This is a genomic window from Streptococcus sp. AM43-2AT (assembly GCF_003603405.1).
GTDB classification, from domain to species: Bacteria; Bacillota; Bacilli; order Lactobacillales; family Streptococcaceae; genus Streptococcus; species Streptococcus ilei.
Window position 1 is genome coordinate 805,525 of record NZ_QTND01000001.1, and the last position, 54,693, is coordinate 860,217.

General features: G+C 41.3%; 69 protein-coding genes (1 of these 69 only partly in view). 5 read left to right on the top strand and 64 right to left on the bottom strand.

Annotated elements, in window-relative coordinates; all coding sequences use genetic code 11:
- Nucleotides 1-30: 30 nt before the first annotated feature.
- From nth to DW930_RS04155, 41 genes are all read right to left on the bottom strand, one after another.
- Nucleotides 31-660, bottom strand: coding sequence for an endonuclease III (gene nth / locus DW930_RS03950; RefSeq protein ID WP_117745025.1), 630 nt, complete (start codon nucleotides 658-660; stop codon nucleotides 31-33).
- A gap of 104 nt (nucleotides 661-764) precedes the next feature.
- Nucleotides 765-1,073, bottom strand: coding sequence for a hypothetical protein (locus DW930_RS03955; RefSeq protein WP_023022610.1), 309 nt, complete (start codon nucleotides 1,071-1,073; stop codon nucleotides 765-767).
- Nucleotides 1,074-1,094: 21 nt separating this feature from the next.
- Nucleotides 1,095-1,787 carry a 5'-methylthioadenosine/adenosylhomocysteine nucleosidase gene (locus DW930_RS03960; protein WP_123159380.1) on the bottom strand — a complete coding sequence of 231 codons (693 nt, stop codon included), beginning with the start codon at nucleotides 1,785-1,787 and terminating at the stop codon, nucleotides 1,095-1,097.
- 27 nt (nucleotides 1,788-1,814) lie between these two features.
- Nucleotides 1,815-2,153 (bottom strand): cell wall synthase accessory phosphoprotein MacP, encoded by a 339-nt coding sequence (macP, locus tag DW930_RS03965; RefSeq protein WP_023022604.1) that lies wholly within the window; start codon nucleotides 2,151-2,153, stop codon nucleotides 1,815-1,817.
- Nucleotides 2,154-2,171: 18 nt separating this feature from the next.
- A complete protein-coding gene (locus DW930_RS03970; RefSeq protein WP_023022601.1) occupies nucleotides 2,172-2,720 on the bottom strand; it encodes an NUDIX hydrolase in 549 nt (182 codons plus the stop codon).
- A 9-nt stretch (nucleotides 2,721-2,729) separates the two neighbouring features.
- The gene (glmU, locus tag DW930_RS03975) at nucleotides 2,730-4,109 is read right to left on the bottom strand and encodes a bifunctional UDP-N-acetylglucosamine diphosphorylase/glucosamine-1-phosphate N-acetyltransferase GlmU (RefSeq protein WP_123159381.1); all 1,380 of its coding nucleotides are present in this window, start codon (nucleotides 4,107-4,109) and stop codon (nucleotides 2,730-2,732) included.
- Nucleotides 4,110-4,440: 331 nt separating this feature from the next.
- Nucleotides 4,441-4,881 (bottom strand): ASCH domain-containing protein, encoded by a 441-nt coding sequence (locus tag DW930_RS03985; RefSeq protein ID WP_123159382.1) that lies wholly within the window; start codon nucleotides 4,879-4,881, stop codon nucleotides 4,441-4,443.
- On the bottom strand, nucleotides 4,823-5,725 hold the full coding sequence (locus DW930_RS03990; RefSeq protein ID WP_123159383.1) for a putative PEP-binding protein: 903 nt from the start codon (nucleotides 5,723-5,725) through the stop codon (nucleotides 4,823-4,825). The genes DW930_RS03985 and DW930_RS03990 overlap by 59 nt, the downstream gene beginning before the upstream one ends.
- Nucleotides 5,726-5,766: 41 nt before the next feature.
- The gene (locus tag DW930_RS03995; RefSeq protein ID WP_123159384.1) at nucleotides 5,767-6,495 is read right to left on the bottom strand and encodes a GNAT family N-acetyltransferase; all 729 of its coding nucleotides are present in this window, start codon (nucleotides 6,493-6,495) and stop codon (nucleotides 5,767-5,769) included.
- Entirely contained in the window at nucleotides 6,482-6,982 is a 501-nt protein-coding gene (locus DW930_RS04000) for an NUDIX hydrolase (RefSeq protein ID WP_123159385.1), read from the bottom strand. Before DW930_RS04000 ends, DW930_RS03995 begins: the two co-directional genes overlap by 14 nt.
- A gap of 145 nt (nucleotides 6,983-7,127) precedes the next feature.
- Entirely contained in the window at nucleotides 7,128-7,733 is a 606-nt protein-coding gene (locus DW930_RS04010) for a DUF6707 family protein (RefSeq protein WP_023022589.1), read from the bottom strand.
- Nucleotides 7,734-7,805: 72 nt separating this feature from the next.
- A complete protein-coding gene (locus DW930_RS04015; protein ID WP_123159386.1) occupies nucleotides 7,806-8,357 on the bottom strand; it encodes a hypothetical protein in 552 nt (183 codons plus the stop codon).
- 22 nt (nucleotides 8,358-8,379) lie between these two features.
- Nucleotides 8,380-8,967, bottom strand: coding sequence for an SMI1/KNR4 family protein (locus tag DW930_RS04020; protein WP_123159387.1), 588 nt, complete (start codon nucleotides 8,965-8,967; stop codon nucleotides 8,380-8,382).
- Nucleotides 8,968-9,031: 64 nt separating this feature from the next.
- Nucleotides 9,032-9,391 (bottom strand): hypothetical protein, encoded by a 360-nt coding sequence (locus tag DW930_RS04025; protein WP_123159388.1) that lies wholly within the window; start codon nucleotides 9,389-9,391, stop codon nucleotides 9,032-9,034.
- A gap of 208 nt (nucleotides 9,392-9,599) precedes the next feature.
- Nucleotides 9,600-9,962, bottom strand: a complete 363-nt coding sequence (locus DW930_RS04030) for a hypothetical protein (RefSeq protein WP_224781601.1) — start codon at nucleotides 9,960-9,962, stop codon at nucleotides 9,600-9,602.
- A gap of 132 nt (nucleotides 9,963-10,094) precedes the next feature.
- On the bottom strand, nucleotides 10,095-10,640 hold the full coding sequence (locus tag DW930_RS04035; RefSeq protein WP_023022580.1) for a DUF4304 domain-containing protein: 546 nt from the start codon (nucleotides 10,638-10,640) through the stop codon (nucleotides 10,095-10,097).
- 50 nt (nucleotides 10,641-10,690) lie between these two features.
- The gene (locus DW930_RS04040) at nucleotides 10,691-11,011 is read right to left on the bottom strand and encodes a hypothetical protein (RefSeq protein WP_023022578.1); all 321 of its coding nucleotides are present in this window, start codon (nucleotides 11,009-11,011) and stop codon (nucleotides 10,691-10,693) included.
- 100 nt (nucleotides 11,012-11,111) lie between these two features.
- Nucleotides 11,112-11,804, bottom strand: a complete 693-nt coding sequence (locus tag DW930_RS04045) for an Imm43 family immunity protein (RefSeq protein WP_120702239.1) — start codon at nucleotides 11,802-11,804, stop codon at nucleotides 11,112-11,114.
- Nucleotides 11,805-12,051: 247 nt separating this feature from the next.
- A complete protein-coding gene (locus DW930_RS04050) occupies nucleotides 12,052-12,981 on the bottom strand; it encodes a hypothetical protein (protein ID WP_123159389.1) in 930 nt (309 codons plus the stop codon).
- Nucleotides 12,982-13,069: 88 nt separating this feature from the next.
- A complete protein-coding gene (locus DW930_RS04055; protein WP_123159390.1) occupies nucleotides 13,070-13,468 on the bottom strand; it encodes an NTF2 fold immunity protein in 399 nt (132 codons plus the stop codon).
- Between the two features lie 85 nt (nucleotides 13,469-13,553).
- Entirely contained in the window at nucleotides 13,554-14,294 is a 741-nt protein-coding gene (locus DW930_RS04060) for a hypothetical protein (protein WP_120702245.1), read from the bottom strand.
- 161 nt (nucleotides 14,295-14,455) lie between these two features.
- Entirely contained in the window at nucleotides 14,456-15,151 is a 696-nt protein-coding gene (locus tag DW930_RS04065) for an SMI1/KNR4 family protein (protein ID WP_123159391.1), read from the bottom strand.
- 25 nt (nucleotides 15,152-15,176) lie between these two features.
- Nucleotides 15,177-15,740, bottom strand: a complete 564-nt coding sequence (locus DW930_RS04070; RefSeq protein WP_123159392.1) for a hypothetical protein — start codon at nucleotides 15,738-15,740, stop codon at nucleotides 15,177-15,179.
- Nucleotides 15,741-15,794: 54 nt separating this feature from the next.
- The gene (locus tag DW930_RS04075) at nucleotides 15,795-16,079 is read right to left on the bottom strand and encodes a hypothetical protein (protein ID WP_120702372.1); all 285 of its coding nucleotides are present in this window, start codon (nucleotides 16,077-16,079) and stop codon (nucleotides 15,795-15,797) included.
- Nucleotides 16,080-16,176: 97 nt separating this feature from the next.
- Entirely contained in the window at nucleotides 16,177-16,617 is a 441-nt protein-coding gene (locus tag DW930_RS04080; protein ID WP_123159393.1) for a hypothetical protein, read from the bottom strand.
- A 115-nt stretch (nucleotides 16,618-16,732) separates the two neighbouring features.
- Nucleotides 16,733-17,206 carry a hypothetical protein gene (locus tag DW930_RS04085; protein WP_123159394.1) on the bottom strand — a complete coding sequence of 158 codons (474 nt, stop codon included), beginning with the start codon at nucleotides 17,204-17,206 and terminating at the stop codon, nucleotides 16,733-16,735.
- Between the two features lie 48 nt (nucleotides 17,207-17,254).
- Nucleotides 17,255-17,773: an Imm26 family immunity protein gene (locus tag DW930_RS04090; RefSeq protein ID WP_123159395.1), complete on the bottom strand. Its 519-nt coding sequence runs from the start codon at nucleotides 17,771-17,773 to the stop codon at nucleotides 17,255-17,257.
- Nucleotides 17,774-17,871: 98 nt separating this feature from the next.
- Complete coding sequence (locus DW930_RS04095; RefSeq protein ID WP_123159396.1) at nucleotides 17,872-18,609, bottom strand: hypothetical protein; 738 nt, start codon at nucleotides 18,607-18,609, stop codon at nucleotides 17,872-17,874.
- A gap of 164 nt (nucleotides 18,610-18,773) precedes the next feature.
- Nucleotides 18,774-19,163, bottom strand: coding sequence for an Imm50 family immunity protein (locus DW930_RS04100; RefSeq protein WP_123159397.1), 390 nt, complete (start codon nucleotides 19,161-19,163; stop codon nucleotides 18,774-18,776).
- Nucleotides 19,164-19,348: 185 nt separating this feature from the next.
- Nucleotides 19,349-19,864, bottom strand: a complete 516-nt coding sequence (locus DW930_RS04105; protein WP_243635757.1) for a hypothetical protein — start codon at nucleotides 19,862-19,864, stop codon at nucleotides 19,349-19,351.
- A 1-nt stretch (nucleotide 19,865) separates the two neighbouring features.
- Nucleotides 19,866-20,393 carry an Imm26 family immunity protein gene (locus DW930_RS04110; protein WP_123159398.1) on the bottom strand — a complete coding sequence of 176 codons (528 nt, stop codon included), beginning with the start codon at nucleotides 20,391-20,393 and terminating at the stop codon, nucleotides 19,866-19,868.
- Between the two features lie 19 nt (nucleotides 20,394-20,412).
- Complete coding sequence (locus tag DW930_RS10575) at nucleotides 20,413-20,607, bottom strand: hypothetical protein (RefSeq protein ID WP_243635758.1); 195 nt, start codon at nucleotides 20,605-20,607, stop codon at nucleotides 20,413-20,415.
- On the bottom strand, nucleotides 20,604-20,972 hold the full coding sequence (locus DW930_RS04115; RefSeq protein ID WP_243635759.1) for a hypothetical protein: 369 nt from the start codon (nucleotides 20,970-20,972) through the stop codon (nucleotides 20,604-20,606). The genes DW930_RS10575 and DW930_RS04115 overlap by 4 nt, the downstream gene beginning before the upstream one ends.
- A gap of 50 nt (nucleotides 20,973-21,022) precedes the next feature.
- The gene (locus DW930_RS04120; RefSeq protein WP_123159399.1) at nucleotides 21,023-21,838 is read right to left on the bottom strand and encodes a pentapeptide repeat-containing protein; all 816 of its coding nucleotides are present in this window, start codon (nucleotides 21,836-21,838) and stop codon (nucleotides 21,023-21,025) included.
- Nucleotides 21,839-21,917: 79 nt separating this feature from the next.
- Complete coding sequence (locus DW930_RS04125) at nucleotides 21,918-22,256, bottom strand: hypothetical protein (protein ID WP_123159465.1); 339 nt, start codon at nucleotides 22,254-22,256, stop codon at nucleotides 21,918-21,920.
- A gap of 315 nt (nucleotides 22,257-22,571) precedes the next feature.
- Nucleotides 22,572-22,898: a hypothetical protein gene (locus tag DW930_RS04130; protein WP_123159400.1), complete on the bottom strand. Its 327-nt coding sequence runs from the start codon at nucleotides 22,896-22,898 to the stop codon at nucleotides 22,572-22,574.
- 163 nt (nucleotides 22,899-23,061) lie between these two features.
- Nucleotides 23,062-23,760, bottom strand: a complete 699-nt coding sequence (locus tag DW930_RS04135; RefSeq protein ID WP_123159401.1) for a 3-oxoacyl-ACP reductase — start codon at nucleotides 23,758-23,760, stop codon at nucleotides 23,062-23,064.
- Nucleotides 23,753-23,989 (bottom strand): DUF2829 domain-containing protein, encoded by a 237-nt coding sequence (locus DW930_RS04140; protein ID WP_000141913.1) that lies wholly within the window; start codon nucleotides 23,987-23,989, stop codon nucleotides 23,753-23,755. The genes DW930_RS04135 and DW930_RS04140 overlap by 8 nt, the downstream gene beginning before the upstream one ends.
- A 99-nt stretch (nucleotides 23,990-24,088) precedes the next feature.
- Complete coding sequence (locus DW930_RS04145) at nucleotides 24,089-24,919, bottom strand: hypothetical protein (RefSeq protein ID WP_123159402.1); 831 nt, start codon at nucleotides 24,917-24,919, stop codon at nucleotides 24,089-24,091.
- A complete protein-coding gene (locus DW930_RS04150; RefSeq protein WP_123159403.1) occupies nucleotides 24,916-25,716 on the bottom strand; it encodes a hypothetical protein in 801 nt (266 codons plus the stop codon). Before DW930_RS04150 ends, DW930_RS04145 begins: the two co-directional genes overlap by 4 nt.
- A complete protein-coding gene (locus DW930_RS04155; protein WP_123159404.1) occupies nucleotides 25,713-26,039 on the bottom strand; it encodes a PadR family transcriptional regulator in 327 nt (108 codons plus the stop codon). Before DW930_RS04155 ends, DW930_RS04150 begins: the two co-directional genes overlap by 4 nt.
- Before the next feature lie 234 nt (nucleotides 26,040-26,273).
- Between DW930_RS04155 and DW930_RS04160 the strand changes: the two genes are divergently transcribed.
- Nucleotides 26,274-28,238, top strand: a complete 1,965-nt coding sequence (locus tag DW930_RS04160; protein WP_023022536.1) for a peptide ABC transporter substrate-binding protein — start codon at nucleotides 26,274-26,276, stop codon at nucleotides 28,236-28,238.
- Nucleotides 28,239-28,396: 158 nt separating this feature from the next.
- On the opposite strand, the gene DW930_RS04165 is transcribed toward DW930_RS04160, so the two are convergent.
- The 3 genes from DW930_RS04165 to DW930_RS04175 form a co-directional block, all read right to left on the bottom strand.
- Complete coding sequence (locus DW930_RS04165) at nucleotides 28,397-30,406, bottom strand: FtsX-like permease family protein (RefSeq protein WP_123159405.1); 2,010 nt, start codon at nucleotides 30,404-30,406, stop codon at nucleotides 28,397-28,399.
- The gene (locus DW930_RS04170) at nucleotides 30,399-31,166 is read right to left on the bottom strand and encodes an ABC transporter ATP-binding protein (protein ID WP_048715480.1); all 768 of its coding nucleotides are present in this window, start codon (nucleotides 31,164-31,166) and stop codon (nucleotides 30,399-30,401) included. The genes DW930_RS04165 and DW930_RS04170 overlap by 8 nt, the downstream gene beginning before the upstream one ends.
- A 175-nt stretch (nucleotides 31,167-31,341) precedes the next feature.
- A complete protein-coding gene (locus DW930_RS04175; RefSeq protein ID WP_123159466.1) occupies nucleotides 31,342-31,599 on the bottom strand; it encodes a SemiSWEET family transporter in 258 nt (85 codons plus the stop codon).
- A 278-nt stretch (nucleotides 31,600-31,877) separates the two neighbouring features.
- Here DW930_RS04175 and DW930_RS04180 point away from each other — a divergent pair, with 278 nt between their 5' ends.
- Nucleotides 31,878-32,141 carry a SemiSWEET family transporter gene (locus tag DW930_RS04180; RefSeq protein ID WP_003012241.1) on the top strand — a complete coding sequence of 88 codons (264 nt, stop codon included), beginning with the start codon at nucleotides 31,878-31,880 and terminating at the stop codon, nucleotides 32,139-32,141.
- A gap of 365 nt (nucleotides 32,142-32,506) precedes the next feature.
- On the opposite strand, the gene DW930_RS04185 is transcribed toward DW930_RS04180, so the two are convergent.
- The 5 genes from DW930_RS04185 to DW930_RS04200 form a co-directional block, all read right to left on the bottom strand.
- A complete protein-coding gene (locus DW930_RS04185; protein WP_123159406.1) occupies nucleotides 32,507-34,492 on the bottom strand; it encodes an ABC transporter permease in 1,986 nt (661 codons plus the stop codon).
- Entirely contained in the window at nucleotides 34,493-35,251 is a 759-nt protein-coding gene (locus tag DW930_RS04190) for an ABC transporter ATP-binding protein (protein WP_123159407.1), read from the bottom strand.
- 15 nt (nucleotides 35,252-35,266) lie between these two features.
- On the bottom strand, nucleotides 35,267-35,395 hold the full coding sequence (locus tag DW930_RS10640) for a hypothetical protein (RefSeq protein WP_023022528.1): 129 nt from the start codon (nucleotides 35,393-35,395) through the stop codon (nucleotides 35,267-35,269).
- A 158-nt stretch (nucleotides 35,396-35,553) separates the two neighbouring features.
- Nucleotides 35,554-36,528: a sensor histidine kinase gene (locus tag DW930_RS04195; protein ID WP_123159408.1), complete on the bottom strand. Its 975-nt coding sequence runs from the start codon at nucleotides 36,526-36,528 to the stop codon at nucleotides 35,554-35,556.
- The gene (locus tag DW930_RS04200; RefSeq protein WP_023026486.1) at nucleotides 36,521-37,198 is read right to left on the bottom strand and encodes a response regulator transcription factor; all 678 of its coding nucleotides are present in this window, start codon (nucleotides 37,196-37,198) and stop codon (nucleotides 36,521-36,523) included. Before DW930_RS04200 ends, DW930_RS04195 begins: the two co-directional genes overlap by 8 nt.
- Nucleotides 37,199-37,382: 184 nt before the next feature.
- Between DW930_RS04200 and DW930_RS04205 the strand changes: the two genes are divergently transcribed.
- The gene (locus DW930_RS04205; RefSeq protein WP_123159409.1) at nucleotides 37,383-38,567 is read left to right on the top strand and encodes a DUF2974 domain-containing protein; all 1,185 of its coding nucleotides are present in this window, start codon (nucleotides 37,383-37,385) and stop codon (nucleotides 38,565-38,567) included.
- A 413-nt stretch (nucleotides 38,568-38,980) separates the two neighbouring features.
- Here the strand turns inward: DW930_RS04205 and DW930_RS04210 are convergent, their stop codons facing one another.
- A complete protein-coding gene (locus tag DW930_RS04210) occupies nucleotides 38,981-40,249 on the bottom strand; it encodes a DUF6287 domain-containing protein (protein WP_123159410.1) in 1,269 nt (422 codons plus the stop codon).
- A gap of 175 nt (nucleotides 40,250-40,424) precedes the next feature.
- Here DW930_RS04210 and DW930_RS04215 point away from each other — a divergent pair, with 175 nt between their 5' ends.
- A complete protein-coding gene (locus DW930_RS04215; RefSeq protein WP_023022517.1) occupies nucleotides 40,425-40,946 on the top strand; it encodes a DUF2975 domain-containing protein in 522 nt (173 codons plus the stop codon).
- A gap of 10 nt (nucleotides 40,947-40,956) precedes the next feature.
- Complete coding sequence (locus DW930_RS04220) at nucleotides 40,957-41,163, top strand: helix-turn-helix transcriptional regulator (RefSeq protein WP_123159411.1); 207 nt, start codon at nucleotides 40,957-40,959, stop codon at nucleotides 41,161-41,163.
- 279 nt (nucleotides 41,164-41,442) lie between these two features.
- On the opposite strand, the gene metG is transcribed toward DW930_RS04220, so the two are convergent.
- From metG to DW930_RS04295, 14 genes are all read right to left on the bottom strand, one after another.
- Complete coding sequence (gene metG, locus DW930_RS04225) at nucleotides 41,443-43,434, bottom strand: methionine--tRNA ligase (RefSeq protein WP_123159412.1); 1,992 nt, start codon at nucleotides 43,432-43,434, stop codon at nucleotides 41,443-41,445.
- 214 nt (nucleotides 43,435-43,648) lie between these two features.
- Nucleotides 43,649-44,341 (bottom strand): phosphoglycerate mutase, encoded by a 693-nt coding sequence (locus DW930_RS04230; RefSeq protein WP_123159413.1) that lies wholly within the window; start codon nucleotides 44,339-44,341, stop codon nucleotides 43,649-43,651.
- Nucleotides 44,342-44,599: 258 nt separating this feature from the next.
- The gene (locus tag DW930_RS04235) at nucleotides 44,600-45,061 is read right to left on the bottom strand and encodes a Fur family transcriptional regulator (RefSeq protein WP_123159414.1); all 462 of its coding nucleotides are present in this window, start codon (nucleotides 45,059-45,061) and stop codon (nucleotides 44,600-44,602) included.
- Between the two features lie 552 nt (nucleotides 45,062-45,613).
- Nucleotides 45,614-45,889, bottom strand: coding sequence for an HU family DNA-binding protein (locus DW930_RS04245; RefSeq protein WP_006596762.1), 276 nt, complete (start codon nucleotides 45,887-45,889; stop codon nucleotides 45,614-45,616).
- Between the two features lie 134 nt (nucleotides 45,890-46,023).
- Nucleotides 46,024-46,857, bottom strand: coding sequence for a DegV family protein (locus DW930_RS04250; protein WP_123159415.1), 834 nt, complete (start codon nucleotides 46,855-46,857; stop codon nucleotides 46,024-46,026).
- An 83-nt stretch (nucleotides 46,858-46,940) separates the two neighbouring features.
- Nucleotides 46,941-47,672, bottom strand: a complete 732-nt coding sequence (locus tag DW930_RS04255) for a metallophosphoesterase (RefSeq protein WP_123159416.1) — start codon at nucleotides 47,670-47,672, stop codon at nucleotides 46,941-46,943.
- A gap of 16 nt (nucleotides 47,673-47,688) precedes the next feature.
- Nucleotides 47,689-49,353, bottom strand: coding sequence for a DNA repair protein RecN (gene recN / locus DW930_RS04260; RefSeq protein WP_123159417.1), 1,665 nt, complete (start codon nucleotides 49,351-49,353; stop codon nucleotides 47,689-47,691).
- 7 nt (nucleotides 49,354-49,360) lie between these two features.
- Nucleotides 49,361-49,792, bottom strand: coding sequence for an arginine repressor (locus DW930_RS04265; protein ID WP_023022501.1), 432 nt, complete (start codon nucleotides 49,790-49,792; stop codon nucleotides 49,361-49,363).
- The gene (locus tag DW930_RS04270; protein WP_023022499.1) at nucleotides 49,785-50,600 is read right to left on the bottom strand and encodes a TlyA family RNA methyltransferase; all 816 of its coding nucleotides are present in this window, start codon (nucleotides 50,598-50,600) and stop codon (nucleotides 49,785-49,787) included. The genes DW930_RS04265 and DW930_RS04270 overlap by 8 nt, the downstream gene beginning before the upstream one ends.
- Complete coding sequence (locus DW930_RS04275) at nucleotides 50,581-51,468, bottom strand: polyprenyl synthetase family protein (RefSeq protein ID WP_123159418.1); 888 nt, start codon at nucleotides 51,466-51,468, stop codon at nucleotides 50,581-50,583. Before DW930_RS04275 ends, DW930_RS04270 begins: the two co-directional genes overlap by 20 nt.
- Nucleotides 51,465-51,677 carry an exodeoxyribonuclease VII small subunit gene (locus DW930_RS04280; RefSeq protein WP_006596769.1) on the bottom strand — a complete coding sequence of 71 codons (213 nt, stop codon included), beginning with the start codon at nucleotides 51,675-51,677 and terminating at the stop codon, nucleotides 51,465-51,467. Before DW930_RS04280 ends, DW930_RS04275 begins: the two co-directional genes overlap by 4 nt.
- Nucleotides 51,655-52,995 (bottom strand): exodeoxyribonuclease VII large subunit, encoded by a 1,341-nt coding sequence (xseA, locus tag DW930_RS04285; RefSeq protein ID WP_123159419.1) that lies wholly within the window; start codon nucleotides 52,993-52,995, stop codon nucleotides 51,655-51,657. Before xseA ends, DW930_RS04280 begins: the two co-directional genes overlap by 23 nt.
- A gap of 124 nt (nucleotides 52,996-53,119) precedes the next feature.
- On the bottom strand, nucleotides 53,120-53,962 hold the full coding sequence (locus DW930_RS04290; RefSeq protein WP_123159420.1) for an NAD(P)H-hydrate dehydratase: 843 nt from the start codon (nucleotides 53,960-53,962) through the stop codon (nucleotides 53,120-53,122).
- Nucleotides 53,963-54,095: 133 nt separating this feature from the next.
- Nucleotides 54,096-54,693, bottom strand: partial view of a bifunctional methylenetetrahydrofolate dehydrogenase/methenyltetrahydrofolate cyclohydrolase gene (locus DW930_RS04295; protein WP_023022489.1) — the 3' portion only. The gene runs 257 nt beyond the window's last position; only the last 598 of its 855 coding nucleotides appear in the window; its start codon lies off the right edge, out of view; it ends in the stop codon at nucleotides 54,096-54,098.

Sequence of the window (54,693 nt, forward strand, 5' to 3'; positions counted from 1 at the left end):
AATAAAAGCGAAGTCATTAGACCTCGCTTTTTAAATGTCTTTAAAGTTATAGAGTTGCGGATAGTGATCACATTCGGGATTTTTAGGATGGCAGATAGCCCGTCCAAAATAGATCATCGCCTGATGAGCTGGGAGCCAGCGTTCAGGAGGAAGAACGTCCATCACCCGTTTTTCCACTTCTAATGGGGTTGCTGATTTCTTGACGATGTCATGGTGCTTGCAAATCCGCTCTACATGGGTATCAACAGCAAAGGCAGGAATTCCGAAACCTACACTCATGACCACATTGGCTGTTTTGCGTCCCACTCCAGCTAAACTCTCCAATTCCTCCCGTGTCTGGGGGACTTGGCCATCAAAATTGTCCAACAATTGTTGGGCACATTTTTTGAGAAATTTTGCCTTATTGCGATAGAGGCCTAATTTGGAAATGTGCTTGGCAATGTCGGCTTCACTGGCGACCGCCATGGTTTGAGGAGTTGGGAAAGCTTCAAACAAGGCAGGAGTTGCCTTATTAACCGCCGCATCCGTCGTTTGAGCAGAGAGCATCACCGCTACTAATAATTCAAAATGGTTGCGAAAATCCAAACTTGGTTGAGCATCCGGAAAGAGGGCAATAATTTCTTCAATCACATGACGTGCCCGTTTTTTTGATAAGACCATAACTTCTCCTTTGCATTACTAGACTTTATTATAGCATGAAGTCAGTCTATTTCTAAAAAAATCAGCTTCAGAAAAGGACTGGTCCGTAGACGAGTCCTTTTCTATTAGTCTATAAAATGAGTATGTTTGGTAACCCATTGAGTAACCTTGATATTTAACCAGAACACATAGATTCCAAATGTAATGATGGTAAAGAACCACCATTTGATCCAATTACCAAACAATTGCATAGCTGTTCCATCAAAGTATTGACGATGACCATCAATCACGGTATGCTTGATCTTCCAGTTATACATAATACACATGCCCCAAGGAGCACATATACCGAAAGTAAATACTGTAATTAATGTTGATAATAAAACATGGCCAATATATGAAAGTAGGCCTCCATCAAAATATGATTCCCGATACATGTTCAATCTCTCTATCTTTTTCTATACTAATCTCTTCAAGAAAGTCATCAAGGTTTGAGCAGAACGCTTGCCAGCCTCTACGATAAATTCATCAAAAGAGATATTAGCTGCGTGATCTGCCGTGTCACTCATAGCCCGAATAACCATGAAAGGACGGCCAGCTGCATGAGCCGCTTGGGCAATAGCCGCCCCTTCCATCTCAACGGCCAATACTTCTGGGAAATGTTCCCTAATCGCTGCGACTTTTTCTTCACTCGCGATAAAGCTATCCCCAGTCGCAATCAGCCCAACATGGGTTGGTGTTTGTTCCTCAGCTAGAACTTTTTTCATCTCTGATACAAAATAGCGGCTGGATTCAAAGTAGAGTGGTTGCCCTGCCATCTGGCCATAGTCATACCCAAAAGCTGTCACATCGACATCGTGGTAGACCAATTTGTCCGCAAGGACGATGTCCCCAACAGCCATCCCTGGTGCTACAGCACCTGCAGAACCCGTATTGATAATAGCTTCCACCTTAAAATCATTGGCCAATACAGCCACACTCATGGCTGACATCACCTTGCCGATGCCACTTTCAACCAAGACGACCTCATGGCGACCAATCGATCCTGTATAGTAGACCTTTCCTAGGCGAAGATGTTTCTCTCCATTCTTCAAAGCTTCCACTAAGATTTTTAACTCTTGTGGCATGGCCGCAATGATTCCAATTTTCATATTCGTTACTCCTTTGGTAGACGCTCCTTATAGGCGCCAAATTGCAAGAATTAACAAGATGAGGAGCAGGATGACCCAAAATAAGATCTTATTCAATTTTGATTGAATCACCTCATCTTTTTGGTTCTCAATCCGACGGCTCTTGGTCACAGTAGGTTGGACTCTGATCGGAATAGTCTCCTGAGGATACGATGCTCCACGTCCACTATCTACTTCCCTTGAAGTCACTGGCCGTTCATAACCAAATCCCCTGTTTCCTGTCGGGAGAATTTTTGTTTCTTCCTCATCAAAGAGCGGGGGACCAGAGATAGCTTCTCCCCGGTTTGCCCGCTCAATCATTTCATCTGTTAATAAAGGTTTGCCCATCGGTGTCTCCTCTATTCTTTATTTGTTTTGTAGGTGTTTCCAATATTGAACTGCCATGATGGTTTTAGCATCACAGATATCACCCGTTTGGATCAAATCCTCAGCTTCTGCTAAAGTCACCTCAAGGAGTTCCAAGGTCTCGTCTTCATCTTGAGGGCGAGGATTTTCCACTTTTTTCAAGTTGGTCGCAACATAGAGTTTGATCCGCTCGTTACAAAATCCAATGGCAGAATAAAAATCATACAACAACTCTAGATCCGCTGTGTAACCAATTTCTTCTTCCAATTCACGCAGAGCAGCTGCTTGAGGATCCGCATTTTCACCCTTTTCCAACTTCCCTGCTGGAATCTCTACAGAAGTCCTTTCGATCGCCTTGCGGTACTGCTTGACCAAGATAGTTTTACCATCTTCTGTGATCGGCAAAACCGCTACTGCTCCATTATGGAAGATTAAATCACGCTGCGCTTGACCTTTTCCGTCAGGTAGTTCCACTTGATCTGTGACTACTTGGAAAATCGGTCCTTGATAAATCTCCTTGCGCTCAATGGTTTTTTCTTCAAATTGCATGAAAATCTCCTATTTATTTTTAGGATGGTGAGGAAGGCGAGTCGCGTACTCATCCTTATTGACTTGACGGCCACGACCAATCGCAATCGCGTCTGCTGGAACATCCTTGGTAATGGTAGATCCAGCACCGACTAGAGAATTATCTCCTAGCTCAACTGGCGCAATGATGGTCGAATTCGAACCGACAAAGACATTGTTGCCAATTACTGTCTTGTATTTATTTTTCCCATCATAGTTGACGGTAATAGTTCCCGCACCAAAGTTGACGTTGCTGCCGACTTCACAGTTACCAATGTAGGTCAGATGACCAGCTTTGGTATTTTCGCCAATAGACGAACCTTTGACTTCGACAAAGTTTCCAATATGGACATCTTTTGCCAAGCTAGATCCAGGACGAATATGGGCGTAAGGTCCTACAGTCACACCATCCGCTACCGTGCTCTCTTCAATCATAGAGTTGGTAATAACAGCACCTGCACCGATTTCACTGTCCACGATATAGGTTCCATTGGTTAAGACTGTCTCAGCCCCAATTTTTGTGTGCCCTTTTAGAGTGACATTGGCTTCGATTTGTACTTCTGGTGCGATCTCAACATCGATATCGATATAGGCCGCATCAGGATTGACAAAGCTCACTCCATTGACCATATGAGCTTGGTTAATGCGACGACGCATGATGCCTTCTGCTGTCGCAAGGGCTACGCGGTCGTTAACTCCGAGGCTTTCATCAAAGTCTTTGAGCGTGTAGGCCCCGACTTTTTCACCTGCTTCACGGAAAATCCCAATCACGTCTGTGATATAGTATTCACCTTGGGCATTATTGGTGTTGACATTCTTCAAAGCTTCAAAGAGGCGGGCATTGTCAAAGACATAAGTCCCTGTATTGATTTCTTTGATTTGCTTTTCAAAATCTGTCGCATCTTTTTGCTCGACGATGCGAAGCACTTCTGCATTGTCATTACGGACAATCCGGCCATAACCAAATGGATTCACTGCTTCGGCTGTTAAAATCGTTGCCACATTTTTGTGGTTGATATGAAAATCGATCAAGTGTTTGAGGCTTTCACCCGTAATCAAAGGTGTATCCCCTGCGATGACAAGGGTGTGGCCTTCAAGAGCTTCCAAGACTGGCTCTGCCATCATAACTGCATGACCAGTTCCCAATTGTTCGGTTTGTTTGACAAACTCTGTTTGTCCAGCTAAGACTTGCTCCACCAATTCAGCCTTGTGGCCCACAACCGTTACAGTCTTTTCGGGTGAGATGGCTCCAACACTTCGGAAAACATGCTCCAACATAGAGATCCCAGCAACCTTGTGTAGAACCTTCGGCAAATCTGATTTCATACGGGTACCTTTTCCCGCTGCTAAAATAATGGCATAATTTGGCATATACATTCTCTTTTCTGTACAATATCGCTTACATTATACCATTTTTTAGCCCTTTTGGAAAATTAGATCCGAACCAAAGGGAGTGGGAAAGAACTTCGACTAATTAAACAAAAGTTGAAAAGGTTCCCCAAACCTTTTCAATTTTCCCACCCCCGCACAGCTCCAACAGTCTGGGAGACTGTTGGAGGTTGCAGATAAAGAAAACATGGTTTTCCATCTTCATAGGTCATCTTTGGAGCTAAGTAGCGAACAAAGATGCCAATCAACTACTGCGTCATACAGTTATTCCTATTAAACATCGAAGGCTGGACAGTTTTTGCCCAGCCTCGTTCTACAATGGATAAACCTTGCGAAATTCTTCTAAAACCACCTTACTGTCAGGTGTAAAAGCCAGACCGGCTTCTCCTAACCAGTCTTTGAAAAAGTCCTCATGAACCTGACGCCAATAGGCCAGAGATTTGTCTCCTTCACCTTCCTTGAAGGCATGGTCAGCAGACACTTGATGGAAGGGCTGAACAGAAACCTTGGTAATTTCGACAATGCAGACAGCCTGATTTCGGCTGTCTAAAATAACATCAAAGGTCCCTTCTTGGGGAAGGGGTTCGTCCTCTAGTGCGTAGAGGTCGTAGGATGAGGCTGTTGCTGTCTTTTCGCCTCTTAGTACCAAATCTGCCAAGAGATCTGCTTCCACTCCAAAAGCCCAAGCATCGATTTCATCTCCGATAGAAGGGTTGATTTGCTTGTATGCATTCCACATTTCTTGCGGTGTCATGAGTTCTCCTTTGTAATTTTTTACTTTCTTCTTTTATATGTTTAAGATGGTCTGGATGGTCAATTTCTAAATCAAAAATCTCTGGAATAGAGCTGTAATGGAGAATACATTCGATACCCATCTGATTCATTTTTTGTATGAAAGAAGTATTCAGATAGCCTGCTACAGCAAAATCAATCTTGTTCTTCCTTGCTTTATCCTGCATCTGTCTCAACATATCTAACATAATTGGACTTTCCATATCATGCCATTGACTGTTTCTCACAGTCGCAAAAATAAAAGAAGTTAAATCATTCATTCCAACTACAATCTTTGAAATGCCTGTTTCCAGTATCCTGTCCAAGTCGAAATAAGCTGATGGTAATTCAATCATCGTGCCGACTTTCCCGGTAAAACCATACTGACGCAATACTGTAATAGCTTGTTTTAATTGTTCGGCATCATTGACAAAAGGAAAAATAACAGACAGATTGAGATTGGTTTGAAAAACTTCTGTAACAACATTTGTCTCAGCCTGAAATTCATCTGGACACGCCAACAAACGCCTGATACCTCTGTATCCAAATAAGGGGTGGCGTTCGTCAAAATACTCTTTAGTCCCGTCTAGACTATTTGCTTCTGCATTTGTTAACTCTGAAAAGCGATACCAGACTTCTTCATCTGAGTACAAATGACAAATAGTGTCTAGATAATCTTTCACAAATTGCTGACAATTTGGTAATAGTATGTTTTGGTTTAGTTCTCTCAACAAGTATTCCCCACGAATCAAGCCGACGTGGTGCAATAAATGGGGATAAACTTTTTCAACAATTTTTTCGCCACTAAGAGCTAGTTGATTTTGCATGTTCATTCACCTCGTCTTAAAAGCTACACTATCAGCTATCATTATACGACACTTTCCTCTAGTTCAAAAGCTTCATAAGGTTCAACTAACTCATATCCTAAAAATTCTGCTACTTTTTTGGAAGCCTCGTTATGAGCATCCCAAAGTGGAAACATATCTCTATTTAAACTCTCTAGAATCATTGCAGCACCAAGCTTTTTAGCAAATCCATTTCCTTGTTCGTTTGGTCTAGTTGCAACTTCCACTTCAACTGCTCCTTGGTAAACTAACCCTGAGGAAATCCCAGCAATCACTTCATTATTTTTAAGAATCACAAAGCCAAATCCACCTTTTAAAGTAAAATCCTGGTAGGACTCAAAATCTCCCTGTAAATCTTGTGACCATTCTTCCTCAGAAAGGCAGTTATAAATACGATTATCAATAGGCACAATATTGTAACCTTTCTCTAACTGACTAACTAGATCATTTAGAAATTCAACTTGAAAATTTGCCTTATCTTTAAAAGAATAACGAGTAAAAGAAATTAGCTCCACTTTCTGATGCAGAAAATCTTGCCAATTGGTATTTTCTGAAATAATAATCTTATAATCTAAACCATATTTCCTAACAAAATCTTCCCAAAATCTGGAATCCAACTCCCCTGCTAGGAATAGAAAATTCCCAACATCATAAAAACTTGTTGTCCTATCACTGTTTCGGTAGACAGTTCCGATTTGAGATTTAAGACCATAGAGAACCATATTTTTCTTCCATGTTTTAAATAGTTCCATTATCCCCCATCTTTACCTTCCAATTCTTATAGCTTGTCCGTTCTAATTCTGGAAATCCTCGCAACTCTGCCTTGGCCTTCAATACTAAAGGCGAAGCATTGTCTGCAGTAATCTCTTCTAAATTCAACCAAATGGCATTTGCTGAATCATTGCTTCCATCAAGAACCTTCTGAGGAAGGGTTTGTTGAGAGCGTTCGAAATCGAGTACGATATCATAAAAGGCCATGAGATGGTGTACTGCGAAGTCTTGCCCTTCTTCTTGAACCAACACATCATAGATTCTAGGGTTTGAATAATCGCTAAGAGCATATCCTGTCTCTTCCAAAACTTCTCTATTGAGAGTTTCTGTCAGTCCCTCACCGATTTCCTGACTACCACCCGGTAAATCAAAACGATACTGATAAGGTCCTCTCGTTTTCTCAATGCAGAGTAATTTTCCATTTTCAAAGCAAACGCCATAGACGCCAAAGTGATTTTTGATTTCCATTTTCTACTCTTTCTAATACTCAATGAAAATCAAAGAGCAAACTAGGAAGCTAGCCGCAGGCTGTACTTGAGTACGGCAAGGCGAAGCTGACGTGGTTTGAATTTGATTTTCGAAGAGTATAAAAATCCAAGATTGCTAGCTCACCTTATCCCTTAAAAGGAAAGAGGCTATAAATTTCATGCTCCTTGATATACTTCTTTAGTATCTCCATATTCTCTTCGATTTTTGTCTGAATATCTATCTCTTCACAAGTTGACTCAGTAATAAAGAGGTGAATCTTCAACAAATCTGCCAAGTATAGCAGACGACGTTCCATTTCTGATTCAGGGCTTGGAGCCTTTTCGATTTTTGCAAGCTTTTGCTCCAGGCTATCGCCATTCAAAAATCTCTGATGAACTCTCCTTCTAATTTTTTGAGTTGATTCCTCCCCTTGTTCTAACGGAGACAAAAGGAGTTTTTTATAGACGAATACCTGATTTTCTACCTCTCTTTCCAGATAAGCCAATAAAACCAGAGAGCTATCAATAAAGGTCCAGGTGTTAAAATTCCCTTCAAATGGAACCTGTATGATCCTATCTAATAATTCCTTAGCCGTTTCCTCTTGACCATCCAGATAAAGTAAATAGGCCAGATGATTCAGTGATTCGAGATAGACAGCTTGGGTCTTCTTATTCTTTTTGGGTACAAGACTGATATAGGATGCTAAATCAACATCATTTTCAACCTCTTCAATTAGTTCTTTAACATTCATTTCTTTTCTCCTATCCAGTTCATTTTTTGTTATAGAGAAGGGCTTTAATTGCAAATCTATCTCAGCTCACTCTTACCTTAATAGAAATTCTTTCGCTGTCGCTTGGACGTCTGGGGAAAGGTAGTGCTCTATTAAGTCACCTGTCCCAGCAATAAATTCCTCCAGAGGGACATCTTCTCTTTGGCCCCAAAAATTTGAAAAAGCGAAATAGAACTCCAAAAACTCCGTCAAACTATCGCTGAGTTTGTAGAAAATAGGATCTCCAGGCCTGCCCGCGTAAACTGGAGAACTTTCATCTTGCATATCACAGAAAAGAATATCGTCTGTATCTGTAGTAGCGAATATCTGGTATTGCCCTTCACTAAACTGAAGAACATCTTGTAAGGCCCAACATTCGACTGTCCTGGTAGGAGAATCTAATGGCAACAAAATGATATTAAAATTTTGATTGGCAAAAGATAAATTCTCTTTGAACACTATATGTTGATAGTAATCAAGTAATTCTCCTGTCAAATTGAAAGACTGGGTACTTAATTTTGTATCTGAAAAACTCACCGATTGGGGGATAAACGTTGTTTCCTCATAGAGTCTAATGATCTTTTTTAATACAGTAACTACTGCCATTTTTTCTCCTTGGTCATTCCTCTTACGTCTCCTTTAAGAATTCAAGCCATATCTTCACCTCTGGATTTATGTCATGCGCTATCTCAGCATGCTTCCTATAATCCATATCCAAGTAGCCTTGTTCATTCCGGAAAATAATGCCTTGTTCATAACATGCTTTAAGGGTTGCAAGCATAGATTTCAATGACCGGTATTCGACCTGGGTCTCTTCTTCAAATACATAAAAACCAAGAATTTGTCCCTGAGCTTCTGAAGCTAGGTTCATGGCATAAAAATCTCCCCCTCCGCTGGAAAAAATTGGGAACCAGCATTGATTCCAAGTAGAAGTCTTCCTCAACTCCTGATAGGTCTGGATACTTTCTTCCAGAGACATCAAATAGAAACCAGGAAAAAATGCCAGCTCACCGAGTGCGATTCCCTCACAATCTTTTGACCCGTTTCTCCAAGTATAAAGAGCACGCAAGTCCTGAGTTGGCTGCAATGGGATTTCCTCAAACAATTCTTGGATTTTTAGAGAAGATATGCCCGGATTTAGATGGTCTACACAAGGATGATCTAGCTGTTGGAGACTTTTTTCAATCTCATTTAATAATTGGGGGATCATTTCCATTTGTTCTCCTTACCTTGTAAATCATTAGAGACGAGTTCCTTCGTCCCTAGAAAAGAGCTTGCGATTATTCAATCCCATCCTCTTTATTGTACTCTATCATGCATTTGACCGCATATTCTACCCATTCCCAAAAATCGTTAAACTCTTTTCGTTGTTCCCAGCCTTCTGCAGCAAAATCATGAATGAGTTGGACCTTATTGCCCTTTCCTATTTCAAAACAAGCTGTATCATCACAATCTCCTCTTTTAGCAAATGGAATCAACTTTCGGGTTGGGTACCTTTCCTGCAATCCCTCATACAAAGACAGGGCCCATTCTGAATCTAACAGATACCAAATATCAAAATCAACTAAATTGAGTTCGATCAATTTTTTAAACGATTCAGGATACTGAAATATCCTTTCATCCAGTAAATAGTTTTTCATCTCTTATTTCTCCTTTTAGAATCATCAAACCATTCTTTCTTGCCTATCCGCTATTTTGCGTAAGTACTCTTCCCATGTGAGGATTATAAACCTTAAATAGATCATCCTCACTCAGCTAAGTCTTGGGTTGAGGCTGTCAACTACTCTTAAAATACGCGACCTCGAAGTCCATAAATTTCATTCTTAAAATTCAAAGGAAAATAGATGACTAGTCTGAGATGGACAAATAAGAGACTAATATATCCTTAACCAATTCTAGAAAGGCAACTTTATTTCTTGGCTCTTTTGAAGCAAAACCAAATTCATATTCAAAAAAATGCTCAACCACTTTATCTCCAGCCCGTATAACATCCTCAATGGTCTCAAGCACTTGCTTCTGCTTCTCTTCTTCTAGGCTCAAGAAATCCTCTTTCACAAATGCATCAAATACTTTAAGGACATCTTCCTTTTTACTCATATCAAAAGGATATAGAAACTCAGCCTCTTCACTGGTTACAACATTACTTTCTATGGACATCATTAGGTTCCACAATACTAAATAGTGTCTATGAAAATTATCTCTACTTTTCAACTTTTCCCCCAATTTTTGCGACACATCCTTTACTGAACAGGTTTAGACTAGCATTCTTGACTATTACTTACTTTATTGAGAAACTCTCCCCTTTGACCATCATCCCTTCCTAATCTCAAATTACTGGTAATATTATTTTAAAACTTCTCCCGAACGAATATAGGTTTTAAAGAAGTTTTTAGGTACAGAGGCAATCTTAGGTGTAATGGATAAGCCATAGTTTGCAAAATCTAAAGCTACCTTCTCAGAATCGATGGTATCATAATACTCAACATACAATCTGCATAAGTTCACTTTGGTGATAGAGAATTCTTTTAGCAACCCATCCTTCTCAAGATCCTTCTCGGGATTTATGCTTGAAAATACGGTAGGATACGATGAATACTGAGTAGTAAAATCGATGGCCTCTTGGACAGCATTTTCCAATTCAGCTTGATCCATGCCATTTCTATTATCGATAGAACCTAATCGAGTCCTTAGAGCACAATCCACTTCTTCTAACAGTCCCGAGTCCAGAAAGAGGGGATGAATGCCAATATTAACGAAATAGGCAGTACCATCTGATTTTCGTTGAAAATAGATCACCGTGTAAAAATCATGATTGATTTTATAATAGTTATTGGTTCGCTTTAGTCGCGAAAAGCCATTTTTTACGAAGAGTTCTTTGGCCTCTTTCATTTCATTACCTGCTCTTTCATAGGATGTTAAGAGTTGTTCGTTACAGTTTACTAGGAGTCTAAATGGATATAGATCATTCCTACAACTTTTCCATTCTCAATATTGTATTGTTTCACTGTATCTATGTAGCCAATCAATCCTTCATCACTAATCTCTTCTAGCGTTGCTGGTACTATGTTATCTTTTAATTTAAAATCCCTAGCTTTATTCATGTTACCTACATCCTCAATGGAGGTCCAAAAAAGCATATATTCATCGCAATAAAAATAGATCTGATCATCACAAAACTCCGGTATTTTACAGAACTCAACTCCGTCACTTTGCCTTTCTATCGCTCCACTATCTTGATAAACAAAGTATGTTTTCTTCATATCTTATCTCTCCTTTTAGAAGCATTTTCTTCTGATATTTTCTGCCTGAAATCTCGAATGATGTAGACTAGAGTCTTATTTTTTAAAGGAATACTTAATGTTAGGGTAATTTAGGCTTTGCTCTTTTTAATAAACTAGTAAAATCCTTAAAACTATTCTTACAATATTCTTCTTGAGCTGTTTCAATCGGTAAAAAACGAATGCCTCGACCACAGTGATTCGTTTCGATGGCTTCTTTTACTTCCTCCGTAACGACAAAGCCAGCCGCTGCAAGTAATTCAACCCTTCCAGGCTTAAAAATATCATAGTCAACATCCTCTTTTAAGACCAGTTTTCTTGAAACTGTATACATCGTTTTAGAAGGTAATGATTCTGTTTTCTCATAATCAATAAAATCAGGAGCAGGATTATCTTTGGTATAGGTATTAAATTTTAATAGATAAAAGTCAGGAGATTCCATGACATCGCCATTCACTGTAAATTTAAGCTTTTTCCAAACATGACCTTGAATCTTGAATTGTTTAAAAATGGTTGCTAACTTTTTAGAAAGGATAAAACCATGGGAATACCAATAATAATCATAATCAAAATTTATTTTATTTATGTATTGTTTTTTATTCACAAAATTATAATAGATCACATCAGGACAATTTGGATCGTAAATATAATCTATTGGTTTAGTCCATTCTTCTTCGTAAGGTTTTTTTTGTATTTCAAAATCAACTCGCCCATATTCAACATCAAAATTAAAAGTCTTATTGGATTTATCATCCATTATAAAATAATAATTCATCGTTTTCTCCTAGCTTAATCTACCTTTACAATTAATAATTCTAGATTTTGGTTTTACCATTGCCCCTATCAGTAACTTCTATACTTTTTACCAGCTTTTAATGCATCTAAAGCAGCCTCTGTTACAGAAAGCTGTTCATTATCAAGAGCAAAATCTCTGGCTTTTAGTATTTGCTGATTGCTGTTCGTTTACTTTTTTTATTTGAAATTCTTTTGTTCCTATTGACTTCTCCATGTATTCTACATTGCTACTCTAAGATTGTTCCAAGTATCATCTTATTTTGCTCGGATATCTGAAAGTCATCCATGAAATAGGGTAAAAAGTCATCAAGCAAGGGATGGCTAAGACCGTCGATTGGGAGGCCTCTTTTCTGACGTTCTTTTAGTAAAACTAAGATTTCAATTGGGAAATACTGCCATAGTAAGGTATTGAAGTCTACTAAATGACTATCTTTGGTGTTCGCTAAATGATAATCACACATGGATAAAATTGTTTCTCTAAAAACATCAACATCCTCTGAAAAAATAGTTTCCATAACCTGTTTATAGGCATCATTCACATTATGATAAGGGTTCGAGTCCAATGGTTTATATTTAGGATCATAAGCATTCTCCAGTAGGCTAGCAAGTCGATTATGCTCTCCATTTCCATAAAGAAAAACGACTAAAGGCAATAAACTACTGGATGAAAAGAAAATAGGTTGCTTCCCTTTTTCAACTTGAGCTTCTTTAAAATAGACTAATTTATCAATTAAAAACTCTACATAAGCATCATCTAAATAGGCAAGGGCAAATAAGATATTCAAACAAATATCTGTATCAAAGTTTGAGCCACCTTTAGCTAAATATTTAGCAGAAGCCATATCAGCCATTACAGAACAAAAACAGCCATTCAATAATAACTGGTAGTTTTCAGATGTTTTACATTCTATAAATTCAGCAACCAAAGTATATGGTCGAATAGCATGAATCATTCGCACATGTTTATAGGAGTACGTTTCTGTTTTTCCATTTTCCTCACAATTAACCACAAGGCTTTTTTCACCAGCTTTTAATGCTTCTAAAATTGCTTCAGTAACAAAAAGCTGTTCTTTTTCAAGTGCAAAATCTCTCGCCTTCAGTATTTGATTTCTGATGGTTGTTAGTTTTCTTTTTTGATTTGAAAGTGTTTTATTCATATTGACCTCTAAAATTTCATTTCTTACGCTCAACTACCGGTGTTTTTGAAGTTCATCTCTTTCCGTCTTCCTACATTATCCATGTATGTCACAAGGAAGAATTGATCCACTTCCCATCATCGAGCCATTCTTTCTTATCAATCCACCATTTCCCCTTTTGAAACACCATTTGAAAACGATAGAGAGTTTCTATACCAGAACGATTCTCCTTGATGTAGAAATAAACTTGATTTCCGTTATGCTCTTCATCAACGATGGGATGCGTTTCTAATTTATAGTCATACGGAAACCGGACAGATAAAGATACTTCCCTTGCTCTGAGTGTTTTTTTAGATGTACAAAACTGATTAAAAATAGTAGCTAATTCATCCTTCAACATCTCTTTATAGGCTTGGTTTCTTAGGCTCCTAGTGGCCTTTTTCTCCCAAGTATACATAGCCTGCATAAACTGGAGTAAGGTTTCTTTTGCTAGATTCGTATGAGTCATGTTTCCTCCTACTTAGACAACGGGACTAATGGTTCGTTTATAATGAAGACATAGGTTATAAAAAACCTGTATTGAAGACATGTTTTTACCCCTCTCGCATGCAAACATGTGGTAACTCACTTCTAAGAAGTTCCCTTTGCTTTTGATTCGTTCTTCCCGTTGTTAAAAATCGGAGATGTTTCAGACTCTTCAAGTAGCTAACTGTTGATGCGTAGTTAAAAATATTCGTATCGACAAAATCTAAAAAACGAAGCTCACTAGATGGCTGGATAAAATCCAATTCTGGTAAATTTTTATTTGCTGTAAACGAAAGATAGAGCAACTGATCTAAATCCCTTATAAAATCAAAGTCCGGCAACTTTACACCATAATCAAAGTGCAGATAACGCATACCTGTATGAAAAGAGATGTTCTCTATCATTTCCAAATTTGTCATAGAAGAAATCCCTAAAGCTTTTACACAATCTTTCTGGGGCAAGATAATCTTTCTTACTCTTCTAGCACCAACTAATAAAATTTTTTCTACTTGTTCGTATATTGAGAAGTCTAGCACATCAGATTTACTTCCCATCAAGTAAATCACCCTCGTATTGCTAGGTAACGAAAGCTGATTAAAATCCACATCCTTCAGCATATCCTCTGGGTTTTCAACAATGTACTTTTGTCTTAATAAGCGATTGATATCGATGAATTCTTTATAAGTCAATTTTTCGTCCAATAATGATGCAATCTCTTCTATAGAATGCAGAGGCTCCATTGCCATTAGATTCTCTCTTTCGGAAAATCCTTCTTTTATGATTTCTAAATATTTATCTAAACTGGTCATCGTTCACCTCTTTTCATGAATATCATGCTTCTGTTTCTTTGTTCAACCTATCTATTTTTACAATGACACTTTTTCAAGAAGACTACAGCACCGCTTGTCGCAAAAACTAAAATCGTGAATTTTTAGACTATTCTTTTCTATATAAACTTTATCCTGCTTGCTCAATCTCGATCAAAGATAACCTTGACTCTAGCTCTACCTAAATCGTCTAGATATTGCTCCAGTTTCGTAATTGAATCCTCCGAATCAGATAATTGAACAAGCAAATCCCCATTGATAGTCATGACATCCTTTGTCGGTAAAAGCATGAGATTCTCAACGCTTGGATCATTCACAATCATTAAGGAAGGGGAATAAATACAGCTTGTGGAGAGGTCTAGATTTCCAAATCGCTCCCTAGCAGAAACAAAAATAGATTCCATCCCACCTTGAGCCTTCAGAACAAATTCCCTCTCAAAAAATGCTTCAAAACTGTCGTAGATCTCGATGACATCCATAGTAATCCCATCAAAATAATAAACTTGAGGACTTTGAATGTTCCCATCCTTCAATCTATAAGCGAATTGATCTCCAATAGCAGACATACCAAAAAAATAGTAGCCCGATACATAATCTTCCCAGATATCTTTCCAAAACGTGTCTGAATTCCAAGAGTCAAGTGTGATGGCTTGAGCAGAATTTGTACCAAACAAACGATAATAGCCACCATAAAACTCCAAGCCATTGGTTATGGAGAGTAAATCTAAGTGAGCTTGAGGAAACTGTCTGGCTTTAAGTTTTTCTAGTTCAAAAGCTGTTGCCCCACTTTCTTGTATGACCAGATCCTCACAACATTTTAAAAAATTCTTCATTTCCATTTGCTTCTCATCTCTCTATTTGGCTTTAACCCAGCATAAATGCTATAAAATCATTTCGATAGTCTTCAGGAAGTTGCTCCTCGATAATATCCATAATTCCCTCCAAGAAGCCCTCTTTATAGTCCAATAAATCCTCATCAATATAGATATTGTTCTCAAACTGGGTGATTTCTAGCTTTTTCATCAGCATATAAGTGGTTAAGAAAGTAGAGAGAGAAGGACTGAGAGCATAGAGCTTAGAATCTCCTGGGATTCTCCCATAGACTGGACTGAGATCACTCTCTAAGTCACAAAAGATAACTTCATCCCCCATCAAGTGGGCAAAAACTACATAAGTTTCCTTCCAGCCTTGATCCTGCCATCCTTCTGCTGCAGCTTCACAAGAGGAGAGAGGAAACAGAGCAAGATCATAGGGAGCCCCTCTAAAATAAGCTTCTTCATCAAAGTTCAAATGTTGATAGAACTCTTCCAATTGACCAGACAAATCTGGCTTTTCGACATGGAGATTTTCACTAGTATATTCTAACTCTCCTAAGCCCCTGTTGAGGTGATAGATTTCTACAAATTCCTTCAACAAATTAAGCATCATTATTGGACTCCTCTCACACTTTTTTGATTATATTTGGCTATTTTCAACTGACGATTACGTATCATTCTTACTGCTAGCGACAGCCTGAGCCCAGATTCGTTCAAATTCCTCTTGACTAATCTTGATGGAGTCTGATAGATCCAACTCATCTTTTCGACCATCATAGAGTAGAAACCCTACTTCTGGAACATAATCCTGTAGGCAAGAGGAAGCATAAGAGTGCCCATTCAAAACGTTAATTTGTCGACTTGCACGCTGACCAGTAAACTCTGTATAAATAACTCCTAGGCCTGACATAAACTCACTATTGTCATAATAATAATATTCTTTTTCACACATTAGAGCCACCTTTACCATTTGTCTCTCCAAGAATAGCATTCTTTCCTCTTTGCTTCCTTCATCGACTAATTCTATGCTCATTTTCAATTTATAGAATCTACCGGTTCTTAGCCTTATTCTCCAAGACTCTCACTTCTACTTTATCCTCCGCTAAATGGAGATCCAATACTTTTTCCTGGTCTTGAAAGAATAGCGTCAAGTCTCTGGTAAAAAATTCACTAAAATAAGAGGGCAAAAAATCATCCAAAGACTCCATTTGAAACAAAACATAAATCGGAGAAAACTCCCACAAAACTAGGATAAACTGACTTCTATTGTCAACTAGACTTTGAATGGACCTACTCAGATCTTTAGTCGCAAGATCGACAGGAAACTCATAAAGGCAAGGAATCGGAGAATCGATAGGATTCAACTCCCCAGCATACCAAGCAATTTCTTTCGGTTTAGTGGTCAGAAAATGGACATCCTTTATTCCCTTCAAACCCTTGATTCGTTTTTCTACTTTTAATAAGGATAATCTCTTTTTTATGTCACTCATTGTTCTCACTCTCTCGTTAGCTAAAGGGTGCTTGCTTCATGAAAAACATTTGATAGGTCAGAATAAGTCTCTAGCAAAGCCTCATACTTTTATATTTACTTTTAATCATGTTATCTTAAATAGCAAACAGGATCCCTTCAAAATACCCTATCGGCCAATGTCCCATATAATACAAGTTAACAATATTTTCCCAATAAGACCCTAACGACAAGGACTTTTCTACTAAATATTGTCTAAAAGCAAAGGCCATTCCCATTTTAGCAACATTTGAAAAATCATGCGCTCTGGATACAAACAGGCTTTTATCCATCTCTCTTGCCTTTTGGTATATAATTTGACTAACCCTTTTCCTATAATCTACAAGTTCCTCTGGAACCTTAAGATCCCCATAAAATGGATCTTTATCACTCAGCGACGACGGAAGCCAATTCATTTTTTTATATAGATTCTCAAAAGCTTCTTCCGTAGGATTTATAAAAACTTCATTGACGTTTTTTATAAAGATAACATGATCTATTTGTTCAGTTTCTCCCATTTTAAAAAAGAAATCACTTTTTATAAGACGTTCAATCTCATCATCCCAATTCATCCAGTCTACCTCAATTCTGTCATTTAAAAAAAATATCTGATTTCATAACTAAATGTTGATTCCTCTTGCTTTTAAACTTTCAATAATTCTTTTTTCTAAATGAGAAGAAAGCCAAACTGTCCATTCTTCATAATCCTTGCTCTCCTTAAAAGAAATAAACTTTTCTTGACCATTCTGCCATAATCTAGGCTTTTCATGCGGTAAGGCAGGAAGAACTAACTGTATTTGAGAAAAATGAGAATCTATTTCGCAGTCATACTTCTCTTGTTGTCCGACTTTCGGCCAACGTTTTTTATATATTCCCAGACCATTTATGACAATTGGCGGAAATAACCTTACTGATTGAATGATGTCCTCTATTTCAGGAGACAATCCATTGATTAAAGTAAAAACCTCTATGAGTATTCCTCCACCGCCAAGATCCTTAATAACTCTACAATAAGCGAATTTTTTATCTTCTCCTAAAAAATCAGACTTTTTAAATCGCGCTAATTCGGATCTATCAGATAAAAACAAAGGAATTGCGAAAATTTCTCCACCGGAAACATTTGCTAATTTATTTACCATAGTTTTTGAGCCTTAATTTTTTGTATTCTATTTTGTTATATTGCCATTTCTTACTATACTTGCTTACTTGCTATTGACAAGTATTTTATGGACAATAGCTAGTTTTTTTGGGTTCGTTCAGCAATGTTTTCAAACTCTAGCTTGCTCACAACCTCATTCTGTTTATCCAACAGATAAAGGAAGTTCCCTTTTGTTTCCAGTTTACCAAGCTTGGCCCCATAGTCCCTCTCGTGAGCAGGGCAGGATTGAATCAACTGACGGATGCTCTTATCCTTATGCTCTATCCTCCAAAACAAATCCACCTTATCAAGCTGATGCTCCACTTGAATGGAATAGGTCGTGGATTGGATCTTCTTCCTTTTCCACTCCCAGCTATTTTCATAATCGTTTTTCTCTATTTCATTGACTACATCCTCTATCAAGGAGCAGGGAATAGAGAGCTCCTGAAACACGCTCTTTACCCCTTTTAGCAAGGCTTCCAAGAGCATCTTTTTCTGATCCAATGGGCTTAAGGTTTCATAGCTAGAGAAATCAAATAAGACCTGGACAGTATAGGCACCAAGTAGGTTCATGATAGCTGGATTGCTAATCGTATCTACACACTCTACGATGATTTTCCAACAATCCTTGGTCACAACTGGTTTGAAGAGGCGCTCTACCATAGAGGTCATACATTTGGATTTATATACGAACTCTCTTCGCAGGTCTTTCCAATTCTGTCGGTAGTCCTCAACTCTAGCTTCCTCGTAAGTTAGCGCAGCTGAGTCCATCAGCTCCTCAATCCTCTGTTGATTTTCCATATAGGGCTTATCTAATTCAAAATACTGTAACTTCATATTCGTGGTCTCGTAGTTTTTTTCTTGTAGAAAGGTTTAGCCTTAGGTCAAGGTCTAATATTTGTGCTCTTCCTTCACTTTTTCCCATAGTCGTGGTATTCCTCCTAGCAATGGAGGATTGTTTGATCATCCAGAATCTCCGCAAATAAGCTAGGAATACATCTTTAAGTATCAATCTTCACAGGACCAATCTCAGCAATTCTAATAAGGTCAGAAGAACCCGATAAGATCACATCATTTTGGTTTATAAAATTGAATTCAACCTTATTCTCTAAAAAGAGCAACTCTAATCGTCCATTTACCTTATGAATCCCCTTGGAATAAAAATGGATTTCATCTAAATTAAAAAACTCTAAATTAATTTTTATGGCATTAAATGCACTTTTCTGCCACTTTTCAGGGAAATTAGTTGGCAAATCAAATACATAAAGGACAAGATCTAATTTGTAATCGTAACATAATACAGTATCAAAAAATACATTATTCAATTCCAAATCCCCATCAAACAGATGAATAATCTTTTCCCTGCCCACTGCTTTTTCAAACCATTTCACAATATGAACTCCTTTTTTAAAAATGAATAAAAGTCTTGTTTTTAAGAGTTATTGTTTCGCTCTTTAAGGAGATTTTAGAATAGACTAATCCTCCTGCCGTCCTTTCCTTTGGATACATCATCAATGATTGTATTTATATGTACTTCATTAAATTGACGAGAAAAGTCTACAATTTTCTGGCGATTCTATTCTGGATATAGATAAGATGCAGCCAAAATGAACATAAAAGGAGCGATTGTTCCTCTTATATTTTCCAAATAAACATCCTTGGTGATAAAGGTCATGATTTTCTCAAAATCGTCATCTTTCAGCACGATCTTTCTCATATAGAGTGCTGCACAAGCGCCAGCAGCTTGCAATAAGTTATTCGATTCCAAGGACTCATAAACAAAAGACAAGTTCTCTGTTTCTAAATTTTCTAGATAAGCAATCGCTACTGCTAGAGAGCGATAGGTTACAGGTGTTGGAATATCTCTCAGCAGCAATGACTTGAGATAGGGGACTTCTTCTGTACAATCCGTTGCGGCTATGGCATAGAGTAAGTACATTTGTGATTCCCATGATTTAGGCTTTTCCATCTCGCCTTCCAAGGCTTGATGCAAAAATGGTCCATATCCTTTTAGTTTACCCTTTAAAATTTTTTTCGCTGCCTTTTTTACCAAGGGCGTACGTCCTGAAGTTAACTCATCTACATAGTCCATCTCAAACTCCTTTATTTCCTCTTCTTGCCAGCTCTTCTTCCAATATTCTGTTATAAACTATACTTCCGACACAGGCTTCCCAGTCTAGGTCCTCAACTTCTTCCCTAGAAAAAATCTTAGGTTCTGTCCTACCATCTAGCCAGACCTTCCCAAATTGAAGACCATTTGGGTCTCCCCACTTAAAGGCTAAATCCTTAAAAGGGCTTGGATCAAAATCCGCTTGGTGAGCAATTATCTGCCAAGACCATACTGGACTTCGATCAAATAAGGTGTAGGAGTCTACAATGATGGGCTTACCTATAAATTGAGCACGACTTAGCTCCTCAACTGTTATAGTAGGACTTGCTTGAAAGATATCGAAAAATTGAATGACATGACCAACGTTCACTTTTCCAAGGATTTGACCAAATACAAACATTTCCTCCGAAAATTGATAGCAAAAAATATCACCAATTTTAATAAATCGAAGTTTTGTTCTTTGCTTTTCATTCCACTCACGAATCTTTATCTGTGGCAATTTTTTCTCCATAATTAATTTATTTCTATTCCTACTGTTCTTTATTTAAGATATGAAAGAGATCATCTCTTAGAACAATTCCATCATCTTCTATCAAATAGACCATGTGTTCCCAGAATGGTAATTCTTGTTCAAGGGGAGCTTCTAAGGCAAGTACTTGATCCATCAAGTTTGCTGCAATTTCTTCGACTTCATCTTGCTCAATTTCATAAAACTTTGCTTTCAAAAGAAAGACCGCTGACAGAAAGAGCGAATAGGAAGAAACGAAAGCTTGCAAGGAAGAGTTGACATAAATCCTCGCTTCTTGAAAAACTTCTCTTCCTTCTTGATTGCAAAGTAAAAAGATCTGGTCTTTTCTCCAATCACAAAAGCACCTAAAAAACACTGACCAAAAAGACTATAACTCTCTTGCTCTTTCCTGAGTTCTACTAGATCAGTAGCTACCTTGACAAAAGAAAATCCCATTTTGGAATAATCTTCTAAATAAGCAAAGAGGTTGAAACGAATCTCATCCAGACGAAATGGTTTCTCCTCTGAAGTTACCACAGAAAAGCCGTGCTCCTTCACGAATTCATCGATATTGACTGTCATTTTTCTATCCTTTATTCTGCTAACTAGCTCTGATACTGTTCACATAAGAGCTAGTCAAGGACCCCGTCCAGTTCCAAACACTTGGCTACATCCTCAAAGTGTTCATCCCAGGCCCATTGGTAATCCTTCCGATTCAATAGATAATCCACATACTTTTCATTCGTCCAATTTTCTGCGTAAATAGTCAGAGCTCTCTTTTTCTCTTGATCTTGGATATCACCTATGTTCTCCAGGGCCTTTCTTGCACGCGCACTCATATTTTCTACATACAAGATATCTGGATCCTCTGGACAAATGGTCTCTGTCAAATCACAGAGTAGGAAATCTACAAAACTAAGATAAGCCTCCGATAGATCTGCATACAACTTTTCTACTTTCTTTGTCTTCGACCCAAAGGTACATTCAGACAGTTTTCCAATAATTTTATTATACTGAAATTCTGGTAGGGGAAAGAAAATGTCGTGCATCTTGCACTGTTTAAAGAGGCATTCTCTGATTTGACTGACATCTTCTATAGATGGGCGTTTCATCTGACAAGAAAAGAAGGTAGACGATATAATGTGACTGTCATAAAACAAAGTTCCATTTAAATTGCATCGTTTGAAAGTACAGTTTCGAATAACTGTATGATTTTTAAAGCCCATTTCCCTCAAATCACAGTTTTCAAAAAAGACATTCTCAAAGATACAGTTTTCAAACACAACCCGAAGATCCGCTATTCCTTTGATTTTTGTATCCTTAAAGTGGCGGTTGTTAAAAAATATGGTGTTCCTAGCACCCTCTATCATTTGATCAATCGATAACTCTTCCCCACTATTTAGGATAATTTGACCATCTTTTATGACAATCCCATCTATTTCTTTCATAATATCCTCCGTCTGCTCTCACAGCAACTTTGGCTTGTTACTCCTAGTAAAATCCTTTGTTCAATATCTAGTTCTATATTTAATTATCAAAAGGAAGAAAGGTATCATGCTCCTGATAATACTTCAAAGCCTCAATCAAGTCTTGGGGACTTGCATCTGGCTTTTCCTCAAGTGCAACTGAGAGAACATCAAACAACTGCTCTCCATAGTAGACTAGCTGGAGATCTTGCTCCACTACATCCGTCGGGTAGACATCACGGTCTTCTACGACATCCGGATAATCTGATACCCAATAGAGCCTATCCAGTGCCAGTTCTCCATCCTCCCTGCCATAGAGGCAAAAATCATCTGAAGAAAACTTGTCCAGGCGCACCTGCTCGATTATCTGCTCTAGTGAAAGTTCTTGGTGTTTCCGCATTCTTTCTCCTTTTTGAGTCTCTCTTTCCATAGTTTGACCTCCATATTACAGGTCCCTTTTAGGCTATCATACCATAAGATTCCCTTTCCATAAAGCTAAAATAGAAAATGAGCCTAGCGGTTTTACTAGACTCATTTTATCCTTATTATTTTACTTTGTTATTTTACCTTTTCAACCCATACTGATAGCTCAATCAACCGTCTTAGACAGAAGTCTTGTCCTGGATCTGTGGGAAAGTCACACGAAAGAGACTTCCTCTCCCTTCTTCGGACTTGTAGGCCGCTCCGCTGAGGGCCTGGTCTTCATCATCTCGGCTCAAGTCCTTGGTCTTCGCTTCTGGATGGTACCAGACTGACCATCAATCTTGTATTCTTTCTCGTATTTCCCATCCAAGATGGACACTTCATAAATGATGTTTCCATATTTGACATCATGCTCGTAACCAATGACCTTGTCCCCCTTAGCTTCTTTAAGGGCTTTTTCTTGGGCTTGTGCGACAGAAACAGTTGATGTCACAGATGAAGTGCGGTTGCTCTTGGTCTGATTGCTATTGGCAAAGGCAACTGCAGAGCCAAAGGCAAGAGTAGAGAGGGACAGAATTGCCAGACCGGCAAGAGCTTTTTGTTTGATGGTTTTTTTCATGTTCGTTTCCAACTTTCTTTTGTAATAGCTATCAAGTTCTTCTTGATGATTCTATTTTATCCAAGAAAGATGAATCCAACATGAATGAGAAAAGTTTTTTTAAAAAAAAGACTGAGTGAGTCGGCTAGCTCTTTGCAGCTCGATTCCCCAGTCTTCTTCAACTCTATTTCAAACTCCAGCCACCATCAATGGTCAGGACTTGCCCCTGCATGGCAGATACCTTTCCACTGGCCAAAAAGAGACTGACTTCTGCCACTTCATCTGGATCTATCCAGCGTTTGATAGGGGTCTCGCTAGCCACCCAGTCTGCTAGGCCGCCTGGCTCAAAGTCCGCAGCGGTCATAGCCGTTTTGACAGCACCTGGTGCGATACCAAAAACCTGAATCCCAGCTTCCGCATAATCCAGGGCCAGCTGTTTGGTAAAGCCTGCTAGGGCATGCTTGGAAGAAGTATAGGCGTGACCGCCACCTCCCGCTAGGCTAGAAGCAATGGAGCACATATTGAGGATGATCCCTTGCTTCTTGTCCAACATTTGGGTCAGATAATGCCGTGTCAGCTCTACCGGAGTCACATAGTTGATCTCAAAGATCTCCTGAATCTCCTGAGCGCTTTGCTCAAGAAGGGATTTATAGTCGTCCAAAACGCCGGCCGTATTGCACAAGACGTCAACATCGGGACACCAGTCAAAAATCGGTGTCAAATCCAAGGTCAAGTCCCGCTGCAAAAAATGGAAAGCCCCTGGCAACTGGGGATCAGCTCCCTGGTCCACCCCATAAACCTGGTAGCCCTTTTCTAGAAAGAGACGAGCTTGAGCCAAACCAATCCCGGAGCTCACGCCCGTAATCAAGACCCGTTTAGTCATGGACTTCCACCCAATCTGTCGCTAAGACATCACAAGGAGTTGGACTCCACATGGAAAATCCTTCGCCTTCACCAGAGACATTAATGAGAAAATAAGGCGTCACTTCTAGAGCCACTCCATTTTGCTCGATGGTATCAAACAATTGGACATAGTTCTCTGCTCCGCCCCAACCCGTACGCACATATTTCTTTTTTGCCTTTAGTCCAGGCAAGATTTCTTCGAATGTCATGATCTTCTCCTTTGATTCTTACTCTCTTTATTATAACAAAAATCATGCTTGCTCATTGTTTTTCAACAGAAAAAGGGGAGATTCCTCCCCCTTTTCACTCTATTCACCATTTTCTGTCTTGTTCTTTTTCAAGGCGCGAATCGTGAACCAATAGTAAATCATCAATCCTATAACAATGATTACCGTAGGCAGAATGATAGTCATGGTAGAATTCTGAATTCCTTGCGCCAAGGTCCAGCGATGCAAGAATCCCACTACTAAGAAGGATAGAATAGGAAAGATGAAGGCACGAGCAAACTCTTCTTTCCACTGCCACAGGATAAGTCCTGCACAAGCCCCTGTAATGAGGAAGGTATCCCATGGATTCGGCACTGTTAACCAAGCAAAAGCTGGCAAGAAACGGACACCCACTATCTCACTAGCGAAATAGAATCCTAGAACGAAAACGACTACTACATAAATTGCTTTTTTTGACTTCTCTTCTCCAAAAATAAGGCGACGAAGGAGATAGAATAGTAACCCAACGACTAAAATACCTAAAATACTATCCGTTAGATAGACGAGTGGCTTGAGAACCAGGACTGCTTGCGAGGCAAACTCACTTAAAAGGCGATAGAAAATCACGATTCCCGAGACAATCGCACCATATTTCAGAACAGATCGCGTAGATTCTTTAGGCATGTTCTCTATGATTTGGTCTGCCATTCCCTTTGGATCCTGTCCAAAATAGTCCTTCGCCGTCAATCCATCTCCGCTTGCTTGCGAAAAATCTAGCGCTAGATTATAGACCTGCTCTCTCAAAGCCTTCTCCTCATATAAGAAACCGGTGAAATTGAAATAATCCCAGAGATCTTGGAAGTAAGCTTGGTCCTCCTGGCTAAAGGTTTCAACCAAAGCCTGCGTTTCTTCATAATAAATAGCTGATGTCATATTGCTTCCCCCTTTCTTTGGAGACGAAATACAATGAGGAACAGGACGAGTCCTATAAGAGGGAGTAGCCAACGTAATACATTAGCAGTTCCTGGATTCACAAAGCGAACACAGCATCCAGTTACAAGGAAAGTCAGCCCCAGTACTAGTAGACTCGTCATCAGACGATCTCTGCTTCTATAAGCCATAACCGCAAACCCAAGTAGAACTAGGACAGCAAGAGAAATTGCCCAATCATCTGATAAGAGGAGACTCCCAATTTGGCCAAAATAGATCGAAAATAGTCGTACGATATTCAGAATCACCATCAGGCTGATCATACTTATAAAAATAGCCCAAGGTCCCTTCATTTCTCCATAGCTCTGTTTGGACCAAAGCCACATGATGAACTGACTGAATACCAAGAAATTGAGTAGAAACACAACATATGTTAAGGGTTGTATTTTTAGTGGCATCATCCAGGTAAAATCCATTAAATAACGCATACCAACTAAGATTACTCCAAGTATGAAGACTAGTCCCGCATAAGATACTAAAGAGCGTTTAGGTAACTCTGAAAGAATTTGATCCACCATCGCCCGAGGATCCTTTCCAAAATAATCCACTGCCCGAATGCCTTCTTTCTCAGCAACTTTTAAGTCGCAAACCATATTGTAGAGTTGTTCACCGAGTGCTTCATCATCATAAAAATAGACCTTTGCCCCAATATAGGCCACCATTTTTTTCACATAGGCTTGATTCTCCTTGTTTAGATGATTCAGTTCATCGGACATTTTTTCTGTATAATCTTCGATCATTCTTCCCCCTCCTTTTTCACGCGTTCTACTTTAAGGACCAGATCCTGCCACTGGTCCCAAAATTCCTCTAGACGCTCTCTTCCTTCCTTTGTCAGAGAGAAATATTTGCGATCAGGTCCATCCGGAGAGGGCCTCATCTCTCCTATTATGACTCCCTGCTTCTCTAGCTTCTTAAGCAAGGGATAAACGGTCCCAGCAACAATCTTATCAAAGCCTGTTTCCTTGAGGCTTTGGATCAATTCATAGCCATAGATAGATTTCTTTGAAATAATTTCTAGAACACAACCTTCCAAGACACCCTTTAGCAATTGCGACTCTTTCATCCTTCTCCCCCTTTCTATTCAGGCTTCTTTTAGCTAGTTTGTTTTACATACTAGCCCTTTCACTATTAGTATACTCCACCCAAGCTAGTTTGTAAAGCATAATAGTGAAAATATTGGATAAAACTAAATAAATCCGAACAATATGACTAAATATACAATTAATTTCGAAAAACAATTGCTTTTTATAAAAAAAGGTGTATAATAATACAAAATCTTTATTAAAGGAGATAAGTGATGAAAAAATCTAAACTAGCTTTCCTAGCAGGTGTCACGGTTGCTTCAGCCCTGTTCCTTGCTTCATGTGGATCATCTTCAAAATCTTCTCAGACAAACACATACTCATACGTGTTTAGTACTGATCCAGATTCTTTGAACTACCTCCTTTCAAACCGTTCTACAACAAGTGACGTTACAACTAACTTGGTTGATGGATTGTTTGAAAATGACCAATATGGTAATCTCGTCCCTGCACTAGCGGAAGATTGGTCTGTTTCTAAAGACGGATTAACCTACACTTATAAACTCCGTAAAGATGCAAAATGGTATGACTCAGAAGGAAACGAATATGCAGATGTCACTGCACAAGACTTCGTCACTTCTCTGAAATATGTAGCAGACAACAAGTCAGATGCCCTCTACTTGGTTCAAAACTCAGTAGCCGGCCTGGATGACTATGTCACTGGTAAAAATACAGACTTCTCTAAAGTTGGTGTCAAAGCCATTGATGACCATACCCTCCAATACACCTTGGCTCAACCGGAGTCCTTCTGGAATTCTAAATTGACAACTTCAACCATGATGCCCGTCAATGAAAAATTCCTTGAGTCTGCAGGAAAAGACTTCGGTAGCGTCAAACCTTCTGGAATCCTCTACAACGGTCCTTACTACTTGAAATCCTTCACTTCAAAATCTTTGATGGAGTTCACCAAGAACGAGAACTACTACGACAAAGACAATGTGAAGATTGAAAATATCAAGTTGACCTACTTCGATGGTTCTGACCAAGACTACCTAGCTCGTAACTTCTCTGATGGGAACTTGACCACAGCGCGTCTCTTCCCAACGAGCTCAACCTTCAGTACGATTGAGAAAAAATTCAAAGACAATATCGTTTATTCACCGCAAGATGCGACTGTCTACTATGTCTACTTCAACGTAAACCGTCAAAACTACGGTCATACTGAGAAAACAACAGACGACCAGAAGAACCAAACAAAAACAGCTCTTCAAAACAAAAACTTCCGTCAAGCCATCAACTTTGCCCTTGATCGTACTTCTCTAAGTGCCCAATCAAACGGAAAAGATGGAGCTAACAAAACCCTTCGTACGCTTCTTGTGCCTCCAACATTTGTGCAAGTAAACAACAAAGACTTCGGTAGCGTTGTCGAAGAAAAACTTGCTGCAACAGGAGATGATTGGAAGGATGTCAGCCTAGCTGATGCGCAAGATAGCATGTTCAATGCGGACAAGGCCAAAGCACAATTTGCCAAAGCCAAAGAAGAGCTCCAAGCGCAAGGTGTTCAATTCCCAATCCACATCGACTATGTAGTTGACCAATCTTCTGCTAGCATTGTGCAACAAGCTGATTCAATGAAAGACTCCATCGAAAAAACATTAGGAAAAGAAAATGTTGTCGTGGATGTTCAGAAATTGTCTACGGAAGATGCGGACAACGCAACCTACTTCGCCCAAACACCAGACCAAAAAGACTTTGATATGGATATCGGTGGTTGGGGACCTGACTTCCAAGACCCATCAACTTACTTGGATATCTTCAATCCAGTAGATGGTTCAGCCTTAGCAGGTATGGGGATCAATCCAGCAACTGACCAAGCCCTTATCGAAAAACTTGGTTTGAACGAGTATAAACAACTATTGGATAATGCCAATGCAGAACAATTGGATACCAATGCTCGTTACGAAAAATATGCTGTTGCTCAAGCTTGGTTGACAGACAATGCCTTTGCCCTTCCTGTCTACTCTAAGGGTGCTGTCCCTTCTATCACGAAGATCAAACCATTTACAAAAGCCTTCTCCTTGATTGGTATCAAAGACGGGGCTAGCTACTACAAGTACATGGAATTACAAAGTGATACAGTCACAACGGCTGACTACGACAAAGCTTATAAGAATTGGTTGAAAGAAAAAGAAGAATCAAACAAAAAAGCGCAAGAAGAACTTGCAAAACACGTCAAATAATGGTTGACGTCAAAACACCGAGGATCTAATCCTCGGTGTTTTTGATTAAGTAAAAACCTATCCTTGAAACTTTCTGCAACACTTAGCTTGTTCTAAGTAAAAAAACAGTTTGTCTACTTATCGTCTTTTTCATTTCTAATCTTATATAGATTCAAACGCTATCGCACGACAATCTTCCGATAACTTCTAGAAGTTAGAAGAAAGACGAGGACATAAGAGATGAAAAAGACAGCGCAGATGGAAAGAGTTGTTTGAAGGACCAGTCCCGCATTGGTCGCTCCTAAGATGGCAACGATCTTTGCAATCATCTTGTAGGCCACTCCTAGGTATAGGAAGGAGAAGAATAATGGAAGGAAGAAGACAGTGAGAATCTGTTTGCGAATGGTGGTGCCGGTTTGCTTTTGGTCCAATCCGACTTGTTGCAAGATCACAAAATTATCCCGATCCTCATGACCCTCTGAAATCTGTTTGTAGTAAATGACGAGTACTGTAGCTAATAGAAAGATGACCGATAGGAAAATCCCAATAAAGAGGAGAGTCCCTGCTGTTTCACGCCACTCCTTCTCTATGCTGTATCGTTCAAATCCACCAAAGGAAGTCGCACCATATTGACTCATTTTGTCTGTCGAATAAAGGTCTTTGATCAAGCCACTGATGAAATCTTGATTCTCTTTATCTTTTGCAGTAATAGCGAATTCCAAATTTTTATCAACTTTTAGTCCCAGTTGGTTCAAGTCAGGGAGGACAAGGTACAAACCCATTTGATGTTGAAACAGGTCGGATTGAGGGAGTTTTCCTTGGATAAAATTGGAGTCTAGTTTTTGTTTAATCGTGAAGGTCTTCCCATTGATTTCTAATTGCGAATCTAATTTTCCTGGATACTGATACCCATAGGCTAGGATTTCATTTTCCCCAAGCTCAACTTTTTGACCCGTCAGTTGCTCGTAAGTCGCCTGATCAAAAAAGTAGACTGTTCCCTCTGTCTTCATCTCCATCTCCTGACCAGCTTCTTGATAGGACTGTTCATAAACCTCTAAGCTCCTTCCATCAATCTTTCGAATTTCAGCCGACCAGTATGTTGTCTGTGCCACCTGATAATCTGATAGATTTGTCGCATCGGCTGTTTTCTTAATTTGAGCTTGAACATCCTTGATAACTGGTTCTGTCTCAGCATCTGAAGGCATATGCCCCACACTAATCATGTAATCAGAAGGGTAAACAGTATCTAGGTAGTTCTGCCCTCCAATAAAGATATTGAGCGACCCGGTTAAGGTTACCAAGACCATGGTGGATAGAATACTAATGGTCGCAAGGCCCGCTGCATTTTTTCGCATCCGAGCTATTAAGTTAGAGACGGATATAAAATTCTCTGGCTTGTAATAGTAGGATTTCCGACCTTTGAGAAATCTTAAGAAGGTAATGGAGCCTGCGTTGAATAAGAGATAAGTCGCCAGAATGACCAAAATGACAGCAATAAAGAATCCTTGAACCGCTGCAACTGGACGCTCAACGGTTAGCGCTATATAAAACGCAATTCCTAAGAGCCCTAGTCCTAAAAGAGTTTGAACCAGCAAGAAGCGTCCCTTCTTCTCTCCTGCCTTTTTCTGTTGCATGAGGTGGAGGGAACTGTAGCGCAAGAGGCGGAAAGAATTCAGCAAGAGAATGAGGGCAAAAGCTAAGGCTAACCCAAGTAAAGTGTTAAGAACAGCCCCTATCTGGAAGGTTGATTGAATGACGACTGGTAGCCCCATACATTTTAGGAGCAAGGCAAAAATCAAGCGATCAAACAAGAGTCCCAAGCCCAGTCCTACTCCAACTGTGAGAACATAGAAGGAGAGCAGTTCCCATAAGGTCATGACGAGAAGGTGCTTCTTCTCCATCCCCAGAACACTGTACAGTCCCAGTTCTTTGGAACGATTTTTCATGACATAGCCATTGGCATAAGCCACTAAAATGATGACGACTAATTGGACAACGAAACTACCAAAACCAAGAACAGTTCTCGCCGCTCCCCCTCCGTAAGAATCCTCTAAATGAGGGGTCGATGACAAGGCGATAAAACTATAAAGGATCATGGTCGTTAAAATAACAGCCAAGGCAAAGGGATAATAGAGCTTACGATTTTGTTTGAGGTTGGAAAGAGCTAATTTACTTGTTAATTTAAACATCACGATCCTCCTTTCCCGCCATGACCGTCAAGGTATCTGAGATTTCTTGGAACATCTGACGCTCTGTTTTTTCCCCACGGAAAATCTGGTTGTAAAGAATCCCGTCCTTGATAAAGAGCACGCGCTTGGCCCGAGCTGCCGCTGCGGTCGAGTGGGTCACCATGAGAATGGTTTGCCCCATGCTATTGATGTCTTCAAAGACGTCGAGCAACGCAGCAGATGATTTGGAATCTAGCGCCCCTGTTGGCTCATCAGCAAGGAGGATTTCTGGCGAGGTGATGATAGCCCGTGCTACGGCTACCCGTTGTTTTTGCCCACCAGAGATTTCGTAGGGATATTTTTCAAGCAGTTGGTGAATGCCCAACTCCCGACTCACGCTATCGACCTTACTCATCATTTCCTTGACCGGTCTGCGAGAAAGGACCAGAGGGAGAAGGATATTGTCCTTGACAGACAAGGTATCGAGCAGGTTGAAGTCTTGAAAGACAAAGCCTAGTTTTTCCCGACGGAAGCTCGACGCATCCTTGTTCTTGATGGTCGAGGTGTCGGTGCCATTGAGGTAGACCCGTCCTTCCGTCGGCTGGTCCAGCATGGCCAGGATATTGAGGAGGGTCGATTTCCCGGACCCTGATTCCCCCATGATGGCGACGTATTCCCCTTTTTCAACCGTGAAGTGGATATCTTTTAGGGCTTCGACCTGCGTTCCTTGGAAGCGGGTTTTGTAAATTTTTTTCACATGTTGTACATCTAATAAGGCCATTTTCATTCTCCATTTCCATCTAGTTATATGATTGATATCCATAAAACTTTTTACACCTCTATTGTAACGATTTGAAGAGAGATCTACAATAAGCTAACCTTTCATTTTTACCCTGATTTCTTACATTTCTGTAAGGTATTAAAAAACTAGCTTCCTTGCGGGAGCTAGTTTCTTCTTATAAAGCTGTGATGGCAGTGATCAAACCAAAGACGATCCCTGGAGCATTGGCTGCAGCAAGTGGGATATCGCGTTCTTTTTTGAAGAGTCCATAATAGACCCAAAGACTACAGTTGATGGCTGCCACTAAAGGTTGAATAAAGTTTCCTTTGTGACCAGCGAGATTATCCATAATTTGTGGGAAATAAGAGACATACATCATCACAGACATAAAGGTCGCAACCCAACCAAGAATTTTCATTTGTTTTTCATTCATTTTCATGACGCCTTTCATTTTTTAAGTACGCACTATTCTAACGCTTCCCCTCTTAAAATTCAAGTCTTTTTTCAACTGTTACCGAACTGTAAAGTGTCACAATCTTGTGATTTTGCAGGAAGATGGATTTCTTTTCGAGTGGATTTTCTCTCTAGTAATTATTTTAGACACTTTGTCTAATTTTTTTGCAAATATAATCATTTTCATCTTGAATAGCATGCAAATTAATTGCATTATCTTCCTACTTATGCTATCTTGATACACAGAGGTAAAATTTTATGAATAAACAAAAAATCAACCAAATCGTTGGCTCGATCGGTGCCTTTATTGGGATTATCGTTTTCATTGCCTACATCCCACAAATTATTGCTAATTTACAGGGAAACAAGGCCCAACCTTTCCAACCCTTGTCAGCTGCTATTTCTTGCTTGATCTGGGTCATTTATGGTTGGACAAAGGAACCTAAAAAAGACTGGATTTTGATCATTCCGAATTCGGCAGGTGTCATCCTAGGTGGATTGACTTTCCTTACATCACTTTAATAGAAAGCGAACAAAGACTGAACTCGACTGGTTCAGTCTTTTTTATATCCCTTTGAAAAGCAAAAACAATCGCTGTCGATTTTCGCATAAAAGCCCGCCATGAGCGAGCTTAAAAAGTTGACAATTTTTACTTTGAATAACCTAATCTGGACTATTGTGCAAAAATATCCAAATGATTTCTAATTATTATTTAGAGTATATTGAAACTTTCTGCTGTGAGAAAAGTGCCTGAAATAATCATGTTTCAGGCACTCGGAATTATTGAGACCTTAGGCTCAATAATTAGTCATGGAACTTCTTCGAAGTTCGCTGACGTCCGTACTCACCTAAGGAAAGTTTCTAATTTAATTTGAGCTCCTTTTTCCTTATATCTGCACAATCTTACGATAGCTCCGAGAGGTGATCCAAAAGACAACCAGGTAGGTGACGAGAAAGACGGCACAGACGCTGAGGGTGACGACGAGGACTTGGCTACTATTGATGACACCGAGCACTTTAAGAATAAGGCGGATCATATGGTAGGCAAAGGCCAGGTGGACAAAGGCAAAGATAAGGGGAAGGAAGAAGACGGTCCGCACTTGACGGTTGATGGTCCGTTTGACCTCATCTTCATCAAGTCCCACCTGTTGGAGGATGACAAAACGGTCACGGTCTTCATAGCCTTCTGAGATTTGCTTGTAGTAGATAACGATGACTGTTCCGACCATAAAGATCAATGACAAGAAAATTCCGATAAAGAAGATACCACCAAAGAGGCTATTCAACTCTGCCACATCATTGGCACGGTTCCCCCCATAGACAAATGTTCCTTGGCCCTGTTGACTGCTCAATTCATCGATCATCTTATCATAGCTAGGTGCCAGCTTGAGTTGCTGATCTTCACCGACATTGACATTGAATCCACCATAGATATTGGTATAGATGGCAAGATTTGGAAATTGGGCGATAAAGGCTGAGAGGTCTGGCACGATTAGGTAATTGAAATCCTCCGTCAGCATGTTATACATGTTGGGCAAGTGATCCGTGATAAAATCCTTGGTCACTTCTTCCTTTACTTGGAAGTCTTGGCCATTGATAGTAAACTGCTTTTGCCCTTTGAGAGCCTCGTTATGAGCAAAGAGGATAACTTGGTTGCCAGTCAGATCGGCCTCTTCTCCTGTCATCTGCTCATAGCTAGCTGCGTCAAAGACCATAAAGACGGTTTTGGGAGTGACGCTGCGTTCGTCAGCTGGATAGACCGTAAAGTCTGTGCCCTTTTGGGATTTGATTCCAAAGTTGGCATAGGTCATCAGGTCACGATTCTTGATCTCAAGCTGGTGCTCAGAAGCAAATTCATCAAATTTCTGATTGATTTGCTCCAGGTCTACCCCTTTTCCTTGGACAGAGAAATCATGAGGAGCCATGATTTTCTTGACCATTTCGCCACCGACATAGATATTGGTCGCAGCAGAGATGGTCACTAGCACCATGGTCGAGAGGATGGCTATAGTCGCAAGCCCCACTGCATTTTTCTTCATGCGATAGATGAGGTTAGAGACCGAAATCATGTTGTTGGGTTGGTAATAATAGCCCTTCTTTTTCTTAAGCAGGTGCAAGAAGACGGTGATCCCAGCATTAAAGAGTAGGTAGGTCCCGATCATAACTAAGACAACCGCTAGAAAGAAGATCAAAATCGCAGACATGGGGTCTTTGACAGACAAAGCTAAGTAGTAGCCAAAACCGAGAGAGGCTAGGCCCAGGATGGTTTGGGGCCACAAAAAGCGGGCTTTCTTTTCACCACTAGCCTTCTCACGTGTCAGTTGCAGAGCGTTCAATCGAAGAATACGCCAAGCGTTGAGAAGACCCAAGAGGGCAAAGATAAGACCAAAGGTGACGAAGATTGTGATCACAATCCCTGGTTGGAAGGTGGATACTAGCTGGACCTTCATCTTCATGAGTTTCAAGAGAAAGGCAAAGATCAGCTTGTCAAAGAGGGCGCCGATCAAGATACCGCTTGAGATAGTCACAAAACCAAAAATCAAGAGTTCTTTGAAGATCATGCTGATGAGATGCCGCTTTTCAAGGCCCAGCATGCTGTAGAGTCCCAGCTCCTTGGAGCGGTTTTTCATGACAAAGCTATTAGCATAGAGCACGATGATGGCTCCAGCAGCATTGACCACAAACAGTCCCAAGCCTAGGGTGAAGAGTATGGAAGATCCCCCTCGCAGCTTAGAAATGTTGGGATTAAAGGTCAGGGAGTCAAAGAGGTAGGCGATGGTCACTGCGAGAATGACCGCAATCGCAAAGGGATAATAGAGCTTGCGGTTCTTGATGAGATTAGAGCAAGCTAATTTAGTGGTTAAGCGAAACATCTACTCCACCTCACTTGCCATGACCGTCAAGGTATCCGAGATTTCTTGGAACATCTGACGTTCTGTTTTTTCCCCACGGAAGATCTGGTTGTAGAGAATCCCATCCTTGATAAAGAGCACGCGCTTGGCCCGAGCTGCTGCTGCGGTTGAATGGGTCACCATGAGGATGGTTTGGCCCATGGTATTGATATCTTCAAAGACGTCGAGCAGAGCAGCCGAAGACTTGGAATCCAGCGCCCCTGTTGGCTCATCAGCAAGGAGGATTTCAGGTGAGGTGATAATAGCCCGTGCTACAGCCACCCGTTGTTTTTGCCCACCAGATATTTCGTAAGGGTATTTTTCTAAGAGCTGATGGATCCCCAACTCTCGACTCACGCTATCTACCTTGCTCATCATTTCCTTGACGGGTCTGCGAGAGAGGACTAGAGGAAGGAGGATATTATCCTTGACGGATAAGGTGTCGAGCAGGTTAAAGTCTTGAAAGACAAAGCCTAACTTTTTGCGACGGAAGCTCGACGCGTCCTTGTTCTTGATGGTCGAGGTATCAGTGCCATTGAGGTAGACCCGTCCTTCCGTCGGCTGGTCCAGCATGGCTAGGATATTGAGGAGGGTCGATTTCCCAGATCCTGACTCCCCCATGATGGCGACATACTCCCCTTTTTCAACAGTGAAGTGAATGTCCTTTAGGGCTTCGACCTGCGTTCCTTGAAAGCGGGTTTTGTAAATTTTTTTGATATGTTGAACGTCTAGCAATGACATACTTTTCTCCTTTTACTAGTAGATCAAGAAAAATTCTTGAGTTTGTTGTAGGACTTGGCGACCAAATTCCGCCTTTTCCAAATCGGTTTTCTTATTTGGTTTCTTAATCTTTTTGGGTTCTTTCATCCATTTCAAGAGTTTCATTTTCTTGACCTCCTTCATTTGATGAGACTATTGTATAAAAAATAAAAGGTGGTCACCATAACCTAACCTTTCATTTTTAAAATTAAATCTTACATTTTTGTCATTTTCAAATAAAAGAGAATTTTAGGGAGAAAAACATCATGTATCGACGATTTCCCCTAATCTATAACCAACTTCTTCTCTTCAAAGTGAATGGCAACAGTCGTCCCTTGACCAACCTGAGACGTCATATGAATCTGGTGTCCTAGCTGATCGGCAATCTTTTTAGTTAGGTAGAGGCCTAGTCCTGAAGATTGCTGAGTCAAATGCCCATTGTAGCCAGAAAATCCCCTCTCAAAGACACGGAGTATATCGCTATCCTTAATTCCAATCCCACTATCTTTGATATATAGGGTCTGGTCATCGAAATAGATCTCAATCCCGCCAGCACTGGTATACTTGAGGCTATTAGACAGCAATTGCTCGATGATGACCAAGAGCCACTTGCGATCGGTAATGACAGCGACATCTAAGTCATGCAGATCCACCGTCAATCCCTTCTGGATAAAGAAGATGGCATACTTTCGCACCACTTCTTTTACTAGCTCTTCGAGTGGAACACGCTTAAGCACCAAATCATCGTGAAAGCTTTCGAGTCTCAGATATTGGAGGACCAGATTAGCATAGGAGTCAATCTTAAAGAGCTCCTGCTCCATTTGTTTTCTCAGGTCGCTGTCTTCTATATTTTGAACCAGGAGTTGGCTGGCCGCAATCGGTGTCTTAATCTGGTGGACCCAAAGAGTATAGTAATCCATCAGGTCATTATAGGCCTCTAGACTCACCGTGGTTTGCTCACGCTGGGCTTGCTGACTGCTTGCTAGCTTCTGACTCAAAACCTTTTCTAGAGGGGTCTCAGCTACTCCCTCCCCATAGAGCACTTCCTTCCGATAGGCCTGATAGCCAGCGGCTACATCCCACATAATGAGAAGAAGGCTCAAAAAAGCCAAAATGCCAGTCAGGTAGAGAAGAAAATTGCGGTAGCCTTCGAATATATAGGCAAACAAAACAAGAGAAGAAAGGAGTAAACCGATCAAATAGAGATAGCGGCGATGAGAAATCAGATAGTGTTTGACAAATAAGAATCGATTACCCATTGCTCAATCCATATCCTATCCCTTTTTTCGTTTCGATAAAATTCTCCAGTCCTGCTTCTTCGAGTTTCTTGCGAAGTCTAGCTACATTGACCGAGAGGGTGTTGTCATCAATAAAGAAGTCACTGTTCCATAGTTCCTTCATCAGATCATCCCGAGCCACTACACTTCCAGCTTTTTCAAAAAGGATGCGAAGGATTTGAAATTCATTTTTGGTCAGATTAACTACTTCTCCCTCGTAGACCAGATCCATGGATTTGAGATTGAGGATGGCCCCCCGGTGTTCTAACAAATCTTGATCAGTTCCAAACTCATAAGAACGACGAAGAAGCCCCTGGATTTTTGCCAGGAGGACATTGGGATCAAATGGCTTGGTTACATAGTCATCTCCTCCCATATTGATGGCCATGACGATGTCCATAGCTTGATCGCGTGAGGATAAAAACATGATCGGGACTTTAGACACCTTACGAATTTCCTGGCACCAATGATAACCATTATAAAGAGGAAGGCCGATATCCATCAGTATCAGATGAGGATTAGTTTGGACGAAGGTGCCCAATACATCCATAAAATCATCAACTGCAATGACCTCAAAGCCCCACTGTTCCATGATTTTCTTTACCTGTTGGCGAATGGTTTCATCATCTTCGACAAGAAGAATTTTATGCATGCTCTTTCCTGCTCTTTCTTACTAGAGTATTACCCTTTCATTATATCAAATTATCCAAGAAGCATACATTTTTTTCGGTATATCGACTGACAGGCTACTCCCTTTCGTCAATTACCTATTTTTACAGAGGGGCTTTTCAGGTATTTTATGCTATACTGAACATACAGATACAAAGGAGAATCTCATGTCCACGATTTTTGATTATCTAGACTATGTCGCCTATGATTCCATCTACGATCGCCCCTTTAAGGAATTGGATGTCTTGGCACTAACGGAGTTGACCTATCTCCCTTTTAATCGAATCGTTCCCCAAGGAGATACGACCAATATTGAAGTCCGCTTATCTGATGCAGCAGCGCTAGTCGATCGAACCACAGATTTCATCGTGACAGATCAACACCTGCAATTAGTCGATGTCCTAGCCACTTCCAAACGCTTTAAGAATCTCAAACTGCTCAACTATGTCGACGAATATGACCCCGATGTTCAGAAGCAGTTTGCGGCGATGACCTATCGTCTTACCATGGATGTTTATTTAGTTGTCTTCAGGGGGACGGATGATACCTTGATCGGCTGGAAGGAAGACTTCCACATGACCTATATGGACCATGTCCCATCTCAGAGGCGTGCAGCCAGCTACCTACAACATGTCATGAAGGAATTTCCCAAAGGGCGCTTCCTGGTGGCAGGTCACTCCAAAGGGGGCAATCTCGCAGCCTACGCCTGCTCTTATCTTCCAGATTACCTATTTGAACGAGTCGACGCTATTTACAGCTACGATGCTCCTGGTCTCAACAAGGCCATTATTGAAACAGAAGGCTACCAGCGTACATCACCTAAAATTCACCGCTTTGTCCCACAAGGATCCATCGTTGGCATGATGCTGGAAGTTCCTGAGCCTGCTACAATTGTTAAAAGTCGAGCCTTTGGTGGCTTTTCCCAGCATGACGCCTTTACGTGGATGGTTGAAAAGGATGGATTTGTGACCCTGGATCAAACCAGTCACGATAGCCAACAAACCGACCAGACTCTGAAGCAATGGGTTCGCGAAACATCGGCGGATGAGCGCAAGAAGTTCTTTGATACCTTTTTTGGCATTTTTCTGGACGCAGGCATCACTTCAATCAATGATTTGAGGAACTTGAAAAATTTCTCCAAGATCAAAGAGATCTTTCAAAATGCTCAAGACCTAGATCCTACAAAAAGGGAAATGCTAGAACGTCTAGCAAAGCAACTCCTCGACACCCGTGTTCAAGCTTGGAAAAAATGGCAGACCGTTCCCCGTATCCTAGTTCAAATGACTACATTTTTCAAACGAAAAAAAGCCGTCGAGTCTTCCTCACCTCTGCTTCTTGAGCACAAAGAGTGACCATTTCAACTCTATTTTATGAAATGGAACAATATCGTTTAGATCAAAAGGTGTAAACGATTTTTTATAGAAAGAGAATGAATTGAAGTAAAACAAAACCCAGGAAATCATAGTTCCTGGGTTTTGAATGTAGACAAACTACTTTTTTACATAAAATAGCTAAATGATTCTTCAAAAGGATGACTTCTATTTTTAAATTTATTTAAGTAGAATTAAAACTTTCCACAGTGAGAAAAGTGCCTGAAACACAGTTGTTTCAGGCACTAGGAATTATTGAGACCTTAGGCTCAATAATTAGTCTTGGAACTTCGTAGAAGTTCGCTGACGTCCGTACTCACCTAAGGAAAGTTTTAAAGAAAACTATTTCTTCAATCTTAAACCCAAGAAATTGTATTTCTTGGGTTTTTCGCTTCTTATTGACGATAGAAGTATTGATCCGCTGGATAGTTTCCAGCTGATTGCGTTACTACTAAGCGAGGTTTGCTCTTATCTGACTGGTCTCCATCAGGATTTTCAAAACCAATCTTAAAGAGGCCAACAGCTACTCCTGTTTCTCCCACACGTAGATCCACATAAGGGACTTTACTTGTCTTATCAGAGTTCGGGACTGCTTTTAATCTTCCTTGGCCTTTCACAGTTCCATCTTCTTGGATGACCATCTCTTGGCCTTTGGCATTGCGCCATGTCCCTGCCAGACTTGAGAAATCTCCATTATTGATGGCCGCAATATCGAGGTCTGCTTCCTTCTTCGGCTCTGGGTAAGCTTCCCACCACTTGTCCTGATAGGCTTGGAAGGAGGCTTGATGGTAGAAGATACGTCTCAACGGTGAAACGATGCCATCAGGACCTTGAACATTTTCAGGAATCAAGGTGACAACCAATTCTTGACCAGGACTTGCTCCCGTTGTTCCTGCTTGGACAAAGTAAACCTGGTAGGTCGCGCCTGCTTTCTTAGGTTTCTTATCTTTATTGAGGACAAATTGAACATTGGTGGCACCACTCCAGAAGCTCCATCCATTGTCCTTATCAGAGTAGATAGACGGAAAGACAGTAGTACGGTGATTGTAATAATCTTCTGGACTATAGCCATACAATTTAAAGCCAGAATCTGCAATCTGCTTTTCAATAAATTCATTGGAATAACTTCCCGCAAAGGTTGTCAAATCGCCATCTAGTACCGCATCATCTGGATTTGTCGACTTGAAGAAATCCTTCCGATTGGCAAAGACCATTTCGTGATTGGGATCTTTATCTGACATGGTGACCGTAATGAGAGGATCTTTATCGGATTGGTATTTAAAGATACGCACAGTGACGGTAAAATCAGTATTTCCATCTGATTTTTTCATCTGACTGGTAGAAACTTTATTGGCTCCTTCTACTTTGAAATTCGTTGAGAAAGTTGCTGATACAGGACCATCTTCTGTCTCATAATCAATCTTCCAAGACTTTCCATCTTTTTGAATCTTGGCCTTATCACGCGCGCTAGAGACATATTCACCAGACAGATCGATGGCTTTTTCCTTAGAGGAAGCCGAGGTCTTCGAGGTCTGATTGAACTCTTTTTGATGATCCGGTTGGATATTGGAGCTAGAGTAGAGATAGACTCCACCAATTAGAACCACTGCACTCACAAAAGCGATGATCATCCAAAGATATTTCTTATCTAACTTTTTGATCATTTCAATACCTCCTTGGAATGGTAGTTACCTATTAGTATACCTCAAATTCTATTTAAAGCAAACTTTGGCCGAATCTCATAAATTTTTTATCGTTTTTCGATACTTTTTTATTGACTTATTTTTTATAAGGAGTATACTATAAGTAAATAATAAATAAACTTTAAGGAGGCTTGCGATGAAAAACTCAAAAACCTTAAAAAATGTTATTGAAGTCTTAACGGCTTTCATTTACTTCTGTGGCTTTATGACCGTGGCAGCACTGGTCATCCACCTGCTTTCACGGATGGGTGTGTTTAAGGATCTCGTTCAATCTGGGCGCTTGTCCTTTGAGGTGAATGGCATCCAGCTTTTCCCAAAACATCTGCAACCCCTATGGCAGTTGCTCTTCCCACTAGCCTCAAGTGCTATTTATATTCTTCTTCTCATCACCATTCGTAGCTTCCTCCAAAATCTCTACCAAGAAAAGATCTTTTCTCACTCCAACATTGATCTTTGCAACCGAGCTTGGAAGATCTTATTGGTCTTGTCCTTTATGTCTGGTACACTTGAAACCAGTGGCGACGTTTATCTCCTTCCCTTTACCTTCCAATTGACCTTTAATACGGGACTCCTCCTCGCTGTCCCAATTGTCTGGGTCCTTGGCAAGATTTTAGAGAGAGGAATTGCGATCGCCGAAGAAAATGAGCTGACCATTTAAGGAGGGGACCATGATTATCGTCAATCTAGATGTCATGCTGGCCAAGCGAAAGATGAAATCCAATGAGCTAGCTGACAAAATAGGCATCACTACCGCCAACCTCTCCATCCTCAAGACAGGAAAGGCCAAAGCCATCCGCTTCACTACCCTTGAGTCCATCTGCAAAGAACTGGACTGCCAACCAGGAGATATTCTGGAATACAGGCCAGATGAATAGGAAATATCTTAAGAAAAGTAATTGGAGACTTTCCTCAGGTGAGGACGGACGGTAGCGAATCCCTCTGGGATTCCATACCTAAGATTTGAGCCTACTGTCTCAAATCTTCCGAGAGTCTGAAACGAAACTGTTTCAGACTCTTTTCTCACTGCGGAAGTCTCCAATAACATTCATGACTAATAGGACGCATCTAACATCCTTGTAATACTCAATGATGAAAACTATAGCGATACAACAAAAGCACTCCAGCGAGAGTGCTTTTCATATTCAATCTATCGTTTAGCCAATGATGCTTCCATTTGGAACAGATGAATCAACGGTCAAGACCGTTAATTGATCCCCGTGTTCTGCAGAAAGAATCATGCCTTGGCTGACATATTTCTTCATCATCTTACGTGGTTTGAGGTTGGCCACGATTTGGACTTTCTTGCCGACCAATTCTTGTTCATTTGGATAGAATTTTGCGATACCAGAGAGGATTTGACGGTCTTCGCCATCTCCTGCATCTAGGCGGAAGCGAAGCAATTTGTCAGATCCTTCGACGCGTTCAACTTCTTTGACCTCTGCTACACGGATTTCGACCTTGTCAAAGTCTTCAAATTTAATCTCGTCTTTTTCAGACTTAAGTTCCACTTCTTCTGGAATCCATTCTTTTTCTTGTGGTTTACCAGCAGTCATTTGAGATTGGATGTAGGCAATTTCTTCATCCATATCCAGACGTGGGAAGATTGGAGTTCCTTTGGCAACCACTGTGACATTTTCAGGGAAGCCTGCTAGGGTCAAGTTTTCAAGATCGAAGTCCAAGCCCAAGCCAAGTTGTTCCATAATGGCATTTGAGGTGTTCATCATGAATGGTTGGATGAGGTGAGCTACGACACGAAGGCTAGCTGCCAAGTGAGCCATGACCGCTGCCAATTGTTCCTTGTCACCATCTTCTTTAGCAAGGACCCATGGAGCTGTCTCGTCGATGTATTTATTGGTGCGAGAGATGATATTCCACACTGCTTCCAAAGCGCGTGGGTAATCAACCGCATTCATTTGCTTATGGTATTCAGCAATGTTTTCTTCAACTACCTTAGCCAAATCTGCATCAAACGCAGTGACATTTTCGACATAGGCTGGAACTTGACCACCAAAGTACTTGTTGATCATCGCTACCGTCCGGTTAAGGAGGTTACCAAGGTCATTGGCCAATTCATAGTTGATGCGGGCTACATAGTCTTCTGGTGTGAAGGTACCATCTGAACCAACTGGCAGACTACGCATGAGGTAGTAACGGAGCGGATCCAAGCCAAAGCGTTCTACCAACATTTCTGGGTAGATGACATTTCCTTTAGACTTAGACATCTTACCGTCTTTCATGACAAACCAACCATGGGCAATCAAGCGGTCTGGCAATTTGATATCGAGCATCATGAGAAGGATTGGCCAGTAGATAGAGTGGAAACGAAGAATGTCTTTTCCAACCATGTGGAAGACCGTTCCGTTCCAGAACTTGTCAAAGTTGCCATGCTCATCTTGGCCATAACCAAGTGCCGTCACATAGTTGAGAAGGGCGTCAATCCATACATAGACCACGTGTTTTGGATTGGATGGAACTGGGACTCCCCAGGTAAAGGTTGTCCGAGATACCGCCAAGTCTTCCAAACCTGGCTCGATGAAGTTTTTCAACATTTCATTGAGACGACCATCTGGGGTGATGAAATCAGGTTGGGATTTGAAAAATTCAACCAAACGGTCTTGGTATTTGCTGAGACGAAGGAAGTAAGATTCTTCAGAAACCCATTCTACTTCGTGTCCTGATGGGGCTACCCCACCGATGACCTTGCCATTCTCATCACGGTATACCTCAGCCAATTGGCTTTCTGTAAAGAACTCTTCATCAGAGACTGAATACCAGCCAGAGTACTCACCTAGGTAGATGTCGTCTTGCGCCAGCAAGCGTTCAAAAACCTGAGCCACTACTTTTTCATGGTAGTCGTCTGTCGTACGGATGAATTTATCATATGAGATATCGAGTAATTGCCAGAGTTCTTTCACTCCAACCGCCATCCCATCTACATAAGCTTGCGGTGTAATGCCAGCTTCTTCCGCTTTCTGCTGGATCTTTTGCCCATGCTCATCGAGACCAGTCAGGTAGAAAACATCGTAGTTCATCATGCGTTTGTAACGCGCCAAGACGTCACAGGCGATCGTTGTATAAGCTGAACCAATATGCAATTTACCAGATGGGTAATAGATAGGGGTTGTGATATAGAATGATTTTGTCATTTTCTTTTCCTTTCAAGGCTAATGAAACCTTATGTACTAACACTTCATTATATCATTTTTAGGAGGCCCTGAAAACCAAAAAAGCGCTAGGAGCTTGGAAAGACAAGTAAAAAAGCTGACCGAAGTCAGCTTTCTATTATTGATAACGAATCCAGCTAGACTTGCCTCGCTTTGGCATTTCTAGGCTCGGGATAAAAAGGTCCCCGGGACCTTTTTATTTTCCGAGGTAGTATTCATTCACAACGTTCAATTTTTCGTCAAATTCGAATACCAATGGTGGGAAGTTAGGGATTTCCACGTCCATGATTTCGTCGTCTGACAAACCTTTGATGTGTTTTACAAGGGCACGGATTGAGTTACCGTGTGCTCCTACGAATACATTCTTACCATCTTTAAGAGCTGGAGCGATTTTATCTTCCCAGAATGGAAGGGCACGTTCCAAAGTAACTTTCAAGTTTTCAGCATCTGGAATCACTGAGTCGTCAAGTGAAGCGTAACGACGGTCAGTGTGTGCTGAGTGCTCATCATCGCGAGCCATTGCAGGAGGCAATACATCGTATGAACGACGCCAAATGTGAACTTGCTCATCACCAAATTGTTCAGCAGCTTCAGCTTTGTTTTTACCAGTCAATCCACCATAGTGACGTTCGTTCAAGCGCCATGATTTTTCAACCGGAACCCAAAGTTGGTCAGATGCTTCAAGAGCCAAGTTAGTTGTTTTGATCGCACGTTTCAATACTGAAGTGTAAGCTTGGTCAAATTCGATACCAGCTTCTTTGATCAATTTACCAGCGTCGATCGCTTGTTGTGTACCTTTTTCAGACAAATCAACATCAGCCCAACCAGTGAAAAGGTTAGCTTTGTTCCATTCAGACTCACCGTGGCGAGCAAAAACCAATTTTACCATTAGATGGATCTCCTTTTTATTCTCCGAGGTTTCCCCCGTTTATCTATTTTATTCTACTAGATTTTCAGTAAAAAATCTAGTGATGACCATAGAAAAGTGCAATTTCTCACAAAAAAAGTCTGAACGGAGATTTAGTGAAATTATATCAATTCTTTTTCATGGACATTTACATTTTTCACTCATCAGCTTCTAAATCTTTCCTCTCTATCTTTTTCCGCAAACCATACCAAACAAAAAAACCTCTAACAAGAGGTTTGCTTATAATTGCTTTTTCTGACACTCAGGACAGATTCCATAAACGGTGGTTTGACACTTGGTAATGACGTAGCCACTTTTTTCTCTCGCTTCTGCTCTCACGTCTGGAACTTCGATGTCAACATCGTCAATCTTCCCACAAGACTCGCAAATCAGATTCAAATGATCGTGTCCCATAAAATCAAAGTAGGTCGTGGTATCATTGCGTACTTTTATCTCAGAGACAAAGCCTTCATCAATGAGGACTTTGAGATTGTTATAAACGGTTGCCAAGCTCATATTGGGAAAGGCTGGTTTTAAATCTTGATAGATGGCATCCGCACTTGGATGTTCCTGGCTTTTGACAAGATAGGAAAGGACCGCACGACGCGTCTCTGTAATCCGTACAGATTTTTCACGCAAGTGTTGCAATACATCTTCTACTTTTTGTTGTTGAACGGAATCAAGTGTTAAACAAGCTAGCATGGTCTTCCCCCTTTCTGTCTCTTCTTTAAAACTATTATATCACGAATGCCAAATTTTGCCTAATTAGAATGTTTGTAAATAAGAAAAGAGGCTTGGACAAAAGTCCTAGCCTCTCAATTGTCTTTGGATTGTCGAGCAAGACGCAGTGGTTGAGCGGGCTCTACTACGCTGATTTCATCAGCTTTTACAGCCCTACTCAACTGTGCGGAGGTGGGACGACGAAATCGAATTCTAACGAATGACCGATTTCTGTCCCACTCTCTTTTGTATTCTATTCTTAACTTCCCCAATTAAGGATCCATCTCATAGTTCCTAGTAAAACTTTGACAAAAAGGAACATAAAGAAGAGTTCCGCAATAAACCAGAGACCTTTCAATAGATAAATAATTGGCTTAATCATGAGTAGAACAAAGATTCCAAAAATCCATCTCATGGCCCACCCTCCATTTCTCACTTTTTTCTATTATACTCCTATTTATAGGCCCTGTCTAGAAAGGACTCCAATACAAAAAGTTCCCTCTAGCAAGCTAGAAGGAACCTTCGTAATCACAATTATTTAACTGCGTCTTTAAGAGCTTTACCAGCTTTGAATGCTGGAACTTTAGAAGCAGCGATTTTGATTTCTTTACCAGTTTGTGGGTTGCGACCTTTACGAGCTGCACGTTCACGAACTTCGAAGTTACCGAAACCGATCAATTGAACTTTTTCACCTTTTGAAAGGTATTCTGAAACAGCTGCAAATACAGCGTCAACTGCTGCTGCTGAGTCTTTTTTAGTCAATTCTGTAGCTTCTGCCACTTTTGCGATCAAATCTTGTTTGTTAGCCATTTAACAAATCCTCCAAATTTTTTTAGGTTTTACCCTTAACATCTCTATCATATCTAAAAAATGCTTTTAGGTCAAGTACTAAACCTGTTTTTATAAACTTTTATGTAGGAATAAATTCCTTTATTGACGGGCTTCTATGCAAATCGGACAAGAACTGCCCAAGCATCTTCACCAGTGTGGGTTTGAATGATCGAACCTGTTTCCAAAACAGAGATTGGAGTTGCAACCAAAGGCTGTAATTGCGCCTTCATTTCGTTAGCAAAGTCAGGTCCACCAGCATAGGAAATTCCTATCTCAGCGATTTCTTTACCGGATAAGTCTTGCATCAACTCGTCCAACCATTTTTTAAAGGTTTTCTGTCCGCGTCCTTTGACAATCGGTTGCAGTTCATCGTTCTTCATTTCCATGACGACCCGAATATTCAAAAGGGAACTCAATAAACCAGTTACACGTCCAATCCGGCCTCCTTTAACCAGGTTTTCCAAAGTAGAAACCCCAATATAGAGTCTAGAATTTTGCTTGACCTCTTCAATGCGAGCTACAATTTCCTCTACGCTAGCACCTTCTTGAGCCAGTTTTGCTGCTTCGACCACTTGGAATTTCATGGCTTGGTCCGTAAAGCTACTATCGATAACTGTTACATCTGCATTGGCTAAGGTAGCTCCTTGACGTGCAGCTTCCACTGTACCAGATAAGGCATGAGACATATGGATTGCAATAATTTGCGCCCCTTCTTGAGCCAATCCTTCGAATATTTCCGCAAACACACCTACTGGAGGTTGACTAGTCTTTGGAAGGTTTTTACTGGATTTCATCAACTGAAGGAATTCTCCTTCGGTTAATTCCGCATCTGAGTAGAGGACACCATCCACCATAACAGAGAGGGGAACGATGGTAATTCCGTATTTTTCAACAACTTCAGGCTCAATCGTTACGGATGAGTCTGTAACAATTTTTACTTGTGACATAACATTCCTACAATCTTTTCTTAGATATATCCATTCTATTATATCAAATTTTCTAGGCTTTTGTGGGACAAAGTCCTTTTTGCTTAATCATCGATGGCTGCAAATCCATCATTAACCAAAGCAACATCGGCCCTCATTCCATTTTCATCAAAGAGAATACCATGGAGGACACCACCATAAACAGCCCCACCATCCATGCCAATCTTCCCATCTTCGGTCACCCAGAGTTCTTTGGTTCCAATATTTTGATCCAAGAGATAGTGGACAGGGGTATGGCCAAAAACAATGGTCTTTCCTGTCTGATTGCTTGCTTCATGGAAGGGCTGGCGAATCCAGACTTTTTGGTAATCCGTCGTTTCATGCCAGTCCGTTAGAGTCAAGTCAATCCCAGCATGCACGAAAATATAGTGTTCTGTTTCATAAACAAAAGGAAGCGAACGGATGAAAGCGACGAGGTCCCCACAAGTCTCTTGCACGCGACGAGCATCCTCTACTCCATCTACTGGAGCCGTTAGGGGACGACCAAGCAGAGAGTTGATCGTGGTATCACCACCATTTCGTCGGTAATGGTCATAGCGTTCGATCGGGTTATCGATCCAGGCTAAAAACATGTATTCGTGGTTACCAGAGAGGCAGATTGCCCCTTGATGGTCGACAAAATCTTTGACCAGTTCGATAACTCTACGACTATCTTCCCCACGGTCTATCAAATCTCCGAGAAAAACCAGCCGAGACTGACCATCCCAATGGGTCATCAGTTCCTCCAACATGCCTGCTTTTCCATGAATATCTCCCACTACGAAATAGCTTCCCATATCGGTTCCTTTCTTCTTAGCTTGGCCGTTTTAGCAATTGCTCCGCCTGCAGGCGGGCTGCTTCTGTCACATCTTCACCAGCAAGCATCTTGGCTACTTCTTCTACCCGTTCTTCATGACTGAGCAAGCGAACGGTCGAAACCGTTGAAAATTCATCACTCACCTTTTCGATAAAGAATTGGTAATCGGCTACTGCAATTACCTGAGGCAAATGAGAGATGGCTAGCACCTGACCAAAACGTCCAATTTTATAGATCTTAGAAGCAATAGCTTGAGCGACCCGACCAGATACCCCTGTATCCACCTCGTCAAAGACGATACTGGTCTTGCCTTCTTTTCGAGAAAAGGCGGACTTGATGGCCAACATAAGACGGGACAATTCACCACCTGAGGCTACTTTTACCAAAGGCTTAAAGTCCTCTCCAGGGTTGGTCGAAATATAAAATTCAACTGTTTCGTTTCCTTCCCGATTAAACTTAGATGGAGTAAAACGCACTTGGAAACGGGCTTTTTCCATGTAGAGATCCGCCAATTCCTGCTGGATCTCTGCTTCCAGCTCTTGGGCTAAGGCATGGCGCCCTTGACTCAGTTCCTTGGCCAAGGCAACCAGCTGGCCTTCCATAGACTTGAGTTCTTTCTCTAAGTCTTCAGAAGAGGTTCCACCTCCTGTTAACAGGCTATATTCCTTACTGATTTGCTCCAAATAATCAAGGACATCTTTTACCTGACCGCCGTACTTACGCGTAATTGAGTGGATCAGGTCTAATCGAGCTTCTACCTGCATCAAACGGTTGCCGTCAAAGTCCAAGCCATCTACCAGATCCTCCAAGCGTTTGGTCAGATCTTCCAGAGTATAGTAGGTCTCAGCCATTTGATCAGACAAGGTCTTGTAGTCCGGATCATACTCTTCGATACTTTGCAGATCATTCATGGCCGATCGAACATTGCTAAGACTGGAGAAGTCTTCTGCATCCAGCATAGCGTAGGCATTGCTTAGGGTATCTGCTATCATCTTATGATTGAGCAGGCGTTGCCGTTCTTGCTCTAACTGGACATCTTCATCCAGGGACAAGGCCGCTGCCTCGATTTCCGAAATTTGGTATTCCAGCATCTCGATTCGAGCTTGGTTTTCCTGGTTATTTTTTTGGATCTGCAAGACCTGCTTGCGCAAGGACTTATATTTCTCAAAGGTCTCTCTGTAGGCCTTCTTGGTCGCAAAAAAAGCATCATCCCCAAAGCTATCCAGCATAGCGATATGCAATGGAGCCCGCATCAGTTCTTCCTGATCGTGCTGGCCATGAATATCTACCAAATGCTGGCCAACCGCCTTGAGAACGGAGAGGTTAACCATCTGCCCATTGATGCGACTGACACTCCGACCATTCTGGAAAATTTCTCTGCGAATAATCAACTCATCTGCCCATTCTAAGCCCTGCTCCTCAAAGAGTTGCTGAAGGGCACGGTTTTCATCAATCGCAAAGAGGCCTTCAATCTCAGCCTTAGGAGCACCATGGCGGATAACATCAGTCGTCGCTCGGCTCCCCAGCATCATATTCATAGCATCGATAATGATGGATTTTCCTGCTCCAGTTTCACCGGTTAAAACCGTCATCCCCGTCTCAAAATTCAGAGCGATTTCTTCAATGATGGCAAAGTTTTTAATTGAAATTTCTAATAGCATCTCTCTCCTACCATTCCATCAATCGTTGTTCGATAAACTGAGCCTTTTCTTCCGAGCGGGCCACAATAAAAATACTATTGTCGTCTGAAATCATACTAAAGATGATGTCATCGAAATCTTCCTGTAGATGGCGCTTGACTAAATAGGCTGTCCCTGGGACAAGCTTGAGGGTCAGAAAACTCCCCATGCGTTCAAAAGATTGAAGATTATTTTCTGCTAATTTTCCACTATGTTGGACACGTGGCAATTCATAGACATAGGCTGAACCTTTTAATGGCGTTTTAATAATGCCCAACTCTTTAATATCACGGGAAACAGTCGCTTGTGTCGCAGAAATTCCCGCTTCCCTCAGATGTTCGACAATTGCATCCTGAGTGCCGACTTTATTTTCTCGGATAAAGCGTCGTATTTTTTCTAATCGGTTTTGTTTACTATTCATGTTTAAAATCAGTGTGGGCTTTGTCGACGACAGCTACAAACTCTTGCTGATCGAGACGATTTTGCCCGGTATTTTTTTCTAAATAAAGTAAAAATTCAATATTGCCATGGCCCCCTTGAATCGGAGAATAATCCACTCCCAAAACGGAGAAGCCATGTTCTATCGCGAAGCCTTGAACCTGTTCCAAGACGGACAGATGGACCTTGGCATCCTTGATAATCCCATTTTTTCCAATCTGCTCCCGACCAGCTTCAAACTGGGGTTTGACAAGAGCGACCACCTGGCCTCCTTCTTGCAAAATCCCATGAAGAGCAGGCAAGATAAGGTTGAGGGAAATAAAACTAACATCAATACTAGCAAAACTTGGTCTTTGCTCAAAATCTTCAGACGTCGCATAACGAAAGTTGAACTGCTCCATCGAGATGACACGAGGATCCTGACGGAGTTTCCAAGCCAACTGATTGGTCCCTACATCCACTGCATAGACCAAGGCAGCTCCATTTTGGAGCATGACATCCGTAAAGCCCCCTGTTGAGGCACCAATATCTAGCGTGATCTTGTCCTGCAAGTCAATCTCAAAAAGGGCCAAGGCCTTTTCTAACTTGAGACCACCGCGACTGACATATTTGAGTTTTTCACCCTTGAGTTTTAATTCAGTCGCTTCATCAATTTTTTCACCTGGTTTATCGAAGCGCTCGCCATTATGGACCGCAACGACCAAACCAGCCATCACACCGCGTTTGGCCTGCTCCCGGGTTTCAAATAGTCCCTGCTTGTAGGCCAGTACGTCAACTCTTTCCTTGACCATGAATTCTCAGTCTTTCTATTATGTTCTTGATTCCAGTCCCTTCGAAGGAAACTTGATTAGAAATGCGATCGAGCAAGTCCTCACAGGCATCCAACTCTCGATCCAAATAAGCCTGAGCTCCATCTAGACCAAGTAGCGCAGGATAGGTCGACTTTTCTGCCTGCAGGTCCTTCTGAGGGGTTTTTCCTAAAGAGGCAAAATCGGCTGTCACATCCAAAATATCATCCCGAATCTGGAAGGCCAAGCCTAAATGGAGGCCAATTTCCTCTAAGAGAGTCGCAACAGCTGGCTCAAGCTCTAAGAGGATCCCCGCAGCTTGGAAAGGATATGCTAGCAGTCGTCCCGTCTTATTGGCATGGATGACTTGCAACTGGTCCAAGGTCAGGCTCGCTCCTTCCCCTTCCATATCCAAGACTTGGCCTGCCACCATCCCAGCTGTCCCTGAAGCATCCGATAATAAGGCGATCAGTTGCACCCGGATAGAAGCTGGAAGATCCGCCTCTGCCACACAGCCAAAGGCATCCAAGAAGAGCGAGTCTCCTGCTAAGATGGCTAAGTCTTCACCAAATTTTTTGTGGTTGGTCAATTGACCACGACGATAATCATCATTATCCATCGCTGGTAGATCATCATGGATCAAGCTTCCCGTATGGATCATTTCAAGAGCGGCTGCCACCTGAAAATGAGCCTCAAGGATTGGAGCATGAAAGGCCTTTAGTAATTCCAATAAGAGCAAAGGCCGAATCCGTTTGCCCCCTGCATGGACTGAATAAAGGATGGATTCTACCAAGCGGGGAGAGATTTGTTTGGCCTCGTAGAAACCTTCAATCGCTTTTTCAACCCCTTGCAGTTTTTCTTCTAAAATCATACCAGTTCCGTTTCTGAGCCATCTGCTTGCATCACCTTGACCAAGGTCTTTTCAGCCTGATCAAGCGTTTCTTGCAAGTCTTTTGATAGCTTCATTCCTTTCTGAAACTCTGAGATGGCCTCTTCAAGGGGCACTTGCCCACTTTCCAACTTTTGGACAATAGCTTCCAAATCAGCTAAATTTTCTTCAAATTTCTTTTCTTTCGACATGCTTTACCTCTACTTCTACTTGCCCATCCCGCATGACTAGCGTCAAGGCATCCTTTTCTTTGATTGTATCCACACTATCCAAAACCTGATCTCCAGCCTGTACCAAGGCGTAGCCTCTAGCCACAATGCGACTGGTATCCAACATCAAGAGAGCTTCTGATAGGCGCTTGGCATCTGCTGCTTTTGTTTGGTAGAGCTCCTTGATTTTCAAGATCATCAATCGCTCCATTTGGAGAATCTGGTCTCGATAGCGCTCCAGCTGATGCTGAGGTGCTTGGGAGGCCAATCGATGGCGGAGTTCTTGTAACTGATGGCTATTTCTGGTAATTGACTCTGACACAGCCTGTTTCAGTCGCAACTGAATCTGATCTAATTTTTGCAGATAAGAATCATACAACCGCTCTGGTTGACGGAAGATAACCGATTGACTCAGTTTTTGCAGGCGCTCCCGATTATATACTAGGCGATTGCGCATAGCGGTTGCCATCCGCCCCTCCTGCTTCTGCAAATGATTAAGTAGGTCCAACTTGGTCACAGGCGTTGCCAACTCAGCCGCAGCTGTTGGAGTGGCTGCCCGGCGATCTGCTACAAAGTCTGCCAGAGTGGTGTCTGTCTCATGGCCCACACTGGAAATGATGGGAATTCTGGACTCAAAAATAGCCCTCACAACCGGCTCTTCATTAAAGGCCCACAGATCCTCGATAGACCCACCACCACGACCGATGATCAAGACATCTAAGTCCGTCCGAGCATTGGCCTTTTGGATATTGGCGACAATTTCTTGGGCAGCTCCCTCTCCTTGTACCTTGGTTGGAAAAAGGAGAATCTCTACACCAGGAAAACGCCGAGTGACAGTGGTGATGATATCTCGAATAACAGCCCCACTCTGACTGGTAATAACCCCGATTTTATTGGAAAACTGGGGAATGGCCTGTTTGAACTTCTCTTGAAAGAGCCCTTCTTCCTGCAGTTTCTTTTTCAACTGCTCAAACTGAATAGCTAAAGCACCGACGCCATCTGGCTCCGCCTTTTCGATGACAATGGAATAACTTCCACTTGGCTCATAGAGTTGGATCCGACCGATGACATTGATCTTCATGCCTTCTTCTAGCTCAAAGCCAAAACTCTTATAGATCCCCGCCCAAACAGTCGCCTGAATCACGGCTTTTTCATCCTTTAGAGAGAAATACTGATGGTTTGGGCGCTTACGGAAGTTAGAAACCTGGCCCGTCAAATAGACCCGCTCCAAATAGGGGTCCTTATCAAATTTTAACTTGAGGTATTTGGTCAGACTGGATACCGATAAATACTCTGACATGGTTCCCCTTTCATACGGAAAATTCTAGTATAAATTATACCAAAAATAAGCGGAAAAAGCTGATTCTACCTACGGAAAAAGCCCCAGATTTCATGATCTGAAGCTCCTATTCTATCGACTTTTCCTATTGGCTAATTTTTTTCATCCATTTTGGGATTTCTTTGCTAATGCTTATCGGTAAAACTACATAAGCCTCCTTGCTCAAGTCTTCAGCAATAGCCGAATGAAGGTAGGTCGCGACTGCCATGCGCTCATACAGCCCAACCTGTGGAAATTGACCTGCAAACCCCGCGATCATCCCTGCCAAGGTATCGCCCATGCCACCTGTTGCTTGGTAAGGACCACCAACTGTTAGTTGGTAATAATCTGCTTGCCCTTGTTGCCAAATCTTAGTCTGGGGTCCCTTTTGGACCAGAATACTTGCTGGAGGAAGTTGGGATAGAGCCAGCCTTGTTGTTTCTTCCCCTTGGTCTCCAATCGCTATACCTGACATCGCCTCCCATTCTTTTTGATGAGGAGTAAAGACCAGATGCGCTTGAGGAAGAGGCAAAGCTAAGCGCGTATAGAGGCTAATAGCTCCACCATCTAGAATCAACACTTGGTGAGGCTGAACCCTGTCAAAAACTAGCTGTACAAGATGTGTCCCTAGATCATTGTCCTTAAGACCCGGCCCCAACAAAATAACGCCTGCTTTGGCGATTTGCTCAGTCAATAACTCTTGGTCAGTCACAGCAAATGCCATAGCTTCAGGTAGCTGACTATGGAGAGCAGGGATATTCTCTTGGTCTGTCGCAACCGTGACAAGACCCGCTCCACTATGAACAGCTGCTATGGCAGCCATCATAATCGCTCCCCCGTAAGGGTAGGTTCCTCCAATCAAGAGAAGACGACCATAGTCACCCTTGTAGGAGTCTGACTGACGACTAACAATAACTTGTTGCAGCAATGTTTGGTCAACTCTTAACATAAGCTTTCCTTCTTTCTTCCTCTATTTTATCACGTTTAGACTAAAAAAAGGCAGGAAAGTAAATTCCAACCTTCAAAATTTTTTCTAATCTGTCTATCGCTCCAAACACGGTCCCGACTTCATGCAAGCTGGTTTATTTTTTCAAAGCCCGAACAGCCGCTTCATAGGTCTGAGTCATCAGCATAGTAATGGTCATAGGACCCACTCCACCAGGAACAGGCGTAATATGGCTAGCAAGTGGTGCCACGGTATCGTAGTCGACATCTCCGCATAGTTTGCCATTTTCATCGCGGTTCATCCCCACATCAATGACGACTGCTCCCTCTTTGACAAAGTCAGCTGTAACAAATTTGGCACGGCCGATAGCCACCACTAGGATATCCGCTTTTCTTGCAATTTTTGCTAAATGATGGGTCCGTGAATGGGTCAAGGTCACCGTAGCATTCTTAGCTAATAGAAGCTGGGCCATGGGTTTTCCAACGATATTGGAGCGACCAATAACGACTGCACTTTTCCCCTCAACATCGATATCGTATTCCCGGAACATTTCCATGATCCCCGCAGGAGTTGAGGGAACCATGACTGGATTTCCCGCCCAAAGATGGCCCATATTAAGGGGGTGGAAGCCGTCGACATCCTTATTGGGATCAATGGCTAGCAAGACAGCCTCATCGTCGATATGTGCTGGTAGCGGCAACTGGACCAAAATCCCATGCCAAAGCGGTTCCTGA

What these genes read in the sequence shown, in the direction of transcription:
- nth (WP_117745025.1), bottom strand. Translation starts at nt 660, where the DNA reads ATGGTCTTATCAAAAAAACGGGCACGTCATGTGATTGAAGAAATTATT.
- DW930_RS03955 (WP_023022610.1), bottom strand. Translation starts at nt 1,073, where the DNA reads ATGTATCGGGAATCATATTTTGATGGAGGCCTACTTTCATATATTGGC.
- DW930_RS03960 (WP_123159380.1), bottom strand. Translation starts at nt 1,787, where the DNA reads ATGAAAATTGGAATCATTGCGGCCATGCCACAAGAGTTAAAAATCTTA.
- macP (WP_023022604.1), bottom strand. Translation starts at nt 2,153, where the DNA reads ATGGGCAAACCTTTATTAACAGATGAAATGATTGAGCGGGCAAACCGG.
- DW930_RS03970 (WP_023022601.1), bottom strand. Translation starts at nt 2,720, where the DNA reads ATGCAATTTGAAGAAAAAACCATTGAGCGCAAGGAGATTTATCAAGGA.
- glmU (WP_123159381.1), bottom strand. Translation starts at nt 4,109, where the DNA reads ATGCCAAATTATGCCATTATTTTAGCAGCGGGAAAAGGTACCCGTATG.
- DW930_RS03985 (WP_123159382.1), bottom strand. Translation starts at nt 4,881, where the DNA reads ATGACACCGCAAGAAATGTGGAATGCATACAAGCAAATCAACCCTTCT.
- DW930_RS03990 (WP_123159383.1), bottom strand. Translation starts at nt 5,725, where the DNA reads ATGCAAAATCAACTAGCTCTTAGTGGCGAAAAAATTGTTGAAAAAGTT.
- DW930_RS03995 (WP_123159384.1), bottom strand. Translation starts at nt 6,495, where the DNA reads ATGGAACTATTTAAAACATGGAAGAAAAATATGGTTCTCTATGGTCTT.
- DW930_RS04000 (WP_123159385.1), bottom strand. Translation starts at nt 6,982, where the DNA reads ATGGAAATCAAAAATCACTTTGGCGTCTATGGCGTTTGCTTTGAAAAT.
- DW930_RS04010 (WP_023022589.1), bottom strand. Translation starts at nt 7,733, where the DNA reads ATGAATGTTAAAGAACTAATTGAAGAGGTTGAAAATGATGTTGATTTA.
- DW930_RS04015 (WP_123159386.1), bottom strand. Translation starts at nt 8,357, where the DNA reads ATGGCAGTAGTTACTGTATTAAAAAAGATCATTAGACTCTATGAGGAA.
- DW930_RS04020 (WP_123159387.1), bottom strand. Translation starts at nt 8,967, where the DNA reads ATGGAAATGATCCCCCAATTATTAAATGAGATTGAAAAAAGTCTCCAA.
- DW930_RS04025 (WP_123159388.1), bottom strand. Translation starts at nt 9,391, where the DNA reads ATGAAAAACTATTTACTGGATGAAAGGATATTTCAGTATCCTGAATCG.
- DW930_RS04035 (WP_023022580.1), bottom strand. Translation starts at nt 10,640, where the DNA reads ATGAAAGAGGCCAAAGAACTCTTCGTAAAAAATGGCTTTTCGCGACTA.
- DW930_RS04040 (WP_023022578.1), bottom strand. Translation starts at nt 11,011, where the DNA reads ATGAAGAAAACATACTTTGTTTATCAAGATAGTGGAGCGATAGAAAGG.
- DW930_RS04045 (WP_120702239.1), bottom strand. Translation starts at nt 11,804, where the DNA reads ATGAATTATTATTTTATAATGGATGATAAATCCAATAAGACTTTTAAT.
- DW930_RS04050 (WP_123159389.1), bottom strand. Translation starts at nt 12,981, where the DNA reads ATGAATAAAACACTTTCAAATCAAAAAAGAAAACTAACAACCATCAGA.
- DW930_RS04055 (WP_123159390.1), bottom strand. Translation starts at nt 13,468, where the DNA reads ATGACTCATACGAATCTAGCAAAAGAAACCTTACTCCAGTTTATGCAG.
- DW930_RS04060 (WP_120702245.1), bottom strand. Translation starts at nt 14,294, where the DNA reads ATGACCAGTTTAGATAAATATTTAGAAATCATAAAAGAAGGATTTTCC.
- DW930_RS04065 (WP_123159391.1), bottom strand. Translation starts at nt 15,151, where the DNA reads ATGGAAATGAAGAATTTTTTAAAATGTTGTGAGGATCTGGTCATACAA.
- DW930_RS04070 (WP_123159392.1), bottom strand. Translation starts at nt 15,740, where the DNA reads ATGATGCTTAATTTGTTGAAGGAATTTGTAGAAATCTATCACCTCAAC.
- DW930_RS04075 (WP_120702372.1), bottom strand. Translation starts at nt 16,079, where the DNA reads ATGTGTGAAAAAGAATATTATTATTATGACAATAGTGAGTTTATGTCA.
- DW930_RS04080 (WP_123159393.1), bottom strand. Translation starts at nt 16,617, where the DNA reads ATGAGTGACATAAAAAAGAGATTATCCTTATTAAAAGTAGAAAAACGA.
- DW930_RS04085 (WP_123159394.1), bottom strand. Translation starts at nt 17,206, where the DNA reads ATGAATTGGGATGATGAGATTGAACGTCTTATAAAAAGTGATTTCTTT.
- DW930_RS04090 (WP_123159395.1), bottom strand. Translation starts at nt 17,773, where the DNA reads ATGGTAAATAAATTAGCAAATGTTTCCGGTGGAGAAATTTTCGCAATT.
- DW930_RS04095 (WP_123159396.1), bottom strand. Translation starts at nt 18,609, where the DNA reads ATGAAGTTACAGTATTTTGAATTAGATAAGCCCTATATGGAAAATCAA.
- DW930_RS04105 (WP_243635757.1), bottom strand. Translation starts at nt 19,864, where the DNA reads ATGGACTATGTAGATGAGTTAACTTCAGGACGTACGCCCTTGGTAAAA.
- DW930_RS04110 (WP_123159398.1), bottom strand. Translation starts at nt 20,393, where the DNA reads ATGGAGAAAAAATTGCCACAGATAAAGATTCGTGAGTGGAATGAAAAG.
- DW930_RS04115 (WP_243635759.1), bottom strand. Translation starts at nt 20,972, where the DNA reads ATGACAGTCAATATCGATGAATTCGTGAAGGAGCACGGCTTTTCTGTG.
- DW930_RS04120 (WP_123159399.1), bottom strand. Translation starts at nt 21,838, where the DNA reads ATGAAAGAAATAGATGGGATTGTCATAAAAGATGGTCAAATTATCCTA.
- DW930_RS04125 (WP_123159465.1), bottom strand. Translation starts at nt 22,256, where the DNA reads ATGCGGAAACACCAAGAACTTTCACTAGAGCAGATAATCGAGCAGGTG.
- DW930_RS04130 (WP_123159400.1), bottom strand. Translation starts at nt 22,898, where the DNA reads ATGAAAAAAACCATCAAACAAAAAGCTCTTGCCGGTCTGGCAATTCTG.
- DW930_RS04135 (WP_123159401.1), bottom strand. Translation starts at nt 23,760, where the DNA reads ATGACTAAACGGGTCTTGATTACGGGCGTGAGCTCCGGGATTGGTTTG.
- DW930_RS04140 (WP_000141913.1), bottom strand. Translation starts at nt 23,989, where the DNA reads ATGACATTCGAAGAAATCTTGCCTGGACTAAAGGCAAAAAAGAAATAT.
- DW930_RS04145 (WP_123159402.1), bottom strand. Translation starts at nt 24,919, where the DNA reads ATGACATCAGCTATTTATTATGAAGAAACGCAGGCTTTGGTTGAAACC.
- DW930_RS04150 (WP_123159403.1), bottom strand. Translation starts at nt 25,716, where the DNA reads ATGATCGAAGATTATACAGAAAAAATGTCCGATGAACTGAATCATCTA.
- DW930_RS04155 (WP_123159404.1), bottom strand. Translation starts at nt 26,039, where the DNA reads ATGAAAGAGTCGCAATTGCTAAAGGGTGTCTTGGAAGGTTGTGTTCTA.
- DW930_RS04160 (WP_023022536.1), top strand. Translation starts at nt 26,274, where the DNA reads ATGAAAAAATCTAAACTAGCTTTCCTAGCAGGTGTCACGGTTGCTTCA.
- DW930_RS04165 (WP_123159405.1), bottom strand. Translation starts at nt 30,406, where the DNA reads ATGTTTAAATTAACAAGTAAATTAGCTCTTTCCAACCTCAAACAAAAT.
- DW930_RS04170 (WP_048715480.1), bottom strand. Translation starts at nt 31,166, where the DNA reads ATGGCCTTATTAGATGTACAACATGTGAAAAAAATTTACAAAACCCGC.
- DW930_RS04175 (WP_123159466.1), bottom strand. Translation starts at nt 31,599, where the DNA reads ATGAATGAAAAACAAATGAAAATTCTTGGTTGGGTTGCGACCTTTATG.
- DW930_RS04180 (WP_003012241.1), top strand. Translation starts at nt 31,878, where the DNA reads ATGAATAAACAAAAAATCAACCAAATCGTTGGCTCGATCGGTGCCTTT.
- DW930_RS04185 (WP_123159406.1), bottom strand. Translation starts at nt 34,492, where the DNA reads ATGTTTCGCTTAACCACTAAATTAGCTTGCTCTAATCTCATCAAGAAC.
- DW930_RS04190 (WP_123159407.1), bottom strand. Translation starts at nt 35,251, where the DNA reads ATGTCATTGCTAGACGTTCAACATATCAAAAAAATTTACAAAACCCGC.
- DW930_RS10640 (WP_023022528.1), bottom strand. Translation starts at nt 35,395, where the DNA reads ATGAAACTCTTGAAATGGATGAAAGAACCCAAAAAGATTAAGAAACCA.
- DW930_RS04195 (WP_123159408.1), bottom strand. Translation starts at nt 36,528, where the DNA reads ATGGGTAATCGATTCTTATTTGTCAAACACTATCTGATTTCTCATCGC.
- DW930_RS04200 (WP_023026486.1), bottom strand. Translation starts at nt 37,198, where the DNA reads ATGCATAAAATTCTTCTTGTCGAAGATGATGAAACCATTCGCCAACAG.
- DW930_RS04205 (WP_123159409.1), top strand. Translation starts at nt 37,383, where the DNA reads ATGTCCACGATTTTTGATTATCTAGACTATGTCGCCTATGATTCCATC.
- DW930_RS04210 (WP_123159410.1), bottom strand. Translation starts at nt 40,249, where the DNA reads ATGATCAAAAAGTTAGATAAGAAATATCTTTGGATGATCATCGCTTTT.
- DW930_RS04215 (WP_023022517.1), top strand. Translation starts at nt 40,425, where the DNA reads ATGAAAAACTCAAAAACCTTAAAAAATGTTATTGAAGTCTTAACGGCT.
- DW930_RS04220 (WP_123159411.1), top strand. Translation starts at nt 40,957, where the DNA reads ATGATTATCGTCAATCTAGATGTCATGCTGGCCAAGCGAAAGATGAAA.
- metG (WP_123159412.1), bottom strand. Translation starts at nt 43,434, where the DNA reads ATGACAAAATCATTCTATATCACAACCCCTATCTATTACCCATCTGGT.
- DW930_RS04230 (WP_123159413.1), bottom strand. Translation starts at nt 44,341, where the DNA reads ATGGTAAAATTGGTTTTTGCTCGCCACGGTGAGTCTGAATGGAACAAA.
- DW930_RS04235 (WP_123159414.1), bottom strand. Translation starts at nt 45,061, where the DNA reads ATGCTAGCTTGTTTAACACTTGATTCCGTTCAACAACAAAAAGTAGAA.
- DW930_RS04245 (WP_006596762.1), bottom strand. Translation starts at nt 45,889, where the DNA reads ATGGCTAACAAACAAGATTTGATCGCAAAAGTGGCAGAAGCTACAGAA.
- DW930_RS04250 (WP_123159415.1), bottom strand. Translation starts at nt 46,857, where the DNA reads ATGTCACAAGTAAAAATTGTTACAGACTCATCCGTAACGATTGAGCCT.
- DW930_RS04255 (WP_123159416.1), bottom strand. Translation starts at nt 47,672, where the DNA reads ATGGGAAGCTATTTCGTAGTGGGAGATATTCATGGAAAAGCAGGCATG.
- recN (WP_123159417.1), bottom strand. Translation starts at nt 49,353, where the DNA reads ATGCTATTAGAAATTTCAATTAAAAACTTTGCCATCATTGAAGAAATC.
- DW930_RS04265 (WP_023022501.1), bottom strand. Translation starts at nt 49,792, where the DNA reads ATGAATAGTAAACAAAACCGATTAGAAAAAATACGACGCTTTATCCGA.
- DW930_RS04270 (WP_023022499.1), bottom strand. Translation starts at nt 50,600, where the DNA reads ATGGTCAAGGAAAGAGTTGACGTACTGGCCTACAAGCAGGGACTATTT.
- DW930_RS04275 (WP_123159418.1), bottom strand. Translation starts at nt 51,468, where the DNA reads ATGATTTTAGAAGAAAAACTGCAAGGGGTTGAAAAAGCGATTGAAGGT.
- DW930_RS04280 (WP_006596769.1), bottom strand. Translation starts at nt 51,677, where the DNA reads ATGTCGAAAGAAAAGAAATTTGAAGAAAATTTAGCTGATTTGGAAGCT.
- xseA (WP_123159419.1), bottom strand. Translation starts at nt 52,995, where the DNA reads ATGTCAGAGTATTTATCGGTATCCAGTCTGACCAAATACCTCAAGTTA.
- DW930_RS04290 (WP_123159420.1), bottom strand. Translation starts at nt 53,962, where the DNA reads ATGTTAAGAGTTGACCAAACATTGCTGCAACAAGTTATTGTTAGTCGT.